A 57,671-nucleotide genomic window follows, 5' to 3' on the forward strand; every position below is an offset into this window, starting at 1 on the left:
GGCAGGCGTTCTCACTGGCGGGCGCGCCGCCGTCCGCGGTCGCCTACCTCGTCGCGACGGTCCTCGTGCTCCTCGTGAGCTCCTGCGTCGGGCAGTTCTCGCGCCGGATGGTCGCGCCCGGTTCGCTGTACTCCTTCACCGCCAAGGGGCTCGGGGGGACGGCCGGGACCGTCGCGGGCGGCTTCCTCGTCGTCGGCTACGGGTTCCTCGTGGCGGGGGCGCTCACCGGCGCGGCCACGTCCGGGGCCGCGCTCGTCGGTCGCGTCCTGGCACCGGGGACGCTGCCCACCGTCGTCGCCGAGGTGGGGGTCCTCGCGTTGGTGGGGTTGCTGGTGGCGGCCTTCGCGGTGCGCGGCGCCGGGATCTCGGCCCGGCTCGGGTTGGCGCTGGAACTGCTGTCGATCTCCGTCGTGCTCGTCGTGCTCGGGGTGGTCGTCGTGGCCGCGGTCGCGCGGGAGGGGGCCCCGGACCCGGCGACCCTGGTCGGGGGCGGGGGGCACCCCTTCGGACCGGGGGCCCAGGGACTGCTGCTGGCCGTGACCGCGTTCGTGGGGTTCGAGAGCGCCGGCTCGCTCGCGACCGAGAGCCGCCGCCCGTTCGCCGTCGTACCGCGCGCGGTGCGCTGGACGGCGCTCGTCTCGGGGCTCCTCTACGTGCTCGCCGCGGCGGCCCAGTCGGTCGTGTTCGCCGCGACCCCCGGGTCGGGGGCGGCCCCGCTGCCCCTGGCCGCGGCCGTCTCGGTGCTCAGCGACCCGGCCCTGGCGGCCGTGCTCGAACTGGGCATCCTCACCTCGTTCGTCGGGTGCGCCTCGGCGTCCCTCACCGCGCTCGTGCGCCTGCTGTTCACGATGGGCCGCGAGGGGGTGGCGCCCCGGTCCTGGGGCGGCACGAGCCGGTTCGGCACCCCTGCCGTGGCCGTCGCCGTCTCGACGGTGGTCGCCGTCGTCGTCCCCTCCGTGGTCCTGCTCGCCGGCGTCCCCGCGGGGGACGTGCTGCGCGGGCTCCTCGTCGTCGGCACGTGCGGCTACGTCGGCGGCTACGTCCTCGTCTGCCTCGCCGCCCCGGTGTTCCTGCGGCGCATCGGCGAACTGACCCTCCCGCCGGTCCTCGTGGCCGCGATGGCCACGGGCTCGCTCGTCGCCGTGCTGGCCGCGTGCGTCGCGTGGTCCGTCGCGGCGGGCGGGGGCTGGGTGCTCGCGGCCGCCGGGTTGCTCGCGCTCTCGGTGCTGCGGGCGCTCGTGCTGCGCCGGCGCCGACCCGCCCTCGTGGCGCGGGTCGGGTTGTACGACGAGACGCGACGGCAGGACGTGCTCTCGTGAGCCTCCGGGTGGTCTCGTGGTGAGCGACCTGACGGGACGCCAGCCGAAGGCGCTGACGTCCGCGCTGGAACTCCTCGAGGCCGTCGCCCGCGCCGGGTCGGGGGTCACCGCCGCCGAACTGGCCGCGGTCACCGGTCTGCCCCGGGCGACGGCCTACCGGCTGCTGAACCTCCTCGTGGCCGAGGAGCACGTCGTCCGGTTGCCGGACCTGTCTGGGTTCGCGCTCGGTGCCCGGGTCGAGGGTCTGGTCGAGGCGGCGGCCCCGGTGCGCGTGGTCACCGCGGCCCGTGAGGAACTCGCGCGGTTGCGCTCGGGGGTGCGCGCCGGCGTGCACCTGTGCGTGCCGCGGGGCGGTGCGGTCCGGGTGGTCGACGTCGACCCGGACGTCCCCCCGCCGGCCGACCCCGCCCGTGCGCGGGTCGTCCTCGAGGTGCTCACGGGGCAGGAGGAGGCCCGCGGCGAGATCGCCCCCGGGGTCCGTGCCCTGGCGGTCGCGGTCCCGGGGCCGGGCGGGAACGTGGTGGGCGCCCTGCTGGCCACGAGCCCCGCGTCGTCGGCCACGGGTCTGGGCGGCGTCGCGGACCGCCTGCACGCCACGGCGAAAGCGCTCGGCCCGCTGCTGGAGTGAGCCTGCCGGGGTCCAGCCAGGAGTTCTCCGGACGCCGGCTGTGAGGGACCTTCGGACGCGCCGTGGAAACCGTGAGTTGCCCGAGAAAACTTCTCGCAAGAATCCCGTAGATGTGCTGGTGCATCTATCGCCGACGTGGTTACGATCCCGCCCCAAGGGGTCACCGACCCGAACTCCGTCCGGGGTGCCGAGGTGACCTGCGGCTTCCTGGCGGATGGTGGTGTCCTTGCTGCGGTTCCTCGCACGGCGCCTGGCCACGTACGCGGTCATGCTCTTCATCGCCACCAGTGCCGCCTTCCTCCTGGCGGCCTGGCAGTTCAACCCGGGGCGGCTGTTCACGACCCGTGTCCCGCGGCCCTCACAGGCGGTCGTCGACCGGACGCTGACGAGCCTGGGGCTGGACCCGAGGGAACCGGTCCTGCACCGGTACTGGGACTGGCTCACGGGTGTCGTCACCCGCTGGGACTGGGGGCGCAGCCCGAACGGCGCCTCGGTGAACTCCCAGTTCGCCCAGCGCGTCGGCATCAGCTTCTCGCTCACGCTCATCGCGCTCGTGCTGACCCTCGTCATCGGGGTGGCCCTCGGCGTCTACACCGCCGCCCGCCAGTACCGGGTGAGCGACCGCGCCGTCACGAGCTTCAGCTACCTGACGTTCGTGCTGCCGGCGCCCGTCGCGTACCTCGCGGTGCAGCTGCTGGCCATCCACGCGAACTCCCTCGTGGGCCACGACGCCCTCTACGTCACCGGGATCTCCGACCCGACGGTGACGGGGTTCTGGCCCTCCGCGCTGGACCTGGTGCGGCACTACATCGTGCCCACGGTGGCCATGACGGTCTTCGGCTACGCCGGCTACCAGGTCAGCCAGCGGCAGTTCCTGCTCGACAACGTGAACGCCGACTTCGTGCGCACCGCACGGGCGACGGGCCTGACGCGCAACCAGGCCATCCTCCGGCACGCGCTGCGGGTCTCGTTCATCCCGACCGCGCAGTCGATCGCGTTCACGATCCCCGCGCTCTTCATCGGCAGCTACTTCGCCGAGGCCGTCTTCAACTGGCCCGGCCTCGGCCTGTGGTCGGTGCAGGCCATGACCAACCAGGACGTCTCCGCCGCCACCGCGATGGTGGCCTACGGGGCGTTGATCTTCGCTGTGGGGGCGGTGCTGGCCGACGTGGCCATCGTCCTCGTCGACCCGAGGGTGCGGGTGAGCCGATGAGCGTGCTGTTGCCGGGGGCCGCGGCGGGGGCGGACGACCTCCCCGCGCCGGACGGTGTCACCACCCCTGCGGCGCAACCCGTCCCGCTGGGGCGCAGTCGGGTCGTGCTGCGCCGCTTCCTGCGCAACGTCCCGGCCGTCGTGGGTCTGGCGCTGATCCTGCTCGTGGCGGTCGGGGTCCTCGTGGGGAACGCCGTCTCGCCCTACTCGGCCACCGAACCCGACCTCACCGCCATCGGCCAACCGCCCAGCGCCGCGCACTGGCTCGGGACCGACCAGGCCGGCACCGACGTCTTCACCCAGCTGGTGCACGGCACCGCGACCTCGCTGCTCGTCGGCCTCGTCGTCGGGGTCAGCACGCCCGTCATCGCGGCCGTCTACGGGTGCGTCATGGCCTACAAGGGCGGTCGCGTCGACCGCTCGATGCTGTTCGTCCTCGAGACGCTCATCATGGCGCCGTCGTTCCTGCTCGTGGCGATCCTCATGGCCGGTCGGTCGGCGGGGATCGGGGTGCTCATCCTCGTCCTCGTCGTGTTCGGGTGGATGAACACCGCGCGCCTCGTCCGCGGCCTCACGAGTTCCCTCGTGCAGCGCGACTACGTCCGGGCCGCCCGCTACTCGGGCGTCCGGCCGTTCCTCATCGTCTGGCGGCACCTGCTGCCGAACATCGCCTCGCTCACCGTCCTCAACGTGACGATGGGCATCTGGGGGGCGATCCTCGCGGAGGTCTCGTACTCCTACATCGGCATCGGCGTGAAACCGCCGGACGTGTCGCTGGGCACGATGCTCGCCAGCGCGAGCCAGACCGTCGACAGCTACCCGTGGATGTTCTGGTCGCCCGTGATCGCCCTGCTGCTCATCACCGGGCCGCTGGCCCTGGTCAACGACGGCCTGCGCGACGCGTTCGACCCCAGTTCCGGTTCAGGAGGGCGGGCCCGGTGACCGAGACGGCGCTGACGACGGCCGAACGCCGGCAGGCGGACCGGCCGGTGCTGTCGGTCCGGGACCTGCACGTGCGCTTCGCGACCGAGAACGGGACGGTGCACGCCGTCCGCGGCCTCGACTTCGACCTGCGCCCCGGGCAGGTGCTCGGCATCGTGGGGGAGTCCGGATCGGGCAAGAGCGCGACGTCGCTGGCGGTCCTGCAGCTGCTCGCCGACAACGCCTCGGTGACCGGCGAGGTGCTGCTGGACGGGAAGAACCTGCTGGAGCTCGACGACCGCCAGATGTGCGCCCACCGCGGCAAGGACATCTCGATCGTCTTCCAGGACCCGCTGTCCTCGCTGACCCCCGTCCTGTCCGTCGGGCGGCAGATCAGCGACGCGCTGGCCGTCCACAACCCGGGCATGGACAAGGCGGCCCGCCGCGCCCGCGCCGTGGAACTGCTCGACATGGTGGGCATCCCCTCCCCCGAGGAGCGGTTCGACGCCTACCCCCACGAGTTCTCCGGCGGCATGCGGCAGCGCGTGGTCATCGCGATCGCGATCGCCAACAACCCCCGCGTCATCATCTGCGACGAACCGACGACGGCGCTGGACGTGACGATCCAGGCCCAGGTCCTCGACGTGCTGCAGGTGGCGCGGCGCGAGACCGGTGCCGCCGTCGTGTTCATCACCCACGACCTCGGGGTGCTGGCGGGGATCGCCGACGAGATCCTCGTCATGTACGCCGGGCGCGGGGTGGAACGCGGTCCGGCCGAGGAGGTCTACCACCGGCCCCGGATGCCGTACACGATGGGGCTGCTGGCCGCCGTGCCCCGTGTCGACCGGGCCGACCGGACCGCGCTCGTCCCCATCGAGGGGTCCCCGCCGAACCTGCTCTCCGAACCCGTCGGCTGCTCCTTCGCCGACCGCTGCCCCCTCGTGCGTCCGGAGTGCCGGACCGCCGAACCCGAACTCCGACCCGTCGGGCGTGTGGAGGGCGGTGCGACGCACCTCGCGGCCTGCGTCCGTTCCCAGGACGTCGCCGCCGGCACCGAGGAGGTGCGGGCGGCGTTCCGCGCCCCCGAGATCCCCGCACCGGCCGAGGCCGGGGTGCCGCGGCAGGAGCGCGAGGTGGTGCTCGCCGTCGGGGGGCTGACCAAGACGTTCACCGTCGGCGGGGGCCTGCTGCGCCGTCGGCGCAGCGGCACCGTCCACGCCGTCGACGGGATCTCCTTCGACGTCCGGCGGGGGGAGTGCCTCTCGCTCGTCGGGGAGTCCGGCTGCGGCAAGTCCTCGGCCCTCCTGGAGGTCATGGAGTTCGACCCGCAGCAACCCGGCCAGATCGCCATCGGCGGCGTCCCCCTGCACGGACCGGACGGACGGTCGCCGAGCGCGGCGGACGTGCGGCGGGTCCGGCGCGGGGTGCAGATCGTCTTCCAGGACTCCCTGTCCGCCATGGACCCCCGGTTCACGGTCTTCGACGTCATCGCCGAACCCCTCGACGCCGACGGCTGGTCGCGGGCCGACATCCGCCGCCGGGTCTTCGAACTGCTCGAGCTCGTGGGCCTGCAGACCGACCACGTCAACCGGTTCCCCGGCCAGTTCTCCGGCGGCCAGCGCCAGCGCATCGCCATCGCCCGCGCCCTGGCGCTGAACCCGGCGCTCGTCGTGCTCGACGAACCCGTCTCGGCCCTCGACGTGTCGATCCAGGCCGGGGTCGTCAACCTCCTCGACGACCTGCGGGCCCGTCTCGGCCTGTCGTACCTGTTCGTCGCCCACGACCTCGCCGTGGTCCGGCACATCTCCGACCAGGTCGCCGTCATGTACCTCGGGACGGTCGTCGAGCACGGCGACGTCGACACCGTGTTCGACGACCCGAAGCACCCCTACACGCGGGCCCTGCTGTCGGCCATCCCCGTCCCCGACCCGACCGTCGAACGGAACCGGCAGCGCATCGTCCTGCAGGGCGGGTTGCCCTCGCCCCTGCAGCGCAGCACCGGCTGCCGGTTCGCCTCGCGCTGCCCGGTCTTCGCGGCCCTGCCGCCGGCCGGGCAGGAACGCTGCCGCACCACCGTGCCGGAGCTGCGGTCCGCCGGGCCGACGCGCGTGCACGCCTGCCACTTCCCCGACGAACCCATCCCGACGACCGCGTGAGGAACCCCGCTGTGACGCCCATGAGAACGATCCGCCGGCGGGTGGCCCCGACGGCCCTCGCCCTGTCCACCCTGCTCGTCGTCGCCGCCTGCGGAGGGTCCGGCGGTTCGGCCTCCGGCGGTGCGTCCGGAGGGTCGAGTTCGAACATCCTCGCGGACTACGCCAAGACGCCGGCCGCGGACGTCAAGGACGGCGGCACTGTGCGGCTGCCCATCGGCACGTTCGGGCCGGACTGGAACCTCAACAGCAACAACGGGAACTCCTCCGACACCCAGGCCATGCTCTACCCGGTCAACATGGCCGGCTGCTGGACGGCGGCCGAGAACGGCACCCCGGTCCTCAACAAGGACTTCTGCACGTCGGTCAAGGACGACGTCAGCGGTGGCAAGCAGACGATCACGATCGACGTCAACCCGAAGGCGACCTGGAACGACGGGACGCCGATCGACGTGGACACGTTCGTCAACCAGTGGAAGATCTTCAACGACCCCGCCTACGAGTCGGTCATCACCAAGCCGTACGACGACATCGCGAGCGTGACGGCGGGCACGAGCGACAAGCAGGTCGTCATCACGACCAAGCAGGTCTACGAGCCGTACCAGGACTTCTTCTCCGTTCTCGTGAGCCAGAAGGTCGACACGCCCGACATCTTCAACAAGGGGTTCGTCGACAACCCGCACCCGGAGTGGATGGCCGGGCCCTTCACCATCAAGCAGCTCGACAACTCCGCCAAGACCCTCGTCGAGGTGCCGAACCCGAAGTGGTGGGGCACCAAGCCGAAGCTGTCGCAGATCGTCTGGACGCAGTACGAGGAGAGCGCCTCCATCCCCGCGTTCAAGAACGGACAGCTCGACGCCGTCGGCGTGAGCACCTCGACCCGGCTGGCCCAGGTCAAGGGCATGCAGGGCATCGACATCCGCAAGGGCAAGACCGTGGGGGTCTTCGGGTTCATCATGAACACGCAGTCCCCCGACGTCAGTGACGTCGCGGTCCGCAAGGCGATCTACCAGACCCTCGACCGGAAGGCGCTGTCCGCCGTCGAGTTCCAGGGCACGGGCTACAGCGAGCAGCCGCCCGGGTCGTGGATGCTCATGTCCGTCTCCGAGGGCTACCAGGACAACTACCCGGTCAAGGACTCCGACCCCGCCGGCGCCACGGCCACGCTGCAGGCCGCCGGGTACACCAAGGACAGCAAGGGGATCTTCGCCAAGGACGGCAAGGAGGTCGCGGTCCCCCTCACCAACTACGGGGACGACCCCGTCACCCTCGCCTTCATCAAGGCCGCGGTCCAGCAGCTCGGCAAGGCCGGCTTCGCCGCGACGATCGACCAGCACTCGGCCCAGGACTTCAACAAGGTCTTCACCAGCGGGGACTACGCGATCTCGTTCTCGGGCTACGGCATGGGCGGCTACGTCGACACGCAGCCGCAGCAGTACTACAACAGCACCGGGGACAGCAACTACACGCACTGCGGGACGACGGCCATCGACCAGCGGATCGCGAGCCTGAACCAGCAGACGGACGCAGCGACGCTCACGAAGGACGCCAACGGCATCGAGGCGGACTGGCAGAAGGCGTGCTACGCCTTCCTGCCCATCCTCAACGGCCCGCAGTTCACGGCCGTCAAGAGCGACCTCGTCAACTACGGGTCCTCGCTGTTCCTCACCCCCGACTGGACGGTCATCGGCTACAAGAAGTGACGTCACCCACCTGACGACCACCTGAGCGAGGGGTGGTCCGGTCGCCGGCACTACGCCGACCGGGCCACCCCTCCTCGTGTCCGGCCACCTCGCTGCCGAGGGAATGGACGTGGGGCACCGTGCTGCAGCCGGGGACCGCGGCCGGGGGGCCGCCGTCCCCGACGAGACCGTCCCCTCGTTGCGCGCCAGCCAGGTCTTCATGGTCCTGTGCGCGCCCGCGTTGCTCGCCCTCGCGCTCGCCGTGGTCTTCGTCGTCCCCGAGGTCCTGCGCCCGGGAGCGGGTCCCGTCGTCCTCGGTGCCGGGATCCTCGCGCAACCGGTCGCGCTGCTGGCCGTCGTCCGGCACCGCCGGACCGGGCGTCCGCAGGGCTGGTGGTCGGTGTGGGCGACCGGGCTCATCGCGGTCCTCACCGGGAGCGTTGCCGACCAGGCCTTCCACCAGACGGCCGTCACCGCCCTCGTCGTCGGTCCGCTCTACGCGGCGATGTTCTGCTCGGCCCGCTCGATGCTCCGCCACCTGGCGCTGGCCGTCGTGGTCGCCACGGCGCTGGTCGTCGTCGTGCCCGGGGAACCGCTCGTGCGGGCCGCGCGCGTCGCGGCCGTCGACATGGTGCTCGTCCTCACGGTGGCGGGGTTGTTCGTGCTGCGGGCCCGTCTCGACGCCGCCGTCGCCCGGGCGGTGGCGGCCCGGGACCGCGCCGACCTCCTCGCCTCGCGCGACCCGCTGACGGGGCTGCTGAACCGGCGGGGACTGCGCACCGCCCTGGCCGAGGTGGCGGTGGACACCGGGGAGGACGTCGGGGCGGTCCTGCTCGACATCGACCACTTCAAGCGGATCAACGACACCCTGGGCCACGGGGCCGGTGACGACGTCCTCGTCCGGCTGGCGGCCGTGCTCGCCGCGACCGTCCGGCCCGGTGACCTGCTGGCGCGGATCGGCGGGGAGGAGTTCCTCGTCGTCGCCCCCGGCGCCCGACCCCTGGAGGCCGCGACCCTCGCCGAGCGGCTGCGCGCGGCCGTTTCCGCGGACGGGGGCACGCCGTCCGTGACCGTCAGCGCCGGGGTGGCCGTCCGGGGCCGGGGTGCCCCGTCGCCGGACGTGCTCGACGAGCTCTACGCCCGGGCGGACCGGATGCTCTACCGCGCCAAGCGGGAGGGGCGGAACCGGGTCTGCGTCGAGCCGTCCGACGGCCGGGGACCGGCCGAGGTGCCGGCCCTGCGGCAGGCGCGACCGGCCTGACGGTCCTCCGGCGCTGCGGGCATGCTGGGGAGACCACCGAGCCCCGGGAGGCCACCGATGGACTTCTTCCCCGACCCGCCCACGCCTGATCCGGACGACGTCGACGCCGACGAGGGGTACCAGCCGGCGTGGGTCGGCCCGCCCGACGACGTCCTGCCGGGTGTCGTGCCGGTCGAACTGCTGCTCGCCCGTTCGGAGACCACTGTCGTCCTGCTCAGCGGCGTCCGGGCGTTCCCCGAGGGGCTGGCCATGACCCTCTCGGTGCGGGTGCGGGGCCGGTTGGGCGACCTGGACCTGCACACGGAGGTCTTCGACGGCCCCTACCGCCACGGGGTGGGGGAGGAGTGGCAGGCCGGGCGCCTGAAGTGGGGTTTCGAGTTCGCCGACGGCCGGCGCGCCACGAGCGTCGACCCGCCCGTCGGGCAGGGGGACGACCGCCCGTGGACGGACCGGGAGTGGCGGCCGGACCGTCCCGTCCTCTCGGGGAGGGGTGGCGGGGGCAGTCGGCGTTCCACCGACCGGGACTACTGGCTGTGGCCGCTCCCGCCGGCCGGACGGCTGCGGATCGTCGTGCAGTGGCCGCGCCAGGGCATCGACGCGACGACCCACGAGCTCGACGCCCAGCCCCTCCTGGACGCCGCGGCCCGCGCCCGTCCGGTCTGGGAGGGTCCGCTCGGGTCGTGAGCGCCGCGTGGGAGGACGGGGACGCCGTCGTGCTGCTGCCCAGCGGTCGCCGCGTGCGGGGGCGGGGTCTGCGCGCCGGGGTTCCGCCCGGGCCGCTGCCGGAGTTCGGCCTGTACCTGACGGGGCACCGACCGCCGCCGGTCCCCTGGCCGTCGCGCTGGGTCCGCTGGCCGGACTTCCTCCTGCCCCGTGACCCGGCGGACGCCGTCGAGGCGTTGCGGGAGCTGCACCGCAGGGCCCAGGACTGCCGCGTCGAGGTCGCCTGCGGGGGAGGCGTCGGGCGCACCGGGACGGCGCTCGCGTGCCTCGCGGTGCTCGACGGCGTGCCCCCAGCCGACGCGGTGGCGTTCGTCCGCGCGCGCCACCACCGGCGGGCCGTGGAGACGCCGTGGCAGCGGCGGTTCGTCGAGCGGTTCCCGGTCGGGGGCTGACGTCGCGGCCATCGGCGGGGTCTCAGCGGCCCTCGAGGGCTCCGGGTCCCGGCGAGGTGCCCCGGCCCCGCAGCAGGACCACGACGGCGAAGGCCACGCCCGCCACCACCGCTCCTCCTCCGGTGAACATCACCCAGGCGATGGCCCACAACGCGTCGTCCGCGCGCAGTGGCGGCAACACGCCGGCTGCGAACGGCACGACGACGACGGGCAGGGCCCACACCCGCCCCAGACCGATCGTGGTGACCACGGTGGCGACCGCGAGAGCGATGGCGCTCCCCGCCAGCGACAGGTCGGACACCGGGTCGCCGGCAGGACCCCAGAAGGGCAGGACCGCCAGGGCGGTCAGGGTCAGTCCGACCAGGGCGGCCGTCGCGGTGCGCCCCGGGTGGGCGACCCACGGGCACAGCTCGTCCCTCCACGTGCTCCTCGGTTCCACGGCCGCATCGTCGGTCACCACCCGCCGACGGCGCGACCCTCCTCCGGGGCTCGACGTGGCGGGCTGCCGGACCGGGGACGACGGGAGGATGCTCGTTCCTGGACGGACCAGGGACCCGGCGGAGGACGGTGACGGCGTGGTGGAGCCCGGCCCGGTCGACCGGTACGCGGGGCAGGCGGACTGGTACGACGCACGACTCGACGAGACCCCCGACCGCGACGAGGTCCTGCGGCGGTACCTGCCCGCGGGGCGTGGACCGTGCCTGGACGTCGGGTGCGGCACCGGGCGCGACCTCGTCGTCCTGGCCGAGAAGGGGTGGGACCCCGTCGGGGTGGAGCTGTCGTCGGACCAGGTGCGACGCGCGCGTCGCTGGGGACTTCCCCTGGTGCAGGGGGACGCCGAGTGCCTGCCCTTCCACGGCGCGGCGTTCGACCTCGTGGTCAGCCGCTGGACGTCGACGGACGTCGAGCACTTCGACGTGGCGCTGGCGGAGGTGGCCCGGGTCCTGCGGCCGGCGGGCCGCTTCCTCTTCCACGGCGTCCACCCGTGCTTCAACGGACCGCACGTGGAGAACCACCCGGGCGGGGAGGTGACCGTGCACCCGACCTACCGGCGGGCGGAACGGCACACCTCCGCCCCCTGGTGGGCGCCGGGTGGGATCCGCACCCGGGTCGGCGGCATGCGGCACGTGCCCCTGGCGGAGTTCGTCGGGGCCTTCGTCGCGGCCGGTCTTGCCATCACGGCCGTCCACGAACCCGGCACCGAACCCGTCCCGCAGAGCATCGTCGTGGAGGCGGTCAGGGCCGTCGGGTGACGTCCAGCCGCGCACGCCATCCTGCGGTCGTGGACGAGAACCTTGCTGAGCGGCCCGGCGGGCACACCCGCCTCCTGCGCGTGATGCAGTACCTGGGGCTCGCGGACGACGTGGGCGGAGCGCGTGGTCCCGGGCTGTCCCGGTACTGGACCGGCCGCGGGGTGTCGCGGCGCCTGGACGAGGACCTCGACGACCTGCGGCGGCGCGTGGCGGAGCTCGAAGCCCGCCGCGACTGACGCGCGGTCAGCCGTCGGCTGCGTCCGCGAGGAACAGGTGCACGGCCTCCGCGACGAGTCCGGCGCCCTGGTCGGGGGTGATCCGGTGGGAGGTGACGAGGGCGGCGACGCCCTGCACCGTCGCGACGAACAGGAGCTTCGTCCGCTGCTCCTCGCCGCTGCGGAACCGGCCTGCGGCGAAGTCGGCGGCGAACAGCGCGTCGAAGGTCGAGAACAACCGGCCGGCGGCGGCGGACACCTCGGGTGTGGGCGCCGCGGTCTTGGCGGAGAACATCAGGTCCATGAGCGCGGCGTCGGTGACGGCGAACCGCAGGTAGGCGTCCGCGACGGCGCGGACGCGCCCGGCGAGGTCGTCGGCGAACGCGGCCCCGGCGGCGCCCACCTCGTCGGCCAGGCGCGAGAACCCCCGCTCGGCGAGGGCGTCGAGCAGTGCCCGCCGGTCGACGAAGTGGCTCCGCGGCGCGCCGTGGCTGACCCCGGCCCGTCGGGCGAGGTCGCGCAGGGACAGGTCGTCGACACCGCCCTCGCGCAGGGTCTGCTCCGCCTCGTCGAGCAGCACCGCGCGCAGGTTCCCGTGGTGGAAGGACGGCCGACTCACGGCGCCAACCTACCCGGATCTAGACGTTGCCTAGAATCTAGACGGTGTCTACTCTGGGGTCGTGCCCCGAGACGCCGTCCCTGCCCTGCCCGACCTGTCCGACCGCACGGTCGTCGTCACCGGGGGGAGCGGCGGCATCGGTGCCGCCACGGCCCGTGCCCTCGCCGACGCGCGCGCCCGGGTCGTGCTCGCCGTCCGCGACACCGCCAAGGGGGCCCGCGCCGCGGCCGCCATGACGGGAACGGTCGAGGTGCGTCCGCTCGACCTCGCGGACCTCGCCTCGGTCCGCGCCTTCGCGGCCGCGTGGGAGGGGCCGGTGGACGTCCTCGTCAACAACGCCGGGGTCTCCGTCCCCGACCGGCGGGAGACCGCGGACGGGTTCGAGCTGCAGTTCGGCACGAACCACCTCGGGCCGTTCGCCCTGACGAACCTCCTGCTCCCGCACGTCACCGGCCGCGTCGTCTCGCTGTCCTCGCAGGCCGAACGGGCCGCCCGGCTCGACCTCGACGACCCGAACACCCGCCACCGCCCGTACTCGGAGTCCCGGGCCTACGCCGCCTCGAAGCTCGCGAACCTGCTCTTCACCGCCGAACTCCAGCGGCGGCTCACCGCGGCCGGGTCCCCCGTGCTCGCCGTCGCCGCGCACCCGGGGTACGTCACGACGGGCATGACGACGGGCACGACCTCGGGCGGTGGCGGGGCGGTGGGTCGGTTCCTCGCCCGGCACGTCGCGCAGAGCCCCGCCGCCGGGGCGCTGCCCGTGCTCCTCGCCGCCACGGGTGACGTCCCGCCGGGCGCCTTCACCGGCCCGGAGCACCTCCTCCACATGCGGGGCGGGGCGACGCTCATCGGCCGGTCGCGGCAGGCGCGCGACCCCGACCTGGCCCGACGGTTGTGGGCGGTGTCCGAGGAGCTGACCGGCACGACGTTCCCCGCCCTCGGCTGACCACGGTCGCCGACGTGGTCCTCGTCACCCTCGGCCTGAAACGTTCAGACCCCTGACCGTTGCGCCGATGAAACCGTGGGTCCTCGAGAGACGGGGACCGCTCAGGGAGGTTCGAGGTCGCCCATGTCGGCTCGTCTGCGCGATCTTCGCGTGTCCACCAAGCTCGTCGCCGGTTTCGGCGTCGTCGTGCTCCTCCTGGTGGTCATCACCGGTTTCGCCGCGCTGCGGCTGCGCGCGGCGCAGGACAACCTGCAGAACCTGTCCACCTCCGGGGTCGCCGCCGTCGCGGCGGCCGGCCACCTGGAGACGAGCTTCGGCACCGTCCGCGAGGACCTCCTGCGTGCCTCGCTCCCGGGCGCCGACGTCAAGGCCGCGCTGTCCACGCTCGACGGGGACCAGGCCGCGCTGGACCAGGCCTGGACCACGTACCAGGGAACCTCGCCCGGGGCCACCGAAGCCCAGCGGTCCGCCTACACGACGGGGCTCGCCACCTACCGCGCTGCGGTGCAGGAGTTCATCACCACGAGCACGACCTCCGGTCCGGCCGCCGCAGCCGCCGTCGGAACCCAGAAGATCGCTCCCGCGGCCCAGCAGGTCAAGGCGACGCTGGTGCAGCTGAACCGCAGCGAATCGGCCGCCGCCTCCGCCATCGCCGCGGACGGGGCCGCCGACTACCACCGCAACCTCGTCGCGCTGCTCGTCATCGCCGCGCTCGCCGTGGCGCTCGCCGTCGCGATCTCGCTGTCCATCGCCCGCTCGATCTCCCGCCCCCTGGCGCAGACCCTCACCGTGGTCGAGGGCCTGGCGCAGGGTCACCTGGACCGGCGCGTCCCGAACCCGGGGCGCGACGAGGTCGGACGCCTGGCGGCCGCGACGAACGACTCGATGGACACCCTCGCGACGTTGCTGCGCCAGGTCACGACGACGGCCGGTTCGCTCACCACGACCTCCCAGCAGCTCACCGGGGTGGCGGGGCAGTTGTCCTCCGGCGCCGCGGAGTCCGCGACGCAGTCGCAGGTCGTCTCGGCCGCCACCGAGGAGATCAGCGCGAACATCGGGACCGTCGCCGCCGCGGGGGAGGAGATGACCTCGGCCATCCGCGAGATCGCGACGTCGACCGCCCAGGCGTCGGAGACCGCGGCCACGGCCGTCGCCGCGGCGCAGGACGCGGGCGCGACGATCGAACGCCTCGGTGCCTCCAGCCGCGAGATCGGCGACGTCGTGAAGCTCATCACCTCCATCGCGGAGCAGACCAACCTGCTTGCGCTCAACGCGACCATCGAGGCCGCGCGTGCCGGGGACGCCGGCAAGGGGTTCGCCGTCGTCGCCGGTGAGGTCAAGGAACTCGCGCAGCAGACCGCCCGCGCCACCGAGGAGATCGTCGCCAAGGTCAACGCCACCCAGGCCGACGCGGGTGCGGCGACCGGGGTCATCGCGCAGATCGGTGAGGTCATCGCGCAGATCGACGGGTTGCAGGCCACCATCGCCGCGGCGGTGGAGGAGCAGTCGGCCACGACGAGCGAGATGGTCCGCAACGTGACGGAAGTCTCGACCGGGTCGCAGGAGATCGCCGCGAACATCAGCGGCATCGCCCGCGCGGCGGAGCAGACCACCGACAGCGCAGCGCAGACCGCGGCGACGGCGGACGAGGTCTCGCGCGCCGCCCGACAGCTCAGCGACCTGGTGGCGGGCTTCCGCTTCTGAGCGGGACCGAGCCGCGACGGAGGGCCGGGGGCCGGGACGGGCATGATGGCTGCCATGAGCAGCCTGCCCACCACGCCCGACCGGAACCTGGCCCTCGAACTCGTCCGGGCCACGGAGGCCGCGGCGATCCGCGCGACGCCGTTCATCGGCCGCGGTGACAAGAACGGTGCGGACGGCGCCGCCGTCGACGCGATGCGCGAGTTCCTCGGCACCGTCGACTTCGCCGGCGTCGTCGTCATCGGCGAGGGCGAGAAGGACGAGGCGCCCATGCTGTTCAACGGCGAGGAGGTCGGCACCGGCAACGGGCCGGCGTGCGACATCGCCGTCGACCCCATCGACGGGACCTCGCTCACCGCGCTCGGCCGACGCAACGCCATCTCGATGATCGCGGCCGCCGACCGCGGCGCCATGCTCGACGCCCACACGGTGTTCTACATGGAGAAGATCGTCACCGGTCCCGAGGGCGTCGGCGTCGTCGACCTGCGCCAGCCCATCGGGGAGAACATCCGCGCGCTGGCCAAGGCGAAGGGCAAGGCCGTCGAGGAGATCTCGGTCGGCGTCCTCGACCGCCCCCGCCACGAGCAGCTCATCGCCGAGATCCGCGCCGCCGGGGCCGGGACGCGCCTCCTGCTCGACGGCGACGTGGCCGGCGGCATCGACGCCGCCTCCTACGCGGGCCGCCTCGACATGTGCGTCGGCGTCGGCGGCAGCCCCGAGGGCGTCGCCACCGCGTGCGCCATCAAGGCCCTCGGCGGGCTCATCCAGGCCCGGCTCGCGCCGAAGACCGACGACGAGCGCCAGCACGGGACGGACGCCGGCCTGAAGTTCGACCACGTCTACACCGCCGACGAACTCGTCAAGGGCGACAACACGTTCTTCGTCGCGACCGGCGTGACGGACGGGAACCTCGTCGACGGTGTCCGCCGGCTCGGTCCGGTCATCCGCACCGAGTCCATCGCACTGCGGGCGCGCTCCGGGACCATCCGGCACATCCGCGCCGACCACCTCGTCGAGAAGTGGCTCTGAGGGTCCCCTCGTGAACGCCCTCGAGCGGGTCCGGGTCCTCCTGGCCGGCCGGGACGTCGTCGAGCGCCGCATGTTCGGCGGCACGTCGGTCATGGTCGAGGGCCGGATGGTCGTGAGCGTGCGCGGTGACGGCAGCCTGCTCGTCAAGGTCGACCCGGACCGGTCGGCGGACCTCGTGGCCCACGAGGGGGCGGTCCGCGCCGAGATGGGGGCGGGCCGCGACATGGGTCCGTCCTGGCTCAGCGTTCCCGCCTCGGACGACCGCGTGGAGTTCTGGCTCGGGCTGGCGCTGGAGCACCACGCGGCTCAGTCGCGCTGATCGAGCCGTCCCGTCGGCAGCGTCCGCGCCCGGCGGTCGAGCGCCGCGCAGCGGGTGCTGGACAGCTCCGCGAACGGGACGACGTCCGGCCGGTCACCCGCACGGGTCCACGTCCCGGTGACCTGCCCGCCCACGAGGAGCATCCCGCGGAAGACGCCGTTGCCCCCGGGTGCGACGCGCTCGGCGTGCTCGGGGGCCAGCACGGCGGACCGGTCGGCGTAGCCGAGCAGGAACTCGTCGAAACCGGGCAGCAGGTGCACGCCCCGGGCGGCGGTGCGGTGGGCCGCGACGAGGTCGGGCAGCGCGGGGTCGACGAGGTGCTCGACCCCGTCGACGTCGACGGTCTCGAACTCGGCGTGGACCGCGTCGAACCCGCGGCGGACGGTCCCCAGCGGCAGCCCGGTCCAGAACGCGACGTCGGCCGCCGTCGTCGGCCCGTGCCCGCGCAGGTGCCGGCGCGTCCACTCCGCCAGCGGGTCCGCCGGGACCGCACCGGCCGGGACCCAGGAGTCCAGGGGCACGAACAGCTGCTCACGACCGGCGAGGGGCCCCAGGCAGAGGTCGGCCGTGAGGGCCAGGTGGTGCAGCAGGTGGTACCCGCGACCGCCGCCTGTGCCCTGCCCCGCGGCCTCGAAGGCGGCCAGCAGGTCCGCGCGGGTCGCCCCCGTCGGCGGGCAGTGCGCGTGGACGGCCGCCCGGGCGACGTCGAGGTCGGCGTCGGTGATGGCCAGCTGTTCGCGCCGGCGGCGGGTGGCGCTGATCGTCCGGGTCGCGCACAGCGCCAGCACCCAGCGCAGGTCGTCCGCGCGCAGCAGGTGCAGGGTTCCTCGCATCGGCCACGACCGGACCACGGTCCCGGCGTCCAGGGCGTCGGCCAGCCCGGCCGTCGTGCCGGCGCCGGTGCGCAGGGCCACGGCCGTCGCCGCGGCCCGCAGGTCCTGGGCCTGCACGGCCGCGAGGTGCGTGACGACGTCGGTCGCGTCGGGCAGGACCGGGACGACCCGCTGGGCCACGAGCCGCCACGTCCCCACGTCCTGCCGCCGCAGCCGGATCACCGGGCCAGCCTGCCGGACCGGGTTCCCGCCCGCAGCTGGTTCAGTGCAGTCGGTTCAGGGCAGTCGGTTCAGCGCAGGAGGTTCAGGCCCGAGACGACGGACAGCCCCAGCACCCACTTCTCGAACGTCTTGATGTCCATCCGCTTCGCGACCCACCAGCCCAGGAGCGCGCCCACGACGACGGCAGGAGCCAGCCGCAGGTCCAGCCACAGCGAGTCGACGGAGATCAGGCCCAGTCCGACGCTGAACGGCACCTTGAAGCAGTTCACGATGAAGAAGAACCAGGCGCCCGTCCCGAGGAACGACATGACGCCCATGCCCATGGTGAACAGGTAGATCGACATCGGGGCGCCGCCGGCGTTGGCGACCATCGTGGAGAACCCCGCGAGGAACCCGAAACCCAGGGCCGCCCACCGCCGTCGGCTCGCCGACGTCGGCACGACGTCGGAGTTCTTGCGCAGTCGGCGCTGCCGCCACACGTGGATCACCACGAGCAGGACGAGCAGCACCCCGATGGACCGGCGCATCACGGTGTCGTCCACGACGCGGACGAACCCGGCGCCCGCGACGACCCCCACCGCGACGTAGGGGAACAGCCGCAGCAGCAGGCCCCAGTCGGCGTGCCGGCGGTAGATCGAGATGGCGAAGAGGTCGCCCAGCATCAGCAGGGGCAGGATGATCCCCGTGGACTCCTTGGCCGGCAGCACCAGCGCGAAGATCGCCACGGCGATGGTGCCCGCCCCGCCGATGGACGTCTTGGAGAACCCGATGACGAGGGCCGCCAGGTACAGGGGGATGAGGTCCACCGTCGACAGGTCGAGCACCGGGGGAGCGTAACCGTGACCAGGTGCCAGTCGTGACGCGGTGCCACTCGTGACCCACCCGTCCGTGCCGGGGGTGATGCACCTCGACCTCGACGCGTTCTTCGCCGCCGTCGAGCAGCGGGACAAGCCGTCGCTGCGGGGCAAACCGGTCGTCGTCGGCGGGACCGGTGGCCGGGGTGTGGTCTCCACGGCCAGCTACGAGGCGCGCGCCTTCGGCATCGGGTCGGCGATGCCGACGGCCCGGGCGCGGCGGTTGTGCCCCAACGCCGCCTACCTCGGGGGCCGGTTCGAGGCCTACCGGGAGGTCTCGCGGCAGGTCATGGAGCTCGCGCACGGGCTGTCCCCGCTCGTCGAGCCGCTCTCGCTCGACGAGGCCTTCGTCGACCTCGCGGCCGCCCACCCCGACCTCGACCTCGCGGCCGTCACCACGATCGCCACCGACTTCCGGGCCGCCGTCCGCGCGCGGACGGGGTTGACGGTGTCCGTGGGCGTCGGGTCGAGCAAGCTCGTCGCCAAGATCGCCTCGGACCTGCGCAAACCCGACGCCCTCGTCGTCGTGCCGCGGGCCGAGCAGGAGGCGCTGCTGGGCCCGATGAGCGTCCGGGTGATCCCGGGCGTCGGCGCGGTCACGGGGGACCGGCTGGTCCGGGCGGGCCTGACGACGATCGGGGCGCTCGCGGCGGCCGACGAGGCCGAACTCGTGCGGATGCTCGGCAAGGCGCACGGCACCGCCCTGCTCGCGTTCGCCCGCGGCCTCGACCCCCGGCCCGTCGTGTCCGAGCGGGAGGCGAAGTCGGTCTCGGCCGAGGAGACGTTCGCGGTCGACCTCACCGACCGCCGCGACCTCGCCGAACGGTTGCGGCGGATGACCGACCGCGTCGCGGGGCGGCTCGCGGCCGCGGGGCTGTCGGGGCGGACGGTGACCATCAAGGTGCGGCGCTACGACTTCTCGACGCTGAACCGCTCCCGCACGCTGCCGCACGCGACGAGCTCGGCGCGCGAGATCGTCCAGAACGCGACGGAACTGCTCGCCGCGGTCGACGTCGCCGACGGCGTCCGCCTGCTGGGCGTCGGCGTCTCCGGGCTCAGCGAGTTCAGCCAGACCGACCTGCTGGCCGAGCTGGAACCGGAGCCGGAGGACGTCACGACCACGGACGAGGACGAACCCCTGGAGTCCCCGCAGCCCTACGGCCCGCCCGCGGCTGCGGGGTGGCGGCCGGGGCAGGACGTGCGGCACGAGGAGTTCGGGCCCGGCTGGGTCCAGGGGTCGGGGGCCGGGCGGGTCACCGTACGGTTCGAGGGTCCGCACACGCCGGTCGGGCGGATCCGCACGTTCCGCGACGACGACGCCGCGCTGACGCCCGCCGACCCGCCCGTCTTCGACCCGGAGCTGCCGTGAAGCTGCCCGTCCCCGGTGGCCTGGCCGCCGAACCGCTGCGGCGGTTCCTCCTCGCGCACGCCCTGCCGGGGGCCGAGACCCACGTCGACGGACTGCACCGCAGGGTGTTCCGGACGAGCCGCGGCCCCGTCGAGGCGTCCGTCGACCTCGGGACGGACGAGCGCTGCGAGGCCGTCGTGCTCGACGGTCCCGACCTCGACGCCGGGCTCCTCGACGAACTCGCCCCCGTCGTGCGCCGGTGGCTCGACCTCGACGGGCACCAGGAGGAGGCCGAACGGCACCTCGCGGGTGACCCGCTGCTGGCCCCGCTGATCGCCGCGAACCCCGGGCTGCGGGTGCCGCGCACGGTGTGGGGGGCGGAGACGGCGCTGCTCACCGTGCTCGGGCAGCAGGTGTCGCTGGCTGCGGCGCGGACCTTCGGCGGCCGGCTCGTCGCCGCCTACGGCACCCCCGTCGGGGGGCTGCGCGCCTTCCCGGAACCGGCCGCCCTCGCCGCGGCCGGACCCGACGCCCTGCGCGCGGTGACGGGGGTGACGGGCGCGCGGGCCCGGACGCTGCACGTCCTCGCGCAGACCCTCGCCGACGGCCTCGACCTCGACGGCGACCTCGGGACGGTCGACCCCGCCGCGGCCCACGCCGCCCTGCTGGCCCTGCCCGGCATCGGCCCGTGGACCGCCGACTACGTGGCCCTGCGCGTCCTCGGCGACTCCGACGCGTTCCTGCCCTCCGACCTCGTCCTGCGTCGCGCGCTGGGCCGGATCACCGCCCGCGAGGCGCAGGCGCGGGCCGAGGGGTGGCGGCCCTGGCGGGGGTACGCGCTGCTGCACCTGTGGACGGCGGAGGTCTTCGCGACCTGAGCCACCGCTACGGTGCGTCTGTGCAGGGAACCGTTGTCGTCACTGGTGGTAGTCGCGGCATCGGGGCGGCGGTGGTCCAGGCGCTCGCCGCCCGGGGGGTTCCGACCTGCTTCAGCTACTCCACGCACCGGGAGGCCGCGGACGTCGTGGCGGCCACGGCGGTCGACTTCGGCAGTTCCTGCATCGCGGTCCAGGCCGACGTCTCCGTCGAGTCCGACGTCAGGCGCCTGTTCCACGCCGCACGCGAACTCGGACCCGTGACGGGGCTGGTGAACAACGCCGGGATCACCGCCCCGCAGTCGAAGGTCGTCGACCTCGACGTCGACCGCATCCGCCGCGTCCTCGACGTCAACGTCGTGGGGGCGTTCCTGTGCGCGCGGGAGGCCGTGAAGCACCTGACCACGGCGGGCGGCGGCACGATCGTCAACATCTCCAGCCGCGCCGCGGTGCTGGGCAGCCCGGGGGAGTACGTCGACTACGCCGCCTCCAAGGCCGCGGTCGACACCCTCACGGTGGGTCTGGCGCAGGAGGTCGCGGCCGACGGCATCCGCGTCGTCGGGGTCCGCCCCGGGCTCATCCGCACCGACATCCACGCCGCCTCGGGTGAACCCGGACGGGTGGAGCGGCTGCAGAAGACCGTCCCGTTGGGGCGCGGGGGTGAAGCCGGTGAGGTCGCCGAGGCCGTCGTGTGGTTGCTGTCCGACGCCGCCTCGTACGTCACGGGCACCACGCTCGACGTGTCCGGTGGGCGCTGACGTCCGCACCGCGCGCGAGGATTCCCCCGTGAGCACCCGCCCCGCCCCCCGCCGCCCGGACGTCACGACGCTGGAACTCGTCGGGGGTCCCGAACCGCTCACGGTCTCCCTCGCCGAGCACGACCCGCGGTGGGCCGAACGGTTCCGCGAGCACCGCGACCGCATCCTGGCCGCCCTGGCGGGGCGGGACGTGGAGGTGCACCACATCGGGTCGACGGCGGTCCCCGGCCTCGCCGCGAAACCCGTCGTGGACCTCGTCGTCGTGGTCGACGACATCACCGCCGAGGAGGACCACGTCGAACCCCTCCTGGCCGCCGGGTACGTGCTGCGGGTCCGCGAACCCGGCCACCGCCTCGTCCGCACCCCCGAGCGCGACGTGCACGTGCACGTCTACGGCCGCGGGGACCGGGCGGTCGAGGACTACCTGCTGCTGCGCGACCACCTGCGCCGCGACGAGGGCGACCGGAACCGCTACGAGGCGGTCAAGCGCGACCTCGTCACCCGTCGGTGGGAGGACACGAACGACTACGCCGACGCCAAGACCGCGGTGATCACCGCCATCAAGGAACGGGCCCGCGCCCTCCGCCCGCCGCGGTAGCTGCCGTCCTGCGCAGGCACCTCGTCCGGCGCTGGGACCGTGGGCTCACGTCGTCCGGCGGAACCGCACCACCACCGGTCCGGGGACACCGTTGCGGGGCAACGGGACCCGCACACCGTCCGGCGTCGCGGTGACCTCGACGGGAACCTCGCGGGTTCCCCCGGGCCCGGCTCCGAGCACGCGCACGTCGGAGGTTTCGAGGGTTCCCGGGGTGATCCGCAGGTCCACGCCGGCCCCCGCCGCCGGCGGGTCGACGACGGCGAACACGTGGATCCCGTCGCCACCGACCGTCCAGCGGACCCACGGCCTGTCCTGCGGGCCGGCGACGTCCGCGGCCAGGGGCCCGGCCCCGTGCACGGCGCGGTCGTTGACGGCCATCCACTCCGCCAGGCCCTCCAGGCACCGCCGCTGGGGTGCGGGGACGCGGCCGGCGGCGTCCGGACCGACGTTCAGCAGCAGGTTCCCGCCGCGCGAGACGACGTCGACGAGGTGGCGGACGGCCGCCGGCCCGTCGAGGGACAGGGCGAGCTCGTCCTCGCGCTGGTTGTAGCCGAACGACAGGCCGACGCCGCGGCAGTTCTCCCACGCCTCCGCCCCCTCCAGGGCCGTGCCCGCCTGGTACTCGCTCGTGCGGAAGTCCCAGTGGGTGCGGCCCCAGCGGTCGTTGACGACGCCCTCGGGGTTCCGGGCGTAGAACTCCTCGAGGACGTGGACGAAGCTGTCCGGCCCGGCGGGCTTCCCCGCGTCGGGCCAGTCGATGTCGCCCCACAGGACGTCGGGGGCGTAGCGCTGGACGAGGTCGCGCACCTGCGCCGTGGCGTACCGGGCGTACTCCAGGCCGAGCGGGCGGGCGCCGGAGTCGTCGTCGGCGTCCCAGATGGGACCGGTGTCGGCCGCGTGCCAGTCCAGACCGCCGGAGTAGTAGACCCCGAACCGCAGTCCCGCCGCGCGGGTGGCGCGGGCGAACTCCCCGACGAGGTCGCGGCGCGGCCCGCGCGCGACGGTGTTCCGCGTCCCGGTGCCCGGGGCGTCCCACAGCGTGATGCCGTCGTGGTGCTTGGTCGTGGGGACGACGTAGCGCGCCCCGGCGCGGGCGAAGAGGGCGACGAGCGCGTCGGCGTCGAACGCCTCGGCGTGCCACCGGTCGAGGAGGTCGTCGTAGGGGACGTCGCCGTACGTCCGGCGGTGGTGTTCCGCGGCCGGCGAGCCGGGGATGCGGATGGTGTTCATGTACCACTCCGCGTAGGGGTTCCGCAGGAACCAGTCGTCGTGGTGCGTCCCGTGCTCCCCGAGCGGTTCGGCCCACGCCGGGACGGAGTACGCCCCCCAGTGCACGAAGATCCCGAAGCGGGCCTCGGTGAACCAGGACGGCACCGGGCGCACGAAGCGTTCGTACTCCGGGGGCCGGCGGGCGGAGGGGTCGAACATCGCCACGGAGTCTCCAGGGGCCGGTGGCGCGTCGCCACGGGGGAGGAACGACGCGCCGCCGCCCTGCGCGAACGAGCATACGACTGCGCGTTCGGTCAGGGAAGAGCTGTCACGCCACGGGCGTCCCGAGCAGTTCCAGGGCGCGGTCGAGGGACCACACCTCCCCGACCTTGTGGGAGAGGTCGAAGAGGTTCGCGCGGTGGACGTCCTCGTCACGGTCGCCCACCGCGTCGGCCACGACGAGGGGGACGAACCCGTGCTGCATCGCGTCGACCGCGCTCGCCCGCACGCAGCCGGACGTGCTGAGCCCCGCGATGAGCAGCGTGTCCACGCCCAGGGTGTGCAGGTGCTCGGCCAGCCCGGTCCCGAAGAACGCGCTGGGGTACTGCTTGACGACCTCGTGCTCGTCCGCGCGCGGCGCCAGACCGTCGATGTAGCGCGCGAACGGGCTGCCGGTCGTGAAGGCGGCCAGGGCCGGGACCTTCCGGAAGAACACCCCGGCGTCCGCACCGTCGGGCCGGATGTCGACACGCGTGACGACGACGGGGATCCCGGCGGTGCGGGCCGCGGACAGCAGGACCCCCATGGCCGCGACCTCCTCCTCCACCCCGGCGTAGAGCGGGCAGGCGGGATCGGTGTACGCCTGCGCGGGGTCGACGAGCAGCAACGCCGGCCGGTCGCCGGGGACGAGGTGGTGGCCGTAGCCGGCGGACGCGTAGTCCGCCTGCTGCGCGGTGGAACCGGTCACGGGTGGGCTCCTTCGGCGGGGGAATCGGTGGGTGAGCGGGGCGGCGGAGGGGGTTCCGCCGTCGGCGCCCGGTCCGGCGGGACGGACCCCCCGGAACGCCCCGAGCGGTCGGGGCGACCGGGCAGCGCCCAGCAGGCGAGCAGGGCCAGGGCGGCCAGGACGGCGAGGACGACGAACGCGGCGCGCACCCCCGCGGCGAACTCGGCCGCACCCGCCGGTCCGGCAGAACCCAGGGTTCCCGCGTAGGCCGCGGCCCGGTCCCCGGCGGCCAGTCCGCTCGTCGCGATCCCGAGCGCCAGGGCCGTGCTCAGCAGGTACCCGACGTTCTGCAACGCCGAGCGCACGCCGTTGGCCGCCCCGCGGGCCGACGGGCCGACGGTGAGCATGAGGGTGCTCGTGCCCGGGGTCATGAACAACCCCGTCCCGACGCCGACGGCGGCGAGCGCCGGCCCGACGAGCCAGTACGAGCTCCCGGGGCGCAGGACGACCGTGAGCGCGAGGATCCCGGCGAGCACGACGGCACTGCCGACGGTCGTCAGGACCCGCGCCCCGGCACGCCCGACGAGGTGGCCCGCGGCGACGGCGGCGACGGTCGTGCCGACCGCCACCGGGCTCACGAGGAGCCCGGCCGTCAGGGCGTCGTGGTGCCCGGCGGCCTGCAGGACGAGGGAGGCGAGCACCACCACGGCGTACTGGGCGGCGGCGTTGAGCAGGACCGCCGCGTAGAGGGGGGCGCGCACCCGGTGCGCGACGAGGCGCAGGTCCACGAGGGGGTGCCGTCGCCGCGCCTGCAGCAGCGCGAACGCCCCCCACGTCAGGACGGCCAGACCACCGGCCACCAGCGGCCCCCTCGCCCCGGCCGCCCCCGGGGTGACGGCGCGCAGGGCGTCCGGGGACAGGGCCAGCACCGTCGCCGCGAGGGCCAGCGTCGAGAGCACCGCCCCCGCCAGGTCGAACGGCTGCCGGGTCCCCGCGGGACGGCGGGTCCGGGGCAGGACGAGGAGCGACCAGCAGAGGCCGAGCGCGCACAGGGGCAACGTCAGCAGGAACGTCCCGCGCCACCCCAGCAACGCCGTGGCCGCCCCGCCCAGCAGCGGTCCGGCGGCCTGGCTCACCGCCGCGACCGTCGCGTTCAGCCCCAGCGCCCGCGGCAGCGACGACGCGGGGAACGCGTCCGTCAGCAGCGGGGTCGTGTTCGTCACCAGCGCGGCCGCCCCGACGGCCTGCACGGCACGCGCCGCGATGAGCAGTTCGGCCGACGGGCTCGCCGCGCACGCGGCCGTCGCCGCCGTGAACACCGCGAACCCCGCGAGGTAGAGGGGACGTCGCCCGACGATGTCGGCCAGCCGCCCGAACGCCAGGATCAGCGCGGTCGTCAGGAGCATGTACGCCAGCAGGACCCAGCCGGCCTGCCCGGCGCTCGCGCCGAGTTCCCGGGTGATCGTCGGCAGCGCGACGTTGACCCCGGAGATGTTGAGGAACACGACGACCACACCGCAGCTGGTCGCCGAGAACACCGTCCACGGCGACCGCGTCCGGGTCGCCGCGCGCACCGCACCCCCCACGTCAGGCCGGGAGGTCGGGGGTCGCGAGGTGGTGCTCCGTGAGGCGCTGGAACGCCACCCCGAGCCCCAGCAGCAGGGCGTCGTCGAACGGACGGCCGACGAGCTGAACGGCCACCGGCAACCCGTCGGCGCCGCGTCCGGCCGGGAGCACGAGGGCCGGATTGCCCGTGAGGTTGAACGGGGAAGTGTTGCGCGGCAACACCTCCTGCAACGGGACGCGCTGCCCGTCGACGTCCACGGTGAGGTCGTCGAGGCGGGGAGCGGTGGCCCCCACCCCCGGGGTGAGGAGCACGTCCACCCCGGCCAGGTCCATCGCCCGCTGCACCGCCAGCTGGGCCACGGGCCGGCCGCGCAGGGCCCGCAGGTAGTCCGCGGCGCTCGCGGTCGCGCCGCGGGCGAGCCGTTTGCGGGTTCCGGAGTCGTAGTCCTCGAGCCGGTCGAGGGCGGCCTCCTGGGTGGCCAGCAGTTCGCAGGACAGGACGACGAGGGCGTCGGTGCAGGCCCGTTCGGCCACGGGGAGGTCCACGTCGACGACGACGGCCCCGGCCGAGCGGAGCACGTCGACGGCCGCGTTGGCGGCCGCGACGACCGCTGCGTCGCAGCGCTGCTCGAACCAACCGCGGACCCGCCCGACGCGTCGCCCGGCGAGCCACGCGTGGTCGGCGACGTCCGCGGGGCCGCAGGCGGTCCGGTCCTCGACGGCGGTGGGATCGGTCCCGTCGGGGCCGGCCAGCACGGCGAGGACGGCGGCGACGTCGGCGGCGCTGCGCGCGAGGGGGCCGACGTGGTCGAGGGTCCAGGACAGGGTCGCGACCCCGGTCCGCGGCACGAGCCCGTGCGTGGGTTTGAGCCCGGTGAGGCCGCAGAGCGAGGACGGCACCCGCACCGAACCGCCGGTGTCGGTGCCGAGGGCGAAGGGGACGACGCGCGCGGCGACGGCGGCGGCGGACCCGGTGGAGGACCCGCCCGTCCACCGACCGGCCCGCCACGGGTTCTGCACGGCCGGGTGGCGACGTCCCTGCGGCAATCCGCAGGCGAACTCGGTGGTGGCGGTCATCGCGACGGGCACGGCCCCGGCGGCGCGCAACCGCGCCACGACGGTGGCGTCGGTGGTGGCGACGCGGTCCCCGGTGAGCAGCGACCCGCACGTGACGGCCGACCCCGCGACGTCGACGATCTCCTTGACGGCGAACGGGACCCCTTCCAGGGGGCGTGCGGTCCCGGCGGCCCAGCGGTGGGCGCTCTCCGCGGCCGCCTCCCGGCTGCCCGCGACGGTGGCCGTGAACGCGGTGCCCACGGGGCCGGTTCCGGTGACCACCGTGGCGTGCGCGGCGTCGTGGACGGAGCGCGGGTCCAGCGTCCCGGCGGCGAACGCGGCGAGGAGGTCCAGCACCCCCGAGGTTCCCGCGGAGGTGGTGGGAGCGGTGAGGGTCGAGGCCGGGGCCGGCGCACCGGCGGCCCGGTCCGCTGCGGCCCGGCGCAGGAAGGCCTCCGCCGCCGCGGGTTCGGGCCCGGCGGCGGGGGACGCCGGGTGCGGGCGCGTGCGGGCGGCGGCCAGCAGGTCCTGCAGTTCGGTGTCCGCGCCGCCCGCGCGGGCGAGGTCGGCCAGGACGTCCGCGGTCCCCGGCGCCCGCAGGACGCCGGCGGTGGTCGGCGGGTTCACGCGGGGACCCCGCCGCGGGTGAGCCGCGCCAGTTGGTCGACGACGTCGGGACGCCGGTCCCGGGCGAGCGGGAACGCGGCGCGGACCCGGTCGACGTCGGCGAGGTCGAGGTCCACGCGCAGCAGGTCCCCGGGCCGGTGCGGGGCGGCCTCCGCCAGCACCTGGCCGGTCGGGTCCACGACGCAGGACCGGCCGAAGTAGTCCACCGAACTGCCGTTGAGGTGTTCGGTGCCCGCGCGGTTGGCGGCGACGACGAACGTCTGGGACTCCATGGCGCGCACGGACAGTTCCGTCGTGAAGAGCGTCTCGCGGTTCCCGAGGGAACTGACGACGGCCAGCACGACCTCGGCGCCCATGGCCCGCGCCAGGGCCCAGTGCTCGGGGAAGGACCGGTCGTAGCAGATGACGCACGCGAACCGCGTGCCGAGCAGGTCGAGCACGACGGGGGCGGGGCCGGGGGCGAAGAAGTACTTCTCGTCGACGTCGACCCCGCCGACGTGGTTCGCCGGCAGGGACAGCTTGCGGTAGGCGGGGTACGCACGGCCGTCGGCGTCGCGCCAGGGGACGAGGTCGCCGGTGGGGTCCACGGCCACCGCCGAGTTGTGCAGGACCCCGGCCGGTGTCCGCTCGTACATCCCCCAGACGATCGCGACCCCGAGGTCGCGGGCCAGGGCGCCGAAGAACTCCGTCACCGGACCGGGCAGGGGCTGGGCCCAGCCGGTCCGGTCGCTGGTCCGGGAGGTGCAGAAGTAGGGCGTGGTGATGAGTTCGGGCAGCAGGACGAGGTGCGGCCGCAGCCCTGCAGCGTCCGGTGCCGCGACCTCCCGCACCAGCGCCGCCAGGACCTCGAGGGTCGCGGCGAGGTCCTCGCCGAACCCGCCGGTCTGCACGACGCCGACCCGCAGCGGACGACCCGGTTCCCGCACCACGCCCTCTCCCCGCGGCCTCAGGCGGGAGCCCCGGCCTGGGCCGGGATCCGGTTGCGGGAGCGCATGAGCGGCTGGATGCGTGTGCCGAAGTCCTCGACGCCCCGGACGAAGTCGTCGAACGTCAGCATGACGCCCCCGACACCGGGCAGACCGGCCAGGTCGTCGAGCATCCGGGCCACGGACTCGTAGGACCCGACGAGGGTCCCCATGTTGAAGTTCACGGCCCCCTCGGGCAGCGAGATGGTCCGGGCGGTGGAACTGTCGTCGGCGTCGGTGTCGGCGGAGGCCTCACCGGCCTGGTAGTCCAGGGCGCTCGTGTCGGCGTTGTCGTGGTAGTCGCGCCACTTCGCCATCGCCAGCTCGTCGGTCTCGTCCGCGATGACCATGAACAGCGCGAACGCACCGACGTCCCGGCCCGTGCGGTCGGCGGCGTCCACGAGGCGCTGGCCCGTGTCGGCGAGGGCGGTGGGGGTGTTGATCCCCGTGCCCATGAGGAAGTTGTGGTCGGCGTGCTCGGCGGCGAACGCGATGCCCGTCGGGCTCTGCCCCGCCGCCACGACGTCGATGGTCCCGCCGGTGGGCCGGGGCGACAGGACGCAGTCGTCCATCGAGTAGAACTCGCCCTTGAAGTCGCTGCGACCGGTCGACCACAGCTCCCGCATCACCTGCACGTACTCCGCGGCGCGCGCGTAGCGGTTCGCGAAGTGCTCGTCACCCGGCCACAACCCCATCTGCGTGTACTCGCCGGGCGCCCAGCCGGTGACGATGTTCACACCGAACCGGCCGGGGGCGATGTCGTCGATCGTCGCGGCCATCCGGGCCACGAGCGCCGGCGGCAGGGTGAGGATCGCGGAGGAGGCGTAGAGCTTGATGCGTTCGGTCACGGCGGCCAGCCCGGCCATGAGGGTGAAGGACTCCATCGCGTGGTCCCAGAACTCGGTGTCCCCGCCGAACCCGCGGAACTTCACCATCGACAGCGCGAAGTCGAAGCCGTGCGCCTCGGCCTTCTGCACGATCTCCTTGTTGAGCGCGAAGCTGGGCATGTACTGCGGCGCGCTCTTGGAGATGAGCCAGCCGTTGTTCGCGATCGGGATGAACACGCCGATGTCCACAGGTCCTCCAGGTCAGCTGCTCCAGGTCGTGACTGCGAATGTATGGAGCGGCCGTTGCGTCCTCGTCTCGCCCGTGTGAACAGCTTGTTGCGGAGCGCCGGGTGGTGAGGTTCCCGGCCTGCGAGGTCAGCGCGGACGGCGCGTCGAACCCCGGGGAACGAGGTCGACGTCGAACACCCGGTGCACGAACGGCAGGGCGGGGTCCTCGATCCGCGCCAGCATCGCGGCCGCCGCGGCCTCGGCCATCTGCACGAGGGGCTGGCGGACCGTCGTGAGGTCGATCATCGACCAGCCCGCCCAGTCCAGGTCGTTGTAGCCGATGACGGCCACGTCGCCGGGCACCGACAACCCCAGCCGGCCGGCGGCGTCGAGCACGCCGAGGGCGATGTAGTCGGTCTGGCAGAACACCGCGTCCGGACGTTCGCCGGCCGGCGCCGAGAACAGGTCCAGGGCCGCCTCCAGTCCCGTGCGCGGGTCCACCTGGCCCCGGCGCACGCGGTCGCGCGGGAGCGACAACCCGCACGCCCTGAGCCCGGCGCGGAAACCCCGTTCGCGCCGGGCCAGGCTGGGGTTGTCGCGGGGACCGGCCACCATCGCCGGTCGCCGGGCGCCCGTCTCGGCGAGGTGCCGCGCGGCGAGCCGGCCACCCTCGACGTTGTCGGACGTGATGCGGTCGACGCGGTCGCCGAGGTCGGAGTCGACGTCCCGGTTGAGGACGACGACGGGCATGCCCGCGTCCAGCAGGTCGCCCACGACGGGGGAGGACGTGCGGGCCGATGTGTAGACGACCCCGTCGACGATGCCGCCGCGCAACCCGGCGACGCTGTCCTCGAACCCGCCGCCGGAGGCGTCCTCCTGGTCGCTGACGAGGACCACCCGGTACCCGTCGGCGTGGAACCGGCGCTGCAGGGTGTCGATGAGGACGGGGAACGAGGGGTTGCGCAGGTCGCCGGAGACGACGGCCACCGACGAGGTCCGGCGCGTGATGAGGCTGCGCGCCGAGACGTTGACGACGTACCCCATCTCCCGGGCCACGCGCAGGACGAGTTCCCTGGTGTCGGGCACGACGCGGGCGTCGCCCCGCAGCGCGCGGGAGACGGTGGACTGCGACACCCCGGCCGCGCGGGCGACGTCGTACCCGGTGACCGGCTCGCGGCCCGGGGTGCTGACCGTGGAGTCGCCCATGGGGCTGAGGATAGGTCGCGCGGCGTCCCGGACCGGGGTGTTCCCCAGCTGTCCCTCAGGGCAGCAACAGGTCCCGTCGTGCGAGCACCACGTCCCGGAACGCGGCGGCGACGCGCGGCAGCGGTTCGTCCCGGCGGACCAGGCCCACCACGCGCGTCGAACCGGGTCCGGTGAGCGGCCGTTCGACGACCCCGGCGAAGGCCTCGGAGGTGCCGCGCTGGGCCGAGGGCAGGACCGCGACGCCGAGCCCCGCCGCCACCAGACCCCGCAGCGTGTGGCTGTCCTGCCCCTCGAACGCGACGCGCGGCACGACGCCGTGGTGGGCGAACAGCGCCTCGGCCGCCTCGCGCAACCCGTACCCCGGCTCGAAGAGCACGAACTCCTCGTCCGCGACGGCCGACAGCGCGACGGGACCCTCGACGGCCAGGGGGTGGTCGGCCGGGAACCCCACGACGAGGGGCTGCTCCACGAGCGGGTCGGCCAGCAACCCGGGACGGTCCGGGACGGGGGAGGTGAGGACGAGGTCGACCTCGCCGGCCGTCAGCTGGTCCAGGACCGCGGCCGCCGCACCCTGCTGCAGCTGGAACCGCACCCCGGGGTGCTCCTGCCGGAACGCGCGCACGAGGCCCGGGACGGCCGCGGCCCCGAGCGTGTGCAGGAACCCGAGGGCCACGCGGCCGGTGTCGACGGCGTCGTCGTCCCGCACGGTCCGGACGCCGCGGTCCAGCTCGGCCAGCGCCCGGCCGGCGACCTCGGCGAGCGCGCGGCCGGCCGCCGTGAGCCGGATGCCGCGGCCGTCGGGCACGACGAGCGGGACCCCCAGGGCGCGCTGCAGCCGGGCCAGGGTGCGGCTCACCGTCGGCTGCTGCAGGCCGACGAGCTCGGCCGCCCGGGTGACGTGCCGCGTCTCGGCGACCGCGACGAGCAGCCGCCAGGGCGCCGTCAGCGCCTCCACGTCGTCCACCCTCGAAGTGTGCATGACTCAGCGGCTCTTCGGACATTGGACGCATGGGTCACGCCTTCCTACCGTCGAGGGGTGAGTCTCGACGCCCGTACCGGAACCCCGCCCTGGCTGGGCCACGAGCGCGGCACCCCCGGCTACCGGCGGATCGTCGTCGCCCTCTTCGCCGCCGGGGTCGCCACCTTCGCCCAGCTCTACTCCGTGCAGGCGGTCCTGCCCTCGCTGGCGAGCGGGCTGCACCTGGGGGCCTCCGAGGCCGCCCTCGGCGTCTCCGTGGCCACCGGCGCGCTCGCGGTGTCCGTCGTGGGGTGGAGCGCTCTGGCCGACCGGGTCGGGCGCGTCCCGGCCATGGTCGCCTCCGTCGTGCTGGCGAGCCTGCTCGGCCTCGCCGTCCCCCTCGCCGCGTCCCTCGGACCGCTGCTCGTGCTCCGCGCGCTGCAGGGGGCCGCCCTCGGCGGGCTGCCGGCCGTGGCCATGGCGTACCTCGCCGAGGAGGTCCACGCCCGCGAGGTGGCCCTGGCCGCCGGCGCGTACGTGTCCGGGAACTCCGTCGGCGGGCTCACCGGCCGCATCGTGTCCTCCGGTGTGGCCGACCTCCTCGGGTGGCGGTGGGGCGTCGCGGCCGTCGCCCTCGTCGGGCTGGCCGCCACGGCCGTGTTCTGCGTGCTCGTGCCCCGTTCACACGGGTTCGTCCGGCACCGTCGGGTGAGCGGTCCGCCGCTGCGGGCCCGGCTGCGCCGCGCGCTGTCCGACCCGGCCCTGCTCGCGCTCTACGCCCAGGCGCTGCTGCTCATGGGCGGTTTCGTCACGGTCTACAACTACCTCGGGTTCCGGCTCCTGGCCGCGCCGTTCTCCCTGTCCCAGACCCTCGTCGGCCTGCTCTTCGTCGTCTACCTCGCCGGGACGCTGAGTTCCTCCGTGGCGGGCCGGCTCGCCGCCCACGGCCGGCTGCGCGTCCTGCTGGGCGCCGTCGCGGTCTTCGCGGTGGGCTGCGTGCTGACGCTGTCGACGCAGCTCGTCGTCGTCGTGGTCGGGCTCGTGCTGCTGACGGCGGGGTTCTTCGCCGCCCACGCCGTCGCCAGCGGTTGGGTCGGTGCCCGGGCCGAGCCCGGGGTGCGCGCCCAGGCCTCCGCGCTCTACACCTTCGCCTACTACGCGGGTTCCAGCGTCGTCGGCTGGCTCGCCGGGTTCGCCTTCTCCGGCGGCGGCTGGGTCGTCGTCGTGGGCGTCGTCACGGGCCTGGCCGTCGTGGCGGCCGTGCTCGCGACCCTCGGACTGCGGGGGCGGACGGCGGCGGGCAGCATGGGGGCGTGATCGAGGACCTCGTCGAACTGGTCGGTGCGGGCGACGTCGCCGTCCTCGAGGGCGCCGGGATGTCGACCGGGTCGGGCATCCCCGACTACCGCGGCCCCAACGGTTCCCTGCAGCGGCACACGCCCATGACCTTCAAGGAGTTCACCGGCTCGGCGGAGAACCGCCGCCGGTACTGGGGCCGCAGCCACGTCGGGTGGGAGCACTTCCGCCGGGCCCGGCCGAACGACGCCCACCGCGCGGTGGCGGCTCTGGAGCGCGCCGGTCTGCTGACGGGGGTCATCACGCAGAACGTCGACGGCCTCGACCTCGCCGCCGGGACGCGGGAGGTCGTGGAACTGCACGGCAACCTCGACCGCGTCGTGTGCCTGCACTGCGGTGAGGTGACGGACCGGGCCGAGCTCGCGGACCGGCTCGCGGCCGCCAACCCGGGGTTCTCCGCCCGCGTCGAGGAGTTCCAGGCGCTCAACCCCGACGGGGACGCCGACCTCACCGACGCCCAGTTGCAGGGGTTCACCCCAGTTCCCTGCCGGCGCTGCGGCGAGGACGCGCTCAAGGCCGACGTCGTGTTCTTCGGCGAGACCGTGCCCAAGGACCGCGTGGAGCGGTCCTTCGAGCTCCTCGACTCCTCGCGGTCCCTGCTGGTGCTCGGGTCCTCCCTCGCCGTCATGTCGGGGTACCGGTTCGTGCTGCACGCGGCCAAGCACGCGCAGCCCGTCGCGATCGTCACGGCCGGACCGACCCGGGGGGACGAGAAGGCGACCGTGCGCCTCGACGCCCCCCTCCAGGACGTCCTGCCCGACCTCCTCCAGCGCCTGGGCCTCTGAGCTCAGGGGGTTCGGGCCCCCGTGTCCGGACGCGACTGCCCGTACCCGGCGAGACCCTCGGCGACGCGGGCGATCTCCTCCGCGGGCAGCGTCCGGACCGGGAGCCCCGTGGCCATGGCCCGCAGCTGCACGTCGCAGACGTACTCCAGGTAGGCCACGAGGCCGAGGACCTTCGTCAGGTCGTCCCCCACGACGACCGCGCCGTGGTTCCCCATGAGCGCGGCGGTGCGGTCGCGCAGCGCCGCGGCGACGCCCGTGGCGAGGTCGTCGGAACCGAACGTGGCGTAGGGGGCGACGCGGATCCCGCCGCCGAACAGCGCGGTGTAGTAGTGCGACGCGGGGACCTCGTCGACGAGGGTGGACAGCGCCGTCGAGGCCGGGGCGTGCGTGTGCACGACCGCCGTGTGCGCCGAGCTCGCGTAGACGGCCAGGTGCAGGGGGAGTTCGCTGGAGGGTTTCAGCGGGGCGTCCACGGGTTCGCCGTCCATCCGGTGCACGCCGACGTCCGCCCCCGTCATGGCCGCGTAGTCCAGGCCGCTGGGCGAGATCGCGACGAGGTCGCCGACGCGGACGGACACGTTGCCCGCCGTGCCGACGACGAGCCCGTCGCGGGCCAGGGCCTTGCAGGTGTCCGCGACCTGCTGCCGCACTCCGGTGAGAGCGTCCAGCCCGCCGCTCACGGCTGCATCCCCGGCTGGAGGACGAACTTGGAGCCGCGGCCCGCGGCCATGTCCTCGAGGCTGTCGACGAGCGCCTCCAGGGGCCGGACCTCCGTCACGAGCATGGTCCCGTCGACCTTCCCCGTGCTGAGGAGTTCCACGGCCGTGCGGACGTAGTCGGGGGTGTGGTGGAACACGCCCTTGAGCGTGTACTCCTCGTAGTGCATCGCCGAGGAGTCCACCGAGAACGGTGCCCCCTTCGGGGTGCCGCCGAACAGGACGGCCGTCCCGCCCGGGCGCAGCGTGCGGACGGCCTGTTCCCACACGGCGGGCAGTCCGACGGCCTCGATCGAGACGTCCGCGCCGCGGCCGCCGGGGGTGCGTGCCTTGATCGCCGCGACCCGGGACTCGGGATCCGGCAGGTCGGTGAGGTCGACGGTCTCGACGGCGCCGGCGGCCCGGGCCTGTTCCAGCCGCCACGGCGTCTGGTCGACGGAGACGACGCTCGCCCCGCGCAGCGTGGCGAGGCGCGTGAACATCAACCCGATGGGCCCCGCGCCGTGCACGACGACGGTGTCGCCGAGCGAGATCCCCGACTCGTCGATGCCGTGGACGACGGTCGCCAGCGGTTCCAGGGGCGCCGCCGCCTCGAAGGACAGGCTGTCCGGCATGACGTACGTGTTGCGCGCCACGATGGACGCCGGGATCACGACCTGCTCGGCGAACGCGCCGTTGAGGAACTCGAGGTTCTCGCACAGGCTCAGCCGTCCCCGCGTGCAGGCCCAGCAGTGCCCGCACGGGGCGGTGTTCGCGGCCACGACGCGCTGGCCGTGGGAGAACGCGGTGACGCCGTCGCCGACGGAACGCACCACCCCGGCGAACTCGTGCCCGAACCGCGCGGGCAGGACGGGGAACAGCTTGGGGTGCCCGCGCCGGTAGGACTTCAGGTCCGTCCCGCAGGTGGCGGCGGCGCGGACGTCGACGAGGACCTCGCCCGGCCCGGGTTCGGGGTCGGGGACGTCCTCCATCCGCAGGTCGCCGGGGCCGTGGAAGATGGCGGCTCGCACTGGGTCTCCTCGTCGTGCAGGGGTTTCGGGTGGGTTCAGACGTGCAGCGCGTGCAGGACGTCGCGCAGCGAGGGGTACAGGGACTTGTAGAGCGGGAGCAGGGCCTCGTAGCGCTGCACGTTCGCGGGCACGGGTTCCACGACGTCCTCGAAGCTCGTGAGGGCCTGCGAGGCGGTCGCGAGGTCGGGGTGCTCGCCGAGGGTGGTGAGCGCGACGACCGCCGCACCCAGCGCGCTGATCTCGCCGTCGGCGCGCTTGTGCAGGGGGCGGCCCAGGACGTCGGCGAGGACCTGCCCCCACAGCGGGCTCCGCATGCCGCCGCCGATGGCGCGGATCGAGGCCACCCGCCGGCCGGTCGCCTCCTCCAGGCCGTCGAGCTGGGTCCGCAGTTCGAAGGCGATGCCCTCCAGCAGCGAGCGGTACATGTGCGCGCGGGTGTGGAAACCCCGCCAGCCGAGGATCGCGCCGGAGGACAGGGCGTCCCAGTGCGGGGTCTGCGTCGCGTTCCAGTGCGGCAGCGTGAGCAACCCCTCGGAACCGACGGGCACGGCGGCGGCCGCGGCCTCCAGGACGGGGTCCGGTCGGCCGGTCAGCCCGGCGTCGCCGAACTCCTTGCGGAACCAGGTCGACAGGAACGTGCCCGAGGAGGAGAACGTCTCCAGCGTCCGCTGCCCGGGGAACGCCGAGACCATCGTCCGGTAGGCGCGGGAGGGCCGGTACTCCTCGTGCTGGGCGCCGATGACGACGGCCGTGCCCATGACGAGGTAGGCGTTCCCCGGTGCGGTGACGCCGACGCCGAGCCCGGCCGCCTGGCCGTCCCCCAGCCCCGCCACGACGCGCGTGCCGGCGGACAGGCCCCAGGCGGCCGCGACCTCGGGCAGGACCTCGCCGAGGTCGGCCCCGACGGGGGCCAGGTCCGGCAACTGGTCGCGCCGGACGCCCGCGATCCGGAGCAGGTCGGGGTGGTAGTCCTTCGTCTCCACGTCGAGCAGGGCGAGCGGGTCCATCGACGCCGTGCTCGTCACCCACCGGCCGGTCAGCCGCTGCACGAGGTACCCGTGGACGTCGACGACCCGGTGGGCGCGGGCGAGCACCTCGGGGTCGTGGTCGCGCAACCAGGCCAGCTTGTAGAGGCCGGGGGTGATGTCGGCGGGTTTGCCGCACAACCGCTCGACGTGCTCGCTGCCCCAGCGGGCGACCTGCTCGGCGGCGCGGCCGTCGAGCCACAGCATCGCCGGCGCGAGCGGGGCGCCGTCGGCGTCGAGGCAGACGAACGACTCGCGCTGGTGGCTGATGCACAGGGCGCGGACCACGCTGCGGTCCGGAACCCCCTCCAGCGCAGCGCGGACGGCCTCGTCCAACCCCGTCCACCACGACGGGGCGTCCTGTTCGGCGCGCCCGGGCGCCGGGGACCGCGTCTCCAGCGGCGAGGACGCCGACGCCAGGACCGTCCCGTCGGCGGCGGTGACGAGCGCCTTGACGGCGGTGGTGGAGCAGTCGACGGCCAGGACGGCGGTGGTCACGGCTGCACCTCCGGCGTGGGGGAGTCGGCGACGACGAGTTCGACCCCGGCCGCGCGGACCGCCTCGAGGTCGGCCGGGTCCGTGGCGGCGTCGACGACGACGACGTCGAACTCGACGAGCGGGCTGATGCGGTGCACGGCACGCCGGGTGAACTTCGTGTGGTCGACCATGAGGACCCGCAGTTCGGCGCTGCGCAGGAACGCCCGCTTCAGGTCGGCCGTCGCCCGCGACGGGTGGTAGCAGGCGCCGTCGGACACGGCCGTGACGGACACGAACGCGACGTCGTAGTGGAGGTCGGCGAGGGCGGCGACTGCGCTGGAACCGCCGAAGGAGGCGAACTCCGGCACGAACTCGCCGCCGACCGCCGTGAGCCGTACCTCCGGGTCGACCGCGAAGGCGTTGAGCACGGGCAGGAAGTTCGAGACGACCGTCATGGGTCCGCGGTCGCGCAGCGCCGGCACGAGCTGCAGCGCCGTCGTGCTGTCGTCGAGCGCGACGGCCTGCAGGGCACCGCGATCGGCGGCCCACCGGACGGCGGCGGCCGCGATGGCCCGCTTCTGCGGGAGGTTGAGCTCGGCCCGGTAGGCGTGGTGGTGCTCGAACGCCTCGCTGGGCCGCGCCTCGGCACCCGAGCGGACCTTGCGCAGCACGCCCCGGCTGTGGAGGTGGTCGAGGTCGCGGTGGATGGTCATGGCGCTCACCCCGAACTCCTCGGCGAGGGCGTCGATGCGCACCGACCCCTGCGTGCGGACGCGTTCGGCGATCACGTGACGACGGTCGAGACTGCTCAACACCTGGCTCCGCTCCGAGACCGAGGGCCGCGGCGGCGCGACCGGCAGGTGTGAAGCTAACAGTCCGGACCGTTCGAATCAACAGGTCGAGACGTGAAGTTCACAGGCGTTCGTGGGGTGGCGCCACCGATCCGCCGCGCGGGTCGACCGGTCGTCCCAGCAGCCAGCGGACCGCTCACAGGTGCGGCACATTGGAGTGACCGAGCGTCGCGGCCGACGCCGGCCTCGGGACCGGCACGGGGCAGGAAGGGGAGCAGGCGGTGTCCGACCACGACCACGCAGACCTCCTGCGCCGCCTGCACGCCCTCGAGCGGGACCGCGGGTTCGGCGTCCGCGGCCAGGGCAGCGAGGCCTGGGCCCTGGTGCGGGCGGCGACGGCCGCGGGCTGCGAGGTCCTGCGGGCACGCGCCACCCTGGTCCAGGCCGACGTGCTGCAGGCCACCGGGCGGACGGGGGAGGCGCTCGACCTCGTCACGGCCGCCGAGGAGACGGCCCGGCGCCACGACGACGCCGAACTGCGGGCGCGCGTGCACTTCCTGAAGTTCACCCTCCACGTCGTCGCGGGGAACCTCACCGAGGCCTGGCGGCACGGCCTGCTGAGCGTGGAGACCCTCCCCGACGCGGCCCCCGGGTGGTTGCGCGCCGAGCACCTGCTCGCCCTGACGGTCGTGCTCGACGACGTCGAGCACTCGCGGTCGGAGGTCTTCGCCGAGCTGACCCGTCTCGCGCGGGCCGAGTCGGACCGGCGGTGGGAGCTGTTCACGCTCAACAACCGGGCCTGGTGGGCCCTGCAGGACGGCGACCTCGCGGCGGCGCTGACCCTGGTGGCCCAGCTGCGGAGCCTGTCGGAACGGCACGGCATCGCCCTGCGGCACGCCGACCTCGACACCATCGCGTGCGTGGAACTGGCCGACGGCCGTCCCGCCGACGCCCTGCGCACCGTCCGCGCGGCCCTGGCCCGGGGGGACGGGAACACGTCGCAGGCCGACCACGTCGTCCTCGTGCAGCTCACCCTCTGCGCCGTCCTGCGCGCGCTCGGCCGGCCGGCGGAGGCCGAGGAGGAACTCGCCCGCGCGCGCGACCTGGCGACCGACCGCGACCTGCCGGGGATGCTCGCGGACGTGGAGGCCTTCCAGGCCCGCCTCTTCGCCGACCGGGGCCAGTGGGAGGACGCCTACCGCGCGCGGTTGCGGCACGACGAGGCGCGCCAGGCCCTGCACGCGGTGCAGGAGTCGACGAAGGTGCTGCTGGCGCAGGCGGAGTACGACGCCCGCTCCGCCCGCCGCGACCGGGACCACTACAAGCTCCTCGCCCACACCGACGCCCTCACGGGGCTGCCGAACCGCCGGGCGGCGCAGGACCACGTCGAGGGACTGCTCGGCGGCGCCGCGTCGGGCGACGTCTGCCTGTTCCTCCTCGACGTGGACCACTTCAAGCACGTCAACGACACGTTCTCGCACGAGGTGGGCGACGCCGTCCTCGTCGGGTTCGCCGACGTCCTGCGGCGGCACGTCTCCGACCGTCCCGGGTCGTTCGCGGCCCGCCTCGGCGGGGAGGAGTTCGTCGTCGTCCTCGTCGGGGCCGCGCCGGAGGCCGACCGGGTGGCGGAGTCGTTGCGGGTGGCCGTCGCCGACCGCGACTGGTCCGGTCTCTGCCCGGGGGCTCCGGTCACGGTGAGCATCGGGACCGCCGCGGTCCGGGAGGGGCACGCGACCTTCAGCGCGCTCCTGTCGGCGGCCGACCGCCGGCTCTACGTCGCCAAGCGGGCCGGCCGGAACCGGGTGGCGACCGGGACGGCCGGGGTGCCGACGGGGTCCTGACGGTTCCCGCCGGGGAGGGTCAGCGGGGCAACGCGTCGCGGTGACGTGCCTCCTGCACCGACCGGGTGCGGGTGGGGACGACGAGCCCGCTCGCGAGTTCGTAGACCGCCGTCAGGAGGCCCAGGTCGCCGTGGAAGACCGCCTCCCGCAGGACGTCGGACCGGCGCAGCAGCAGGTCGCCCGTGGCGGCGGCGTGCCATTGCGCCAGGTCGCCGGGGCGGGTGGCGCCCGCGACCCGGGCGGCCACCACGTGCAGGCTGAGCCGCTCGACGACGGCGCGCAGGTGACCGCGGGGGACGGGACCGCCCTCGACCGTCCGCGCGGCCGCGGCCACGGCGCCGCAGCCCTCGTGTCCGAGGACGAGGACGAGGTCGACCGCGAGGACGCTCACCGCGTACTCCAGCGACCCCAGGACGGTGTCGTCGACGGCGTGCCCCGCGGTGCGGACCACGAACAGGTCACCCGGCCCCTGGTCGAAGACGAGTTCGGCCGGCACCCGGGAGTCCGCGCACGTCAGGACGGCGGCGAAGGGCGTCTGCCCGTCGACGAGGTCGGCGCGCCGCTGCGGGCTGCGGGCCGAGTGCGCCTCGGACGTGCCGGCCACCCAGTTCCGGTTGCCGTGCTGCAGGCGGGTCCAGGCCGCGGCGCGGCGGTCACCGGGGGACGGAGCGTCGGAGGCCACTGTTCGCTCCTCGGGTCGCGGTTCCACCCTCACCATCGGACGGCCGGGCGTGGGACCTGAGGACCCCGGGCGCACGGTGGAGGATGGGCGGTGTGGACCCGTGAGGGGCGGCGAGGGGGAGGTGGACGTGGGCAAGCTGGTGCGCGACGGCATCCCGGAGGTCATCCGGGCGAACGGCGAGGAACCGGTGACCCGGGTGCTGTCCGAGGAGGAGTACGCGGGTGCGGTGCTCGAGAAGGTCCTCGAGGAGGCCGCGGAACTGCACGCCGCCACGAGCGACGAGGAGCGGTTGGCCGAGGCCGCCGACGTCTACGAGGTGCTCGTCGCCGTCGCGGCGTCGTGCGGCAGCACGATCGACGAGGTCGTCCGGCGCGCCGCCGCCAAGCGCGCCGAACGCGGCGGTTTCGCCGGTCGGGTCTGGCTCGACTGAGTCGGTTCATTCGGCGAGGTCAGTCGGCGGGTTCGAGGACGGTGGACAGGACCCGTTCCAGCGCCGTGCGTTGACGGTGCGGGGTGTAGGTCTCCGGGTCGGCCGCGGCGAGCGCGTTGAGCCCCTCGACCTGGGCGACCAGCGCCACGGCCGCGTGCTGCCGCGCCGCCGGTGCCAGGTCCGGTCGGCAGTCGCCGACGAGTCCTGCGACCCGCGTCAGGAACGCGCGGTTGTGCCGCACGTGGACGGTCCGCAGGTCGTCGTCCGGCAGGGCCGCGGCGAGGAAACCCACCCACACGCGTGCCTCCTCGCGCTTCTCGTCCGTGAGGGAGAGGGCGTGCAGCAGCACCTCGCGCAGTGCCGCCGCAGGACCGGTGGCCGCGCCGGTGGCGGCGTCCGCCCGTAGCCCCGTCCGCTCGTGGAGGAGGTCGCGCGCGTGCCGCAGCAGTGCGCCCTTGCCGTCGAAGGTGTGCAGCACCAACCCTGTCGTGCACCCCGCCTCGTCGGCGACGGCGCGCAGGGTCAGGCCGGGGAGGCCGTCGCGGGCCAGCACCGCCCAGACGGCGGCGGACAACCGTCGGCGCTGCGCGTCGACGTCGCGGTGGCGCGGCACGTGACCTCCCGAGGGTGCGGCGGCGGTCGTGCCGCCCGTGGTTCCGTGACGGATGTTACCGTAACGCTCGTGACGGAACGACGGTTCACGGTCGGCGCAGAACCCTGGGACGCCCCGGACGGGATGCGGCTGCGGGCCGCCCAGCGGGCCGAGCTCGACGCCCGCTACGGCAGCGACGACCACGAACCCGGGACGGCACCCACGGCCGAGGACGTCCCCGTCTTCCTCGTGGCGCGCGACGAGGCCGGACGCGCCGTCGCCTGCGGTGGGCTGCGACCGCTCGGTGCGGGGGAGGCGGAACTCAAGCGCATGTACGTCGAACCCCCGTCGCGGGGCAGCGGGGTCGCGACCGTCGTCCTGCGCGCGCTCGAGGACGCCGCCCGCGCCCGCGGCGTGCGCCGGCTGCTGCTCGAGACCGGGACGTTGCAGCCGGAGGCGTTGCGGTTCTACCTCCGCGAGGGGTACGAGCGGATCGAGGCGTTCGGACCGTACGTGGGGGAACCGCTGTCGGTCTGCTGTGCGCGTGACCTCTGACCCCTGGAACGAGACGGCCGGCAACTCCTCGATCCCGAACCGCCGGAGCACGGAGGGGGTCGAGACGTCCAGTCGCGTCCAGTGAGCGGAGAACGCGGTCCGCGCCGGCGAACTGACCAACTTTCGCCGGATCGACGCGGTGCGTCCGCGGCGCTAGGCCGCCCCCTCGCCACGGCTGAGGCTCGGATGGGATTCCGATTGACCGCGACCGGCACCAGTCGAGTGTGATGGTCCGGAACTTCCTGGACGGCAGGTGCGCCGAGCACCGACTTCGGCCTCGGCGGAGACGGACTCGACCGCGAGCGCGGCTGCGGCGAGCGTAGATCGGGTGTCTCTCGCGGTGCTGCGCTGGATCCCTGGGAACTCCCTCCGTCGCAGGTCGAAGACTGCCGCCTCGCGCGCTGGGCTGTGCACGATGGGTCCAGACCGCCGGGAGCCAGTCCGTCAAGGACGCTGGGCGCCAATTGTGGACAACTCCGTCCACAACCGACAACGCGTAAACCGTTCTGCTGCACAAAGTTACGGGGAAATGGATCTAGCGCCACAGAGTTTGTTCGACTAACCTTGAACACATGACCCCCACCGTCCAGGACCACGCCGCCGACGCCCTCACGCGTCTCACGGCCGCCCTGGACGACCTCCTCACCCTGCCCACCGGAACCCTCGACCGCGACGACGTCGAGCACCTCACCCGGTCGCTCTACGCCCTCGGCAACCGCCTCGACGCCGCGAAACTCCACGTCCTGCGACGCGCACTCGAGCACGCCCCCGAGAGTTCCGTCGTCGACCTGCTCGCCACGTCCCCGGTGAACCTGTCCCGCACCCTGGCCCGCAAGGACGTCACCGCCGCCCGCCACACCGACCCTCACGTCCACTGGGACGGACGCATCGGCGGCCTCGACGGCGACCGCGGATCCCTCGCTCTGATGGGTGGGGAACTCGCGGCCGGGAACACCACCCTCGCGCACGTCCACGGCGCCGTCACCGCCCTGCAGTCCATCCCCACCCCACTGCGCCGCGGGACCATCGCAGTCAAGGCGCGCCAGGAAACCGGTGAGATCGTGTGGACCACCCACAACCGCAGTGACGTGCTCGACGGGTTCTTCACGACCTCCATCGCCCCACAACCCTTGGGCACCGCCGCCGCCCTCGTCGAGGACGTCCTCACCCTCGTCGACCCCGAACGCGTCGACCGGCACGTCCGCGACCTCGAACCGGACTCCGCCAGTCGCCGCGGGCTGACGTTCACCCGACGCCACGGGATGCTGCGGATGACCGTCGACCTCGACGAAGCCGCCGCCGTCGTCGTCCGGTCCGCCGTCGAAGCCGCCGCCAAACCCCTCCCGAGTGCTGCACCCGAGGGAACCGGGCTCGGCGGAGAAGACGACACCCGCTCCCTGGGTCAGCGCCGCCACGACGGGCTCGTCGCACTGGTCACCACCGGCGCCCACCACCCCGCCAGCGAGGTCGACCCGGTCGTCGTGCACAAGGCCACCGTCGTCCTCCGCGCCACCCTGAACGCCGACGGCTCCGTGGAGTCCGGGACCGCGACCGCCGACACCCACGGCCCCGTCACCGACGCGACGCTGCGCGCGGCCTCGTGCGACGGCGACGTGACGGTCGCCGTCATGGACCGCCTCGGCCGCCCCCGCTCGCTGCACACCCTGGACCGGCACGCCACCGACAACCAGCGGTTGATCGTGGCCGAACGGGACCGCGGGTGCATCGCCCCCGGCTGCGGGGCCCCGGCGTGGGCCTGCCACCTCCACCACGTGCTCCACTGGGCCGACGGCGGCCCGACGAGCGTGGACAACCTGGTGTTGTTGTGCGGGCGGGACCACCGAGCGCTGCACGCCGGACGTCTCGAAGCGAGGTTCGGCGAGGACGGGCTACCGGAGGCCCGGAGGATGCAGCGTGACCTCGGCAAGCTCATGACCCCCGGCCCGTGGACGCGCAACGACCACCCCGCCCTGATGGAGAGGACGCGGGAGCTCGTCCGCGCCCTCGAGCAGCCCGACCCGCCGGACTGACGCGCTCTGGGAGGATGGTGTCGCCATGCAGTGCTCGTACTTCGACGCCCACGCCTGCCGCTCCTGCACCCTCCTCGAGCTTCCCTACGCCGACCAGGTGCGCGGCAAGGAGGAGCGCTGCGCCGAGCTGCTCGGGGCTGCCCCGGACCTGCAGTGGCTGCCCACCGTCCGCAGTCGTGAGGACGGCTACCGCAACAAGGCCAAGATGGTCGTCGGTGGCACCGTCGACCGCCCCACCCTCGGCATCCTCGACGCCGGTGGTCGGGGCGTGGACCTGCGGGAGTGTCCCGTCGTCGCCGCGGGCATCCGCGCCGTGCTGCCGCAGCTCGCGCGCTTCGCGACGCGGGCCGGGCTCACGCCCTACGACGTCCCGCGCCGCCGCGGCGAGCTGAAGCACGTGCTCGTCACCGAGTCACCCACGGGGGAGCTCATGGTGCGCTTCGTGCTGCGGTCCGACCGTGCGCTGCCGCGGCTGCGCGAGCACCTCCCACGGCTGCTCCAGGAGGCCCCCCGGATCCGCGTGGTCACGGCCAACCTCCTCCCCGAGCACAAGGCCGTCCTGGAAGGCGAGGTGGAGGTCGCGCTCACCGAGCGGACGACGCTGCCCATGCCGCTGGGGCGGGTCGAGCTCGACCTGCGGCCCCGCAGCTTCTTCCAGACCAACACCGACGTCGCGACCGCCCTCTACGCCCAGGTCCGGGAGTGGGTCGAGGAGGTGGCGCCCTCGACGGTCTGGGACCTGTACTGCGGGGTGGGCGGTTTCGCCCTCCACGTCGCCGCCCCCGGCCGCCACGTCGTCGGGATCGAGGTGAGCGAGGAGGCCGTCGAGAGCGCACGGCTGGCCGCCCGCGGTGTCCCCGGGGTCGAGTTCGCGGCCGGCGACGCCACGGCCTTCGCCCTCGCGTCGGTGCAGGTGCCCGACCTCGTCGTCGTGAACCCACCCCGTCGCGGGATCGGCGAGGACCTCGCGGGATGGCTCGAGCGCTCCGGCGTGCAGCACGTCGTCTACTCCAGCTGCAACCCGGAGACCCTCGCGACGGACCTGCGGGCCATGCCGTCCCTGCGCCCCGTGCGGGCGCGGGTCCTCGACATGTTCCCCCACACCCCGCACGTCGAGGTCGCCGTCCTGCTCTCGCGGTGACCCCGCGGGAGTTCTAGCAGAGAACGCTGCGTGCTCTTCTGGTGACGTTCCCAGGAACTTCCATCGTTGCAGAACCCCGTTCGGTCTAGAAGTCGGGGATCTAGGAAACTGCTGTGGTTTTCCTCAGGCGCAGGAGCCGGCGAGCCAGCTCTGCAGCACCCGGGTCAGCGGGAGCAGTTCCTCGTCCAGCTGGCCCAGGACGCTGCGGTCGGGGTTCGGCACGTCCAGCCACCGGCGCAACATGGCCACGTACCCGCCGTGGACGGCCCCCGCGATGCTCTGCGGGGCCACGTCACCGGCCGCGAAACCGTGTCTCCGGGCCACGAACGTGGCGACCTGGTCGCGCCAGGTGGCCCACTGCTCGGACTCCCCGGAGCGCAGTTCGGTGGACTCGAAGAGGACGCGGACGCGCTGCATCCAGAGCCCTTCGTCGTCGATGACCCGTTCCAGCGCAGTGACAACGCCCGCGCGGACGAGGTCCATCGTGGCGCCCTCGGAGTCCACGGTGGAGCCGAGCGCTTCGGCGAAACCTGCCGTGAACTCGTCGAAGCGCCACCAGATGATCGACCCCTTGGAGGGGAAGTAGCGGAAGAAGCTCGTCTTGCTCACGCCGGCCGCAGCGGTGATCTCCGCCAGCGTCGTCTCCTCGAACCCCTTCCGCAGGAAGAGCTCGATGGCCACCGTCTCGATCTCCTCGCGGGAGGATGCGGGCGGACGTCCACGACGGGGGGCGGTTGCTTCCACCGACTGCTCAATCACGGGTTACAGCGTGCCACAACTCCGACCCCCGAGAGGGGGACGTGGCGAGAGCCGTCACCCGGACGAAGGGTTCGGCGAGCACGTGCAGGTCCACACACGCCAGCAACGGACCCGTGGCCGAACCCGTCCGCACGAGGGGGGCGCGCTCCTCGGCCGCCGCCTCGCCGAGGTCCTCCCGCCACACCGGTCGCTCGATGTCGGACAGTCCTTCGACGACCAGCCCGACGCGCCGGGGTGGCCCGTCCGGATCGCCACCCGGCGGTCGCACGAGCAGGACGACCCCCGCGGCGGGGTCGGCCAGGCGCCCGCGCCCGAGGAGCTCGGCGAGGTCGAGCAGCGGGACCACGTCCTGGTCGGTGACGAGCGCCCCGAGGCCGGACCGGCCCCCGATCCACGGCACGGGGGCGGCGGGGAACGGCACGACACCGTCGACCTGGGCCAGGGGTGCCGTCACCGTCCCGCGCGCTCGGAAGAGCACGACGGGGTCCAGCCGGGGGAGCGCGGTCGGCTCCGTCCCGCGGGTGGTCCCCGCCGCGGCGGTGCCGGGTCCGGTGTTGAGCGACGTCAGCGCGCTGACCTCGGGGTCGGCGAGCAGCGCGGGGACGTCGAGGACGAACGCCGGCCCCTGCGGCAACCGGGCCACGCCCCGCACGACGGCGGCCGCCAACCCGCGCGAGGGTGGCGCCGCCGACCGGGCCGACGCGGGCACCCGGACGATGTCCAGGGCCTCGGTGAACACCAGCGCCAGCAGCCCGCGCTCGGAGCGCACCAGGAGCGCCTGCCAGGACGAGGCGGGGTCCGCCGCGGGCAACCCCAGCAGCGCCAACGGGTCGACGACGGGCAACCGCACGTCGCCGTGGTCGGTGACGCCGAGGCAGGCGCCCGAGGCGAGCTGTGAGGGCTGCGGGGTCAGGGACGGCAACGTGGTCTGCACGTCGGCGACGTCGACCGCCAGCAGGACGTCGCCGGCCCCGCCGGCCGAGGTGCAGCGCACGACGAGGTGCGCGGGGTCGAGCCCAGTGCCGCTCCCGCCCCCGGCACCGCCCCCGCCGTCCGGTACGCCCTCCGTCGCGGCGACCGTCATCGCGAGCACCCCGGGGACCCCGAGGACGGCCGCAGGGTCCAGCAGGCTGCCGATCTCCCCGGTGCCCGGGCGCACGAACGTGGCCGTGAACAGCCGCGGCCCGTCGTCCGCGACCGGTTGCAGGGAACCGGTGGGGAGGGCGACGACGTCGTGGACGCTGTCGACCAGCAGGCCGAGAGCCCGACCGTCGTGCACGAGCACGACGACACCCGTGGCGGTGGGCAGGGAGGAACCGCAGGTCCCCGTCCCGCTCAGGGCGGCCAGGTCCAGGACCGGCAGCACCGTTTCGCGCAGCAGCAGCGCGCCCACGAGGCCCGGGGCCGCGGTGGGCAGCGCGTCGAAGCGGTCGGGGACCGGCACCACCTCGCGCAGCACGTCCACCGGCAATGCCACGAGCGCCTTCTGCACGCGCAGCAACCCGACGGGCAGCGCGCGCTCCGCCGAGGCGTTCACGGCAGAGTGCACGGCAGGGTCCACGGCAGGGTCCACGGCAGGGTCCACCGCAGGGTCCACCGACACGTCACGACTCCGCGTTGGTCCGGGCCGCCAGGTCGGCGATGAGCGCGCGGACGACGGCGGAGGTGTCCTGCTGGAGCTGGGTCGCCCCGGCGATGGTCGAGATCGACTCCGACGTCTGCGCCACGCTCGCGACGATGTTCTCGAACGCCTCCTGCGCGGCGCGGGAGACCTCGGCGCCCTCGGTGACCCGCGTCTCGGACTCGGCGATGAGTTCGGCGATCTGCCCGGCCGCGGTGGACGAGCGCTCCGCGAGCTTGCGCACCTCACCGGCCACGACGGAGAACCCGACGCCGTGCTCGCCGGCCCGTGCGGCCTCGATGGAGGCGTTGAAGGCGAGCAGGTTCGTCTGCGCGGCGATCTCGGTGATGACGCGGACGATCTCCGCGATCGACCCCGACGACCGGCGGATGAGCTCGATCGCGGCCATCGAGCTCTTCAACGCCTCGAAACCGGTCTGGGCGTCGCCGTGCGTCCGGGCCGCGAGGTCCCGGGCCTGCACGGCGTTCGTGGCGATGGAGTCGATGGAGTGCGACAGTTCGGCCACGGTCTCGGACATCTCCCCGCTCTTGGCGGTGATGAGCTGCTCGAGCTGGGCCTGCGCGGTGACGTCGTAGGCGTACTTGATGACCTTGAACGGGCGGCCGCGCAGGTCGAAGACGGGGTTGTAGGTGGCCTGGATCCACACGTCGCGGTCGAACTTCCCGACGCGGTGGAACCGTCCGGCGATGAAGTCGCCCTTGCGCAGCCGCAACCAGAAGTCCCGGTACTCGGCCGACACGCGGTACTCCGCGGAGCAGAAGAGGCTGTGGTGCTGGCCCTGCAGCTCCTTCAGCGAGTACCCCATGGTCCGCAGGAAGTTCTCGTTCGCGGTGAGGACGTTGCCCTCGAGGTCGAACTCGATGACGGCCTGGGCGCGGTCGACGGCCTGAACGCGGGAGGCGTACTCGGCGTTCTCGACGGTGTTCCGGGTGACGTCGACGGCGTACTTGACGACCTTCAACGGCCGACCCTCGGGGTCGAGGATGGGGTTGTAGGTCGCCTGGATGAAGACGTCCGAACCCGACTTGGTGATGCGCCGGTAGGTGCCCTCGTCGAAGTTCCCGCGCCCCAGCTTCTCCCAGAAGCGCTGGTACTCCGGGGACGCCGCGTCGGTCGGGTCGACGAACAACCGGTGGTGCTGACCCACGACCTCGGCCTCGGTGTAGCCGAGCAGGGCCAGGAAGTTCTGGTTCGCCGCGGTCACGGTGCCGTCGAGGGCGAACTCGATGACGGCCTGGGAGCGGTCCATGGCCGCGACGCGACCCTCGAGTTCGACCGCGCGCCGGGCGCTCCCGGTCACGTCGTAGGCGTACTTGATGACCTTGACGACCTTGCCGTCCGCGCCGAAGACGGGGTTGTAGGTCGCGCGGATCCGGACCTCCTGGCCGCGGGCGCCGTACCGGGTGAACTCGCCGGCCTCGGTGCTGCCCGCGCGCAGCCGCCGCCAGAAGGCGACGTACTCCGGGCTCGCCGCGTAGGCGGGGTCGCAGAACAGGCGGTGGTGCTGGCCCACGACGTCGTCGGCCTCGTAGCCCAGCAGGTCGAGGGCGGTGTCGTTGGCCCGCAGCACGACCCCCTCGGGGGACAGCTCCACCACGACCTGGGAACGCTCCACGGCCCGCGACTTGCTGCGCAGGTCCCACAGCTCCGCCCGCGCGCTGGTGACGTCCGCGAGCAGCACCAGGGTCGCGGTCGTCCCGTCGATGCGGCGGGACGTGCAGCGCACCCAGCGCTCGCCCTCGACCCCCGTGACGAGAGCCTCCAGGCCCTGGCTGCGGTCGCCCAGCAGTTCGGCGACGTCCCCGCCGTGGGGGACGGTGAACAGCTCGGCCAGCGAGCGGCCCGTGAGGGCCTCCAGGCTCGAGCCGACGAGCTCGACGGCGCGGGGGCAGGCGTGCAGGACGACCCCGCTCGCACCGTCGACGACGAGCACCGCTTCGCGCTCGGCGAGCAGCGCCGTGAGCGTCTGCTGCAGGGGGACCGCCGAGAGGTCGACGGCGCGGACGGCGGGAGGACGTGCGGTCACCCGGGGAGGATCGACCTCTCGGGGGGTCGGCTTGAGGCGGCCCCGATGGAATAGCCTCGCGCTGTGGTGACTGACGGGCAGCGGACGACCTACGTCGTCGTCGACGGCGAGAACATCGACGCGACACTGGGGGCCTCGATCCTCGACGGCCGCCCCGGGCCCGAGCAGCGGCCGCGCTGGGAGCGGCTGCTCAACTTCGCGCGCACCACGTTCCAGCAGCCCGCCAAGGGGCTGTTCTTCCTCAACGCCTCCAGCGGCCACCTGCCGATGTCCTTCGTCCAGGCGTTGCTGGCCCTGGGCTACCAGCCGATCCCGCTCGCGGGCGCGCCGGGGGAGAAGGTCGTCGACATCGGCATCCAGCGCACGCTGGACGCGCTCGTCGACCGCGACGGTGACGTCCTGCTCGGCTCGCACGACGTCGACTTCCTGCCGCAGGTCGACCGGCTGCTGACGGGCGACCGGCTCGTCGGCATGGTCGGGTTCAAGGAGTTCATGAACTCCCAGTACGCCGGGCTCGCCGAACGCGGCCTCAAGGTGTTCGACCTCGAGGAGGACGTCCGCGCCTTCAACGTCGTGCTGCCCCGCGTCCGGATCATCCCGCTGGCCGACTTCGACCCGACGCGATACCTCTGACGGTCTCGATCGTGTCGGCCTCCGCGGCGGTCTTGTCGTCGCGGTAGCGCACGACGCGCGCGAACCGGAGGGCGAGCCCCCCGGGGTAGCGGGTGGACCGTTGCAGGCCGTCGAACGCGATCTCCACGACCTGTTCGGGGCGGACGCGCACGACGTACGCGTCCTCGTCCGCGGGGCCCGTCGCCAGCTCCCGGAACCGTTGTGTCTGCCAGGCCAGCACCTCGTCCGTCATGCCCTTGAACGTCTTGCCGAGCATGACGAACCCGCCCGTCTCCTCGTCGCGCGCCCCGAGGTGGATGTTCGACAGCCACCCCGAGCGACGGCCGGAACCGCGTTCGACGGCGAGCACGACGAGGTCGAGCGTGTGGACTGGTTTGACCTTGACCCACGCCCCGCCGCGCCGGCCGGCGGCGTAGGGGGAGCTCAGGTCCTTGACGACGACGCCCTCGTGGCCGGCCGCGACGGCCTGCTCGGCGAACTCCGTCGCGGCCCGCGGATCGGCGGTCACGAGGCGCGGCACCCGGTGCCGTGCGGGGACGAGCGCGTCGAGGACGTCGAGCCGCTCCCGCAGCGGCACGTCGAGCAGGTCCCGGCCGCCGGCGTGCAGGACGTCGAAGAAGAACGGGGTGACGACCGTCCCGCTCGACTGCGCCGTGCGGGACGCCGTCTCCTGGAAGGCCTTCGGTCGGCCGTCCTCGTCGAGGGCGAGCGCCTCGCCGTCGAGGACGACGTCACCCCCGGGCAGGGCCGCGACGACCTCGACCACCTCGGGCAGCCGGGCGGTGATGTCCTCCAGCGTGCGCGTGGCGATCCGCACCCGCCCCTCGCGGCGGTGCACCTGGACGCGGATCCCGTCGAGCTTGGTGTCGACGGCCACGAGCCCCTCGCCGGGCCCCTCGCCGAGCCCCGCCAGGGCGTCGGCGACCGTCGTCGCACTGGAGGCGAGCATGGGCAGCAACGGCCGGCCGACCTCGAGGCCGAACCCCGCGAGCTCCTGCGCACCGCCGCGCAGCGCGGCCACGACCGCGGCCGTGGTGGAGCCGGCGAGCATCGCGGCGCGCCGCACGTCCGCGGCCGGGACCTCGGCGACGGCCGCGGCGGCGTCCTGCACGAGCGCGTCGAGGGCGCCCTGCCGCAGTTCCCCGGTGACCACTCCCCGCAGCCAGCGCTGCTCCTCCTCGGTGGCCCGGCCGAGCAGGTCGGCGAGGGCGGCCTCCCGTCGTCCCTTGGACCCGGCCCCGGCCAGCGCCGCGATGGCGTCGAACCGTGCGTGGACGTCGTGCACCTCGAGCGTGGGCGCGGCGGCCGGCGCCGGGGCGGTCGCCATCGACCGCCAGCCCAGGCCCGTCCGGCGCTGCGGCAGGCTGCCGGCCAGGTAGCTGGCCACGACCCCCGCCAGGTCCAGCCCGGCGGGGTCGGTCGGGTCGAGCCGCCGCAGCAGGTCGGCGATCTCGGCGACCTTGCGCGTGCGCGCCCGGGTGGCGGCCACGGCGCGGGAGGTGGCGACGACGTCGGCGAGGAGCACCCCGTCATCCTGCCCATCCCCTCCCGTCGCCGCCGCTCGTGTGCCAGGGTGATCACGTGCGGTGGCGCCGGGACGAGAGGGCTCACCCGAGCAGCTCCGGGGTCACCCCGGGGACAGCACGTCACGTCCGGCACCACGCCGCAGGATCCTCCGTGCGCTGCGCGCACCCTAGATCCCGCACAGCAGGACAGGTCGTCCGGCGTCACCGCGCGCATGCCTGACCGCTGGGTCGAGCCGGCCGACCCCGTCGCCGCCGCGCTGGTGGCGGCCTTCCTCGACGGCCCGTGGACCGCGAAGGACCTGGCCTTGCGCGGCCGGCGCGCGGTGGGACGGCCGCGCGCCGGCTGGCTCCGCCCGCTCGCCGAGCGCGTCGTCGAGCGCTTCCCCAGGCCCCCCGTCGACGAACCCCGCGCCCTGCAGGCGTGCGTCGTGGGGTCCGAGGCCTACGGCAAGGCACGGAGCGCCGCCGCGCGGGCGGGGGAGCCGTTGCGGGTCGCGCACCTGGCCACCGCGACGACGGGGATGGGACGCAACCGGTGGGGCGTGCCGCCCCTCGACACCGTCGGCGACCTCGCCACGTTCCTCGAGCTCGAGGACGGCGAGCTGGACTGGTTCGCCGACGTCCGTCGCCGCCAGGTGCGGGCCCCCGCCGGACCGCTGCACCACTACCGGTCGTCGTGGCGGGTGAAACGGGGTGCCCCGCGGTTGCTCGAAGCGCCGCAGCCGCGGTTGAAGGCGCTGCAGCGCCGGGTGCTGCACGAGGTCCTCGCGCGGTTCCCGGTGCACGACGCGGCGCACGGGTTCGTCCCCGGTCGCTCCCCGCTGACGGGCGCGTGGGACCACGTGCTGGCGCGGACCGTCGTGCGCTTCGACCTCGAGGGGTTCTTCGCCTCCGTCGCCGCCGGGCGCGTGTTCGGCGTGTTCCGGCAGACGGGGTACCCCGAACCGGTCGCGCACCTGCTGACGGGTCTGACGACGCACGTGACGCCGCTGGCCGTCCTGCGCGAGATGCCCGAGGGCGGCGCGGGCGACGAGCGGCACCGGCTGCGGCGCCACCTGTCCCGGGCCCACCTGCCGCAGGGCGCCCCGACGTCACCGGCGCTGGCGAACCTCGTCGCCCTGGGTCTGGACCGCCGGCTGGCGGGTCTGGCCCGCAGCCTCGGCGCGACGTGCACGCGCTACGCCGACGACCTGACGTTCTCCAGCGTCGACGGGCTCGACCCGGACCGGCTGCACCGCGCGGTCGCCCGGATCGCCGCCGACGAGGGGTTCCGGCTCAACGAGGCCAAGACCCGGGTCCGCGGGTCCGGTGCCCGGCAGGTCGTCACGGGGCTGGTCGTCAACGAGCGGCCCAACGTCCCGCGGGAGGAGTTCGACCGGCTCAAGGCCACGCTGCACAACTGCGTGCGGCACGGACCGGACGGTCAGAACCGCGACGGCCACCCGGACTTCCGCGCCCACCTGCTGGGCCGGGTCGCCCGGGTGGAGTCCGTCAACCCCGCGAAGGGGCGGCGGCTGCGGTCGAGCTTCGACGCGATCGCGTGGTGAGCAGGCCGTGGCGGACCAGCCAGCGCTCGAAGACGAGGGTGCCGAAGGGCGGGAAGCCCGCGACCACGCCGACGACGAGGGTCTTGAACGTCCAGTGCAGGGTGCGGTACGCCCACAGCGTCGACAGCACGTAGACGACGAACCCGATGCCGTGGACCATCCCGACGACGGGGACCCCACCCTCGTGGGGGGCCTTGACGATCCACTTCAGGAACATCGCGATGAGCAGCGCGGTCCACGAGATCGCCTCGAACGTGGCGATGACGCGGAACCAGCGGGCGGCGAGCGGCCCGGACGCCATGGGGGTCCTCCTCGAGACGGGGGTGTCCCCCCAAGTCTGACGGGCTGTCGTAGGACCGGGCGCCCGGGTGCGTGTGGGATCGCTCACCCGACGACGACGCGGTCGCGGCCGGCCGCCTTCGCGGCGTAGAGGGCCGCGTCGGCGCGCGTGAGGAGAGCCGGGACGTCGAGCGGGCCGGGAGCCGCGGCGGCCACGCCGGCGCTGACGGTCACGGGTTCACCGGCCTCCGCGGACGCCTTCGCCACGCGGCCGCGGAACAGGTCGGCGTCCCGGGCCGCTGTCCGCGCGTCGCTCCACCGGCCGATCCACGCCAGTTCCTCGCCCCCCAGGCGCACGAGCACGTCACCGGGGCGGGCGCCGTCGCGCAGGGCGTCGGCGACGACGACGAGGACCGCGTCCCCGACGTCGTGCCCGCGGCGGTCGTTGACGCCCTTGAAGTGGTCGACGTCGACGATCACCGCGCACAGTCCCCGACCGTCCAGGACCGCGCACGCGTCCTGCATGCCGCGCCGGTTGAGCAGTCCTGTGAGCGCGTCCGTGCGGGCCGCCTGCGCCACCTCGCGCAGCGCCCGGCGCCGACCGTGCTCGAGCCAGGCGATGACGCCCGTCGTGGCGACCCCGGCGGCGACGACGGTGCCCACGTCGGCCACCAGACGCGGGGTGGAGGCGTCACCGTCGACCGCGTGCAGGAGGACGGCCTGCCCCACGGCGGCCGGGAGCACGACGAACGGCACGTGCCGCACGCGGGTCAAGAGGGCGGCCGCGGCGCACAGCGCGAGCAGCCCGACCGACGCCGTCGTCACGTTCCCCGGTCGCGGCGGGGTCAGACCGCTGAGGGTGAGGACCCCGGCGTCGAGGGTGAGGGCGGCGGTGACGAGGAGCCGCGGGGCGCGGCGGCCCCGGCGGGCGGCCCGCAGGGCCGAGACCGCGAGGGTGGACCACAGCAGGATGCTCACGGCGACCGGCAGGAAGGCCGCGACGCTGTGCGTGAGCGCCGCGACGGTGAGACCGGGCAGGTGCAGCGCCGCGAAGACGCCGAACCCGACGGCCTCGACACGGCCGTCGCGCAGGTCGAGGTCGGGCACACGGGAAGCATCGGCCGGCACCGCCCGAACCTTGATCGTCGTGACCTCGACCGTCGTGACCCGGGTCGGTGTCGAGCTCGACCTGCGGGGTCCTCAGCTCGCGAGCGCCGAGTCCCCAGCCGAGTCACCAGCCGGGTCACCGGCCGCGAGACCGGTCCGGCGCACGAACCCGGGGACGTCGGCGGCGGCCATCGCGGTGCCGAAGAGGTGCCCCTGGGCCCGCCGCACCCCCAGGGCCCGCAGGGGGGCCACCTGCTCCGCACGTTCGACCCCCTCGGCGAGGATGTCCATGTCCAGCGCGCGGCACAGCGCGGCGATGCCCTCCAGCAGCGACGTGTCGCCGCCGGTCGCCAGGGTCGTCAGCGAGCGGTCCAGCTTGACCGTCGAGACCGGGAACCGGCGCATGTAGGACAACGAGGTGTAGCCGATCCCGAAGTCGTCGAGGTCGAGGTGGAACCCCGCCGCGACGACCTCGCGCAGGGACGCCGCGATGCGCGGGTCGTCGGGGAGCTCCTCGTGCTCGGTGATCTCCAGGTGCACCCGGCCGGGTTCGATGCCCTGGCGGGCGGCGAGGTCGGAGATCCAGCGGCCCATGCCCTGCCGGTGCAGGCTGCCGATGCCGAGGTTCACGGCGAGGTGCAGACCACCGACGCCGGCCGCGTCCCAGTGCGCGAGGTCGCGCAGCGCGCGGGTGGTGACGTGCTCGTCGAGCCGGGCGCCCAGGCCGGCGTCCTCGGCGTGCTGGAGGAACTGGTCCGGGGTGAGGAGGCCGGCCCGCGGGTGCTCCCAGCGCACGAGGGCCTCGACGCCCACGATGCGCGGAGTCACCCCGTCGACGAGGTCCACGACGGGCTGGTGGACGACGACGAGTTCCCCGACGTCCTCGCGGTGACCGCCCTGCAGCAGCAGCGACCGCAGTTCCTGCTGCATGACCAGTCCACCGAGGACCTTCTCCCGCAGCTGTGGCCGGTACACGAGCGCGCGTCCCTTGCCGGCCTGCTTCGCCGCGTACATCGCGATGTCGGCGTCGACGAGGGCCTCCTCGAACGCGACGCCCGCGCGCAGCGGTGCGATCCCGATGCTGGCGCTGACGCGGTAGGGGAGCCGGTGGAACTCGAACGGTGCGTCGAGGGCCTCCAGCAGCAGGTCGGCCGGGCCCTCGTCGTGGTCCTCCGGGGTCCACACGACGACGATGAACTCGTCGCCCCCGGTGCGCGAGACGACCCCGTGCTGGCCGACGGCCTGGCGCAGCCGGCCCGCGACCTCGACGAGCAGCGCGTCGCCGACGGCGTGCCCGCGGGTGTCGTTGATCTGCTTGAAGTCGTCGAGGTCGACGAGGCACAGGTGCAGGTCGCGGCCGTGGAGGCGGCGGCGCAGTTCCTCGGCGGCCAGGGGCAGTCCCCGGCGGTTGACGAGGTCGGTCAGCGGGTCGCGCTCGGCGCTGCGTTCGGCCCGCCGCACCGAGAGCGCGGCCCAGCCGACGCCCGCGCACGCCAGGACGTACCCGCTGGGGGCGACGACCTCGACGGCCACGTCGGGCAGGACGTGGACGCTGCCCAGCAGCCACAGGAGCGGCACGGTGCAGAACACGGGCAGCACGCTGAGCAGGCGCTGGCCGTCCCCGCGCAGGACGCCGCCGGCGCAGGGGGTGCCGAAGAGCCGCATGCTCGGGTGCAGGGCGGCCGCGGCCAGCAGGACCATGGCCAGCCCCTGGACGCCGTGCACCAGGTGCCGGCTGCCGTCCAGCAGGTCCGCGCGCGCGGTCCCGAGCGCCGCGATCGCCAGCAGCACCCCCGCGGCGAGCAGGACGAGGGTCGTGACGGGGGCCACCCCGGTGCGGGTGGTGAGGATCCGCAGCAGCACGATGGCCAGGACGATGTCGGCGGCGGTCCCGATGAGCACGGCGGGGTCGTCGGCGAGCCCGGTCGCCCGCAGCATCCCCAGCACCTGCGCCACCACGAGGGCGCCGGCGGTGGCGGTCAGCACGACGTCGGGCCACGTCCGCCGGTCCGACCCGGCGCCGCGGCGCAGCGTGCGCACGACGAAGGGGACGAGGACCAGCGCGACGACCTGCACGGCGACGACGCTCCACCGGGTGGAGCCGTCGCCCGTCCGCGACAGCAGCGAGGCCGCGGCCGTGGCCACCCCGGTGGCCAGGAGGGCCAGGACGGCCACCCACGCCTGCGGCAGCACGGGCCGGTGCCGGCGGACCCCGACGACGGCCAGCGCGAAGGCGCCGGCGTTCACGACGAGGGAGAGCGCGGTGCCCGTCCCCGGCGCCACACCGGGCAACGCGACGACCACGCTCAGGGCGGCCAGGACGCCGAGGGCTGCCACCGCGCGCCTGCCCATGGTCCCCCGTCCCTCGTCGGTGGTGCCGTCCACCGGTTCGTCCCACCTGTGCTTGCCCCCTGTGCTTCGACGCGACCGGGCGTGAACTCATTCGCCCGATCAGGGGTGCGCGGGGGCGGAACAGGAGTGGCGGGACCACGGTTGGCGACGGCATGAGCGTCATCAGCCTGTGGGGCGGCGGACCGTGGCAGGACCCGTCGAGGGTCGCCGAGGCCGGGGAGGTGGCGGCCGAGGTCGAGGAGCTCGGGTACCACCGGCTCTGGTTCTCCGGCGGGTTCGGCGACGGGATCCTGCCGGCGTTCGGGCAGCTCCTGGACGCCACCCGGACCCTGGGGGTCGCCAGCGGCATCGCCAGCATCTGGACGGTGAGCCCCGACCAGTCCGCGGAGGCGTTCGCGCGCTTCGAGGCCGAGCACCCCGGCCGGTTCCTGCTGGGCCTGGGCAACTCGCACGCCCCCGCCGTCGAGGGGAAGGGGCAGCGCTACGAGAAGCCGTACACGCGCACGGTCGAGTACCTCGACGCGCTCGGCGACCGGGTTCCGGCCGACCGCCTCGTGCTGGCCGCGCTGGGGCCGCGGATGCTCGAGCTGGCCCGCGACCGCACGGCCGGTGCGCACCCGTACTTCGTGACCGTCGAGCACACCGTCGCCGCCCGCGCGGCGCTGGGCGCCGGCTCGTGGCTCGCGCCCGAGGCCGCCGTCGTGCTGGACGAGGACCCCGCCAGCGCCCGGGCGACCGCGCGCGAGCACCTGGCGGTCTACCTCGCGCTGCCGAACTACACGAACAACCTGCGCCGCTTCGGCTGGGGCGACGACGACCTCCTGCACGGCGGCAGCGACCGCCTCGTGGACGCGCTCGTGGCGTGGGGGTCCCTCGACGACGTCGTCGCCGGGGTGCGCCGCCACGTCGAGGCGGGCGCC

Annotated in this window: 54 protein-coding genes (2 of these 54 cut by a window edge); 29 read left to right on the forward strand and 25 right to left on the reverse strand. The window is 74.2% G+C overall.

The features are described 5' to 3' along the window. The 9 genes from AB0637_RS05360 to AB0637_RS05400 all read left to right on the forward strand — a co-directional run. Positions 1-1,319, forward strand: partial view of an APC family permease gene (locus AB0637_RS05360; protein ID WP_366170139.1) — the 3' portion only. The gene continues 130 nt to the left of window position 1, outside the view; the window shows 1,319 of its 1,449 coding nt (coding positions 131-1,449); its start codon lies beyond the left edge, outside the window; its stop codon occupies positions 1,317-1,319. Positions 1,320-1,338: 19 nt separating this feature from the next. Next, positions 1,339-1,947, forward strand: a complete 609-nt coding sequence (locus tag AB0637_RS05365) for a helix-turn-helix domain-containing protein (RefSeq protein WP_366170140.1) — start codon at positions 1,339-1,341, stop codon at positions 1,945-1,947. A gap of 226 nt (positions 1,948-2,173) precedes the next feature. Then, on the forward strand, positions 2,174-3,160 hold the full coding sequence (locus AB0637_RS05370) for an ABC transporter permease (RefSeq protein ID WP_366170218.1): 987 nt from the start codon (positions 2,174-2,176) through the stop codon (positions 3,158-3,160). Continuing rightward, entirely contained in the window at positions 3,157-4,101 is a 945-nt protein-coding gene (locus AB0637_RS05375; protein WP_366170141.1) for an ABC transporter permease, read from the forward strand. The genes AB0637_RS05370 and AB0637_RS05375 overlap by 4 nt, the downstream gene beginning before the upstream one ends. Further along, on the forward strand, positions 4,098-6,236 hold the full coding sequence (locus AB0637_RS05380) for an ABC transporter ATP-binding protein (protein WP_366170142.1): 2,139 nt from the start codon (positions 4,098-4,100) through the stop codon (positions 6,234-6,236). The genes AB0637_RS05375 and AB0637_RS05380 overlap by 4 nt, the downstream gene beginning before the upstream one ends. Before the next feature lie 20 nt (positions 6,237-6,256). Then, complete coding sequence (locus tag AB0637_RS05385; protein WP_366170143.1) at positions 6,257-7,936, forward strand: ABC transporter family substrate-binding protein; 1,680 nt, start codon at positions 6,257-6,259, stop codon at positions 7,934-7,936. A gap of 109 nt (positions 7,937-8,045) precedes the next feature. Beyond that, positions 8,046-9,176, forward strand: a complete 1,131-nt coding sequence (locus tag AB0637_RS05390; RefSeq protein ID WP_366170144.1) for a GGDEF domain-containing protein — start codon at positions 8,046-8,048, stop codon at positions 9,174-9,176. Between the two features lie 57 nt (positions 9,177-9,233). Next, positions 9,234-9,860 (forward strand): hypothetical protein, encoded by a 627-nt coding sequence (locus tag AB0637_RS05395; RefSeq protein WP_366170145.1) that lies wholly within the window; start codon positions 9,234-9,236, stop codon positions 9,858-9,860. After that, on the forward strand, positions 9,857-10,291 hold the full coding sequence (locus AB0637_RS05400) for a protein-tyrosine phosphatase family protein (RefSeq protein WP_366170146.1): 435 nt from the start codon (positions 9,857-9,859) through the stop codon (positions 10,289-10,291). Before AB0637_RS05395 ends, AB0637_RS05400 begins: the two co-directional genes overlap by 4 nt. Positions 10,292-10,313: 22 nt before the next feature. On the opposite strand, the gene AB0637_RS05405 is transcribed toward AB0637_RS05400, so the two are convergent. Beyond that, positions 10,314-10,730 (reverse strand): hypothetical protein, encoded by a 417-nt coding sequence (locus AB0637_RS05405; protein WP_366170147.1) that lies wholly within the window; start codon positions 10,728-10,730, stop codon positions 10,314-10,316. 136 nt (positions 10,731-10,866) lie between these two features. Between AB0637_RS05405 and AB0637_RS05410 the strand changes: the two genes are divergently transcribed. Together AB0637_RS05410 and AB0637_RS05415 are read left to right on the forward strand one after the other, a co-directional pair. Beyond that, positions 10,867-11,544 (forward strand): class I SAM-dependent methyltransferase, encoded by a 678-nt coding sequence (locus tag AB0637_RS05410; RefSeq protein ID WP_366170148.1) that lies wholly within the window; start codon positions 10,867-10,869, stop codon positions 11,542-11,544. A 29-nt stretch (positions 11,545-11,573) separates the two neighbouring features. After that, positions 11,574-11,780 carry a hypothetical protein gene (locus AB0637_RS05415; protein WP_366170149.1) on the forward strand — a complete coding sequence of 69 codons (207 nt, stop codon included), beginning with the start codon at positions 11,574-11,576 and terminating at the stop codon, positions 11,778-11,780. A 7-nt stretch (positions 11,781-11,787) separates the two neighbouring features. Here the strand turns inward: AB0637_RS05415 and AB0637_RS05420 are convergent, their stop codons facing one another. Then, a complete protein-coding gene (locus tag AB0637_RS05420; protein WP_366170150.1) occupies positions 11,788-12,378 on the reverse strand; it encodes a TetR/AcrR family transcriptional regulator in 591 nt (196 codons plus the stop codon). A 61-nt stretch (positions 12,379-12,439) separates the two neighbouring features. Between AB0637_RS05420 and AB0637_RS05425 the strand changes: the two genes are divergently transcribed. The 4 genes from AB0637_RS05425 to AB0637_RS05440 all read left to right on the forward strand — a co-directional run bounded on the left by AB0637_RS05425 (position 12,440) and on the right by AB0637_RS05440 (position 16,373). Next, a complete protein-coding gene (locus AB0637_RS05425) occupies positions 12,440-13,324 on the forward strand; it encodes an oxidoreductase (RefSeq protein WP_366170151.1) in 885 nt (294 codons plus the stop codon). A 150-nt stretch (positions 13,325-13,474) separates the two neighbouring features. Continuing rightward, positions 13,475-15,028, forward strand: coding sequence for a methyl-accepting chemotaxis protein (locus tag AB0637_RS05430; protein ID WP_366170152.1), 1,554 nt, complete (start codon positions 13,475-13,477; stop codon positions 15,026-15,028). 42 nt (positions 15,029-15,070) lie between these two features. Next, on the forward strand, positions 15,071-16,054 hold the full coding sequence (gene glpX / locus AB0637_RS05435; protein ID WP_366170153.1) for a class II fructose-bisphosphatase: 984 nt from the start codon (positions 15,071-15,073) through the stop codon (positions 16,052-16,054). A 10-nt stretch (positions 16,055-16,064) separates the two neighbouring features. Then, complete coding sequence (locus AB0637_RS05440; protein ID WP_366170154.1) at positions 16,065-16,373, forward strand: TfoX/Sxy family protein; 309 nt, start codon at positions 16,065-16,067, stop codon at positions 16,371-16,373. Here AB0637_RS05440 and AB0637_RS05445 read toward each other — a convergent pair. Further along, on the reverse strand, positions 16,361-17,428 hold the full coding sequence (locus tag AB0637_RS05445) for a winged helix DNA-binding domain-containing protein (RefSeq protein ID WP_366170155.1): 1,068 nt from the start codon (positions 17,426-17,428) through the stop codon (positions 16,361-16,363). The genes AB0637_RS05440 and AB0637_RS05445 overlap by 13 nt on opposite strands. A 68-nt stretch (positions 17,429-17,496) precedes the next feature. Further along, positions 17,497-18,252 (reverse strand): sulfite exporter TauE/SafE family protein, encoded by a 756-nt coding sequence (locus tag AB0637_RS05450; RefSeq protein WP_366170156.1) that lies wholly within the window; start codon positions 18,250-18,252, stop codon positions 17,497-17,499. A 49-nt stretch (positions 18,253-18,301) separates the two neighbouring features. Here AB0637_RS05450 and AB0637_RS05455 point away from each other — a divergent pair, with 49 nt between their 5' ends. From AB0637_RS05455 to AB0637_RS05470, 4 genes are read left to right on the forward strand one after another with little or no spacing between them, the layout of a single operon-like run. Continuing rightward, the gene (locus tag AB0637_RS05455; protein WP_366170157.1) at positions 18,302-19,651 is read left to right on the forward strand and encodes a DNA polymerase IV; all 1,350 of its coding nucleotides are present in this window, start codon (positions 18,302-18,304) and stop codon (positions 19,649-19,651) included. Next, a complete protein-coding gene (locus AB0637_RS05460; RefSeq protein ID WP_366170158.1) occupies positions 19,648-20,508 on the forward strand; it encodes an AlkA N-terminal domain-containing protein in 861 nt (286 codons plus the stop codon). The genes AB0637_RS05455 and AB0637_RS05460 overlap by 4 nt, the downstream gene beginning before the upstream one ends. Before the next feature lie 20 nt (positions 20,509-20,528). After that, positions 20,529-21,263: an SDR family oxidoreductase gene (locus AB0637_RS05465; protein WP_366170159.1), complete on the forward strand. Its 735-nt coding sequence runs from the start codon at positions 20,529-20,531 to the stop codon at positions 21,261-21,263. Positions 21,264-21,291: 28 nt separating this feature from the next. After that, a complete protein-coding gene (locus tag AB0637_RS05470) occupies positions 21,292-21,861 on the forward strand; it encodes a GrpB family protein (protein WP_366170160.1) in 570 nt (189 codons plus the stop codon). Between the two features lie 45 nt (positions 21,862-21,906). Here the strand turns inward: AB0637_RS05470 and AB0637_RS05475 are convergent, their stop codons facing one another. From AB0637_RS05475 to AB0637_RS05510, 8 genes are all read right to left on the reverse strand, one after another. Further along, entirely contained in the window at positions 21,907-23,289 is a 1,383-nt protein-coding gene (locus AB0637_RS05475; protein WP_366170161.1) for an alpha-L-fucosidase, read from the reverse strand. A 109-nt stretch (positions 23,290-23,398) separates the two neighbouring features. Further along, complete coding sequence (locus AB0637_RS05480; protein WP_366170162.1) at positions 23,399-24,037, reverse strand: isochorismatase family protein; 639 nt, start codon at positions 24,035-24,037, stop codon at positions 23,399-23,401. Then, positions 24,034-25,590, reverse strand: coding sequence for an MFS transporter (locus AB0637_RS05485; protein ID WP_366170163.1), 1,557 nt, complete (start codon positions 25,588-25,590; stop codon positions 24,034-24,036). The genes AB0637_RS05480 and AB0637_RS05485 overlap by 4 nt, the downstream gene beginning before the upstream one ends. A gap of 13 nt (positions 25,591-25,603) precedes the next feature. Next, entirely contained in the window at positions 25,604-27,265 is a 1,662-nt protein-coding gene (locus tag AB0637_RS05490; protein WP_366170164.1) for an amidase, read from the reverse strand. Next, positions 27,262-28,194: a carbon-nitrogen hydrolase family protein gene (locus AB0637_RS05495; RefSeq protein ID WP_366170165.1), complete on the reverse strand. Its 933-nt coding sequence runs from the start codon at positions 28,192-28,194 to the stop codon at positions 27,262-27,264. Before AB0637_RS05495 ends, AB0637_RS05490 begins: the two co-directional genes overlap by 4 nt. Before the next feature lie 17 nt (positions 28,195-28,211). Beyond that, on the reverse strand, positions 28,212-29,306 hold the full coding sequence (gene rutA / locus AB0637_RS05500) for a pyrimidine utilization protein A (RefSeq protein ID WP_366170166.1): 1,095 nt from the start codon (positions 29,304-29,306) through the stop codon (positions 28,212-28,214). Positions 29,307-29,432: 126 nt separating this feature from the next. Beyond that, positions 29,433-30,491: a LacI family DNA-binding transcriptional regulator gene (locus AB0637_RS05505; RefSeq protein WP_366170167.1), complete on the reverse strand. Its 1,059-nt coding sequence runs from the start codon at positions 30,489-30,491 to the stop codon at positions 29,433-29,435. A gap of 55 nt (positions 30,492-30,546) precedes the next feature. Further along, positions 30,547-31,455: a LysR family transcriptional regulator gene (locus AB0637_RS05510; protein ID WP_366170168.1), complete on the reverse strand. Its 909-nt coding sequence runs from the start codon at positions 31,453-31,455 to the stop codon at positions 30,547-30,549. 72 nt (positions 31,456-31,527) lie between these two features. Here AB0637_RS05510 and AB0637_RS05515 point away from each other — a divergent pair, with 72 nt between their 5' ends. Both AB0637_RS05515 and AB0637_RS05520 read left to right on the forward strand, forming a co-directional pair. Further along, on the forward strand, positions 31,528-32,766 hold the full coding sequence (locus tag AB0637_RS05515) for an MFS transporter (RefSeq protein ID WP_366170169.1): 1,239 nt from the start codon (positions 31,528-31,530) through the stop codon (positions 32,764-32,766). Continuing rightward, on the forward strand, positions 32,763-33,590 hold the full coding sequence (locus AB0637_RS05520) for a Sir2 family NAD-dependent protein deacetylase (RefSeq protein ID WP_366170170.1): 828 nt from the start codon (positions 32,763-32,765) through the stop codon (positions 33,588-33,590). Before AB0637_RS05515 ends, AB0637_RS05520 begins: the two co-directional genes overlap by 4 nt. 2 nt (positions 33,591-33,592) lie before the next feature. On the opposite strand, the gene AB0637_RS05525 is transcribed toward AB0637_RS05520, so the two are convergent. The 4 genes from AB0637_RS05525 to AB0637_RS05540 are packed head-to-tail and all read right to left on the reverse strand — an operon-like array spanning position 33,593 to position 37,606. Further along, the gene (locus tag AB0637_RS05525; RefSeq protein WP_366170171.1) at positions 33,593-34,270 is read right to left on the reverse strand and encodes a class II aldolase/adducin family protein; all 678 of its coding nucleotides are present in this window, start codon (positions 34,268-34,270) and stop codon (positions 33,593-33,595) included. Next, the gene (locus AB0637_RS05530; protein ID WP_366170172.1) at positions 34,267-35,316 is read right to left on the reverse strand and encodes an alcohol dehydrogenase catalytic domain-containing protein; all 1,050 of its coding nucleotides are present in this window, start codon (positions 35,314-35,316) and stop codon (positions 34,267-34,269) included. The genes AB0637_RS05525 and AB0637_RS05530 overlap by 4 nt, the downstream gene beginning before the upstream one ends. A gap of 35 nt (positions 35,317-35,351) precedes the next feature. After that, positions 35,352-36,839 carry an FGGY-family carbohydrate kinase gene (locus tag AB0637_RS05535; protein ID WP_366170173.1) on the reverse strand — a complete coding sequence of 496 codons (1,488 nt, stop codon included), beginning with the start codon at positions 36,837-36,839 and terminating at the stop codon, positions 35,352-35,354. Further along, the gene (locus tag AB0637_RS05540) at positions 36,836-37,606 is read right to left on the reverse strand and encodes a DeoR/GlpR family DNA-binding transcription regulator (RefSeq protein ID WP_366170174.1); all 771 of its coding nucleotides are present in this window, start codon (positions 37,604-37,606) and stop codon (positions 36,836-36,838) included. Before AB0637_RS05540 ends, AB0637_RS05535 begins: the two co-directional genes overlap by 4 nt. A 284-nt stretch (positions 37,607-37,890) precedes the next feature. On the opposite strand from AB0637_RS05540, the gene AB0637_RS05545 reads away from it, so the two are divergent. Beyond that, positions 37,891-39,450: a GGDEF domain-containing protein gene (locus AB0637_RS05545; protein WP_366170175.1), complete on the forward strand. Its 1,560-nt coding sequence runs from the start codon at positions 37,891-37,893 to the stop codon at positions 39,448-39,450. A gap of 19 nt (positions 39,451-39,469) precedes the next feature. On the opposite strand, the gene AB0637_RS05550 is transcribed toward AB0637_RS05545, so the two are convergent. After that, on the reverse strand, positions 39,470-40,132 hold the full coding sequence (locus AB0637_RS05550; RefSeq protein ID WP_366170176.1) for a carbonic anhydrase: 663 nt from the start codon (positions 40,130-40,132) through the stop codon (positions 39,470-39,472). A 100-nt stretch (positions 40,133-40,232) separates the two neighbouring features. Here AB0637_RS05550 and AB0637_RS05555 point away from each other — a divergent pair, with 100 nt between their 5' ends. Further along, positions 40,233-40,562 carry a nucleoside triphosphate pyrophosphohydrolase gene (locus AB0637_RS05555; RefSeq protein ID WP_366170177.1) on the forward strand — a complete coding sequence of 110 codons (330 nt, stop codon included), beginning with the start codon at positions 40,233-40,235 and terminating at the stop codon, positions 40,560-40,562. Between the two features lie 19 nt (positions 40,563-40,581). On the opposite strand, the gene AB0637_RS05560 is transcribed toward AB0637_RS05555, so the two are convergent. Continuing rightward, a complete protein-coding gene (locus AB0637_RS05560) occupies positions 40,582-41,175 on the reverse strand; it encodes a TetR family transcriptional regulator C-terminal domain-containing protein (protein ID WP_366170178.1) in 594 nt (197 codons plus the stop codon). Between the two features lie 123 nt (positions 41,176-41,298). Between AB0637_RS05560 and AB0637_RS05565 the strand changes: the two genes are divergently transcribed. The 3 genes from AB0637_RS05565 to rlmC all read left to right on the forward strand — a co-directional run bounded on the left by AB0637_RS05565 (position 41,299) and on the right by rlmC (position 44,880). Then, complete coding sequence (locus tag AB0637_RS05565) at positions 41,299-41,709, forward strand: GNAT family N-acetyltransferase (RefSeq protein ID WP_366170220.1); 411 nt, start codon at positions 41,299-41,301, stop codon at positions 41,707-41,709. Positions 41,710-42,281: 572 nt separating this feature from the next. Beyond that, complete coding sequence (locus AB0637_RS05570; protein ID WP_366170179.1) at positions 42,282-43,739, forward strand: DUF222 domain-containing protein; 1,458 nt, start codon at positions 42,282-42,284, stop codon at positions 43,737-43,739. Positions 43,740-43,764: 25 nt separating this feature from the next. Beyond that, on the forward strand, positions 43,765-44,880 hold the full coding sequence (rlmC, locus tag AB0637_RS05575) for a 23S rRNA (uracil(747)-C(5))-methyltransferase RlmC (protein ID WP_366170180.1): 1,116 nt from the start codon (positions 43,765-43,767) through the stop codon (positions 44,878-44,880). 123 nt (positions 44,881-45,003) lie between these two features. On the opposite strand, the gene AB0637_RS05580 is transcribed toward rlmC, so the two are convergent. The 3 genes from AB0637_RS05580 to AB0637_RS05590 form a co-directional block, all read right to left on the reverse strand. After that, positions 45,004-45,561, reverse strand: a complete 558-nt coding sequence (locus tag AB0637_RS05580) for a TetR family transcriptional regulator (protein WP_366170181.1) — start codon at positions 45,559-45,561, stop codon at positions 45,004-45,006. A gap of 70 nt (positions 45,562-45,631) precedes the next feature. Continuing rightward, the gene (locus tag AB0637_RS05585; protein ID WP_366170182.1) at positions 45,632-47,188 is read right to left on the reverse strand and encodes a chemotaxis protein CheW; all 1,557 of its coding nucleotides are present in this window, start codon (positions 47,186-47,188) and stop codon (positions 45,632-45,634) included. A gap of 55 nt (positions 47,189-47,243) precedes the next feature. After that, positions 47,244-49,307 carry a PAS domain-containing protein gene (locus AB0637_RS05590; protein WP_366170183.1) on the reverse strand — a complete coding sequence of 688 codons (2,064 nt, stop codon included), beginning with the start codon at positions 49,305-49,307 and terminating at the stop codon, positions 47,244-47,246. 63 nt (positions 49,308-49,370) lie between these two features. Between AB0637_RS05590 and AB0637_RS05595 the strand changes: the two genes are divergently transcribed. Beyond that, positions 49,371-49,940 (forward strand): nuclease, encoded by a 570-nt coding sequence (locus AB0637_RS05595; protein WP_366170184.1) that lies wholly within the window; start codon positions 49,371-49,373, stop codon positions 49,938-49,940. Here the strand turns inward: AB0637_RS05595 and AB0637_RS05600 are convergent. Next, the gene (locus AB0637_RS05600) at positions 49,900-51,465 is read right to left on the reverse strand and encodes an ATP-dependent DNA ligase (RefSeq protein ID WP_366170185.1); all 1,566 of its coding nucleotides are present in this window, start codon (positions 51,463-51,465) and stop codon (positions 49,900-49,902) included. The genes AB0637_RS05595 and AB0637_RS05600 overlap by 41 nt on opposite strands. A gap of 213 nt (positions 51,466-51,678) precedes the next feature. Here AB0637_RS05600 and AB0637_RS05605 point away from each other — a divergent pair, with 213 nt between their 5' ends. After that, positions 51,679-53,013 (forward strand): reverse transcriptase family protein, encoded by a 1,335-nt coding sequence (locus tag AB0637_RS05605; RefSeq protein WP_366170186.1) that lies wholly within the window; start codon positions 51,679-51,681, stop codon positions 53,011-53,013. Here the strand turns inward: AB0637_RS05605 and AB0637_RS05610 are convergent. The 3 genes from AB0637_RS05610 to AB0637_RS05620 all read right to left on the reverse strand — a co-directional run bounded on the left by AB0637_RS05610 (position 52,958) and on the right by AB0637_RS05620 (position 56,784). Continuing rightward, a complete protein-coding gene (locus AB0637_RS05610) occupies positions 52,958-53,314 on the reverse strand; it encodes a DUF3817 domain-containing protein (RefSeq protein WP_366170187.1) in 357 nt (118 codons plus the stop codon). The two genes, AB0637_RS05605 and AB0637_RS05610, sit on opposite strands and share 56 nt — an antisense overlap. A gap of 83 nt (positions 53,315-53,397) precedes the next feature. Next, the gene (locus AB0637_RS05615) at positions 53,398-54,399 is read right to left on the reverse strand and encodes a GGDEF domain-containing protein (RefSeq protein WP_366170188.1); all 1,002 of its coding nucleotides are present in this window, start codon (positions 54,397-54,399) and stop codon (positions 53,398-53,400) included. 93 nt (positions 54,400-54,492) lie between these two features. Continuing rightward, a complete protein-coding gene (locus AB0637_RS05620; protein ID WP_366170189.1) occupies positions 54,493-56,784 on the reverse strand; it encodes a bifunctional diguanylate cyclase/phosphodiesterase in 2,292 nt (763 codons plus the stop codon). A 119-nt stretch (positions 56,785-56,903) separates the two neighbouring features. On the opposite strand from AB0637_RS05620, the gene AB0637_RS05625 reads away from it, so the two are divergent. Next, positions 56,904-57,671, forward strand: partial view of an LLM class F420-dependent oxidoreductase gene (locus tag AB0637_RS05625; RefSeq protein ID WP_366170190.1) — the 5' portion only. It continues 87 nt past the right edge of the window; only the first 768 of its 855 coding nucleotides appear in the window; its start codon is at positions 56,904-56,906; its stop codon lies off the right edge, out of view.

This window comes from Kineococcus sp. NPDC059986 (assembly GCF_040702905.1).
In the GTDB taxonomy this organism is placed as follows: Bacteria; Actinomycetota; Actinomycetes; order Actinomycetales; family Kineococcaceae; genus Kineococcus.

Bases quoted from the DNA above. Each gene is read 5' to 3' on its own strand.
- glpX (WP_366170153.1), top strand. From the start codon at position 15,071: ATGATGGCTGCCATGAGCAGCCTGCCCACCACGCCCGACCGGAACCTG.
- AB0637_RS05395 (WP_366170145.1), top strand. From the start codon at position 9,234: ATGGACTTCTTCCCCGACCCGCCCACGCCTGATCCGGACGACGTCGAC.
- AB0637_RS05565 (WP_366170220.1), top strand. From the start codon at position 41,299: ATGCGGCTGCGGGCCGCCCAGCGGGCCGAGCTCGACGCCCGCTACGGC.
- AB0637_RS05505 (WP_366170167.1), bottom strand. From the start codon at position 30,491: ATGGGCGACTCCACGGTCAGCACCCCGGGCCGCGAGCCGGTCACCGGG.
- AB0637_RS05475 (WP_366170161.1), bottom strand. From the start codon at position 23,289: ATGTTCGACCCCTCCGCCCGCCGGCCCCCGGAGTACGAACGCTTCGTG.
- AB0637_RS05375 (WP_366170141.1), top strand. From the start codon at position 3,157: ATGAGCGTGCTGTTGCCGGGGGCCGCGGCGGGGGCGGACGACCTCCCC.
- AB0637_RS05610 (WP_366170187.1), bottom strand. From the start codon at position 53,314: ATGGCGTCCGGGCCGCTCGCCGCCCGCTGGTTCCGCGTCATCGCCACG.
- AB0637_RS05385 (WP_366170143.1), top strand. From the start codon at position 6,257: ATGAGAACGATCCGCCGGCGGGTGGCCCCGACGGCCCTCGCCCTGTCC.
- rlmC (WP_366170180.1), top strand. From the start codon at position 43,765: ATGCAGTGCTCGTACTTCGACGCCCACGCCTGCCGCTCCTGCACCCTC.
- AB0637_RS05570 (WP_366170179.1), top strand. From the start codon at position 42,282: ATGACCCCCACCGTCCAGGACCACGCCGCCGACGCCCTCACGCGTCTC.
- AB0637_RS05605 (WP_366170186.1), top strand. From the start codon at position 51,679: ATGCCTGACCGCTGGGTCGAGCCGGCCGACCCCGTCGCCGCCGCGCTG.